The organism is Streptomyces sp. NPDC048560 (assembly GCF_040650955.1).
Taxonomy (GTDB): Bacteria; Actinomycetota; Actinomycetes; order Streptomycetales; family Streptomycetaceae; genus Streptomyces.
In genome coordinates, this window is the sequence record NZ_JBEZIJ010000010.1 from 1 (window position 1) to 57,671 (window position 57,671).

48 protein-coding genes and 1 riboswitch (1 of these 49 running past the window's edge) are annotated in these 57,671 nt (G+C 68.6%); of the genes, 25 read left to right on the forward strand and 23 right to left on the reverse strand.

All coding sequences use genetic code 11. The features are described from left to right. Positions 1–195: 195 nt before the first annotated feature. From AB0C82_RS25210 to AB0C82_RS25255, 10 genes are all read left to right on the forward strand, one after another. Positions 196–804 (forward strand): CDP-alcohol phosphatidyltransferase family protein, encoded by a 609-nt coding sequence (locus tag AB0C82_RS25210; protein ID WP_362845978.1) that lies wholly within the window; start codon positions 196–198, stop codon positions 802–804. A 111-nt stretch (positions 805–915) separates the two neighbouring features. Then, positions 916–3,411 (forward strand): mannose-1-phosphate guanyltransferase, encoded by a 2,496-nt coding sequence (locus AB0C82_RS25215; protein WP_362845980.1) that lies wholly within the window; start codon positions 916–918, stop codon positions 3,409–3,411. Positions 3,412–3,509: 98 nt separating this feature from the next. Beyond that, positions 3,510–4,430 carry a DUF881 domain-containing protein gene (locus AB0C82_RS25220; RefSeq protein WP_362845982.1) on the forward strand — a complete coding sequence of 307 codons (921 nt, stop codon included), beginning with the start codon at positions 3,510–3,512 and terminating at the stop codon, positions 4,428–4,430. Further along, positions 4,427–4,759 carry a small basic family protein gene (locus AB0C82_RS25225; RefSeq protein ID WP_003970459.1) on the forward strand — a complete coding sequence of 111 codons (333 nt, stop codon included), beginning with the start codon at positions 4,427–4,429 and terminating at the stop codon, positions 4,757–4,759. Before AB0C82_RS25220 ends, AB0C82_RS25225 begins: the two co-directional genes overlap by 4 nt. 5 nt (positions 4,760–4,764) lie before the next feature. After that, positions 4,765–5,559, forward strand: a complete 795-nt coding sequence (locus AB0C82_RS25230; RefSeq protein WP_362845984.1) for a DUF881 domain-containing protein — start codon at positions 4,765–4,767, stop codon at positions 5,557–5,559. Positions 5,560–5,749: 190 nt separating this feature from the next. Further along, the gene (locus tag AB0C82_RS25235) at positions 5,750–6,544 is read left to right on the forward strand and encodes an FHA domain-containing protein (RefSeq protein ID WP_362845986.1); all 795 of its coding nucleotides are present in this window, start codon (positions 5,750–5,752) and stop codon (positions 6,542–6,544) included. A gap of 41 nt (positions 6,545–6,585) precedes the next feature. Continuing rightward, on the forward strand, positions 6,586–7,326 hold the full coding sequence (locus tag AB0C82_RS25240; protein ID WP_362845988.1) for a MerR family transcriptional regulator: 741 nt from the start codon (positions 6,586–6,588) through the stop codon (positions 7,324–7,326). Between the two features lie 54 nt (positions 7,327–7,380). After that, a complete protein-coding gene (locus AB0C82_RS25245; RefSeq protein WP_014044725.1) occupies positions 7,381–7,854 on the forward strand; it encodes a bifunctional nuclease family protein in 474 nt (157 codons plus the stop codon). A gap of 168 nt (positions 7,855–8,022) precedes the next feature. Further along, positions 8,023–8,637: a MerR family transcriptional regulator gene (locus tag AB0C82_RS25250; protein WP_362845990.1), complete on the forward strand. Its 615-nt coding sequence runs from the start codon at positions 8,023–8,025 to the stop codon at positions 8,635–8,637. A gap of 74 nt (positions 8,638–8,711) precedes the next feature. After that, entirely contained in the window at positions 8,712–10,166 is a 1,455-nt protein-coding gene (locus AB0C82_RS25255) for a DNA polymerase IV (protein ID WP_362845992.1), read from the forward strand. Here the strand turns inward: AB0C82_RS25255 and AB0C82_RS25260 are convergent. Next, entirely contained in the window at positions 10,091–10,459 is a 369-nt protein-coding gene (locus AB0C82_RS25260) for a PRC-barrel domain-containing protein (RefSeq protein WP_362845994.1), read from the reverse strand. The two genes, AB0C82_RS25255 and AB0C82_RS25260, sit on opposite strands and share 76 nt — an antisense overlap. 133 nt (positions 10,460–10,592) lie before the next feature. Next, positions 10,593–10,690: riboswitch (glycine riboswitch) on the forward strand. A gap of 193 nt (positions 10,691–10,883) precedes the next feature. On the opposite strand from AB0C82_RS25260, the gene gcvP reads away from it, so the two are divergent. Further along, positions 10,884–13,769 (forward strand): aminomethyl-transferring glycine dehydrogenase, encoded by a 2,886-nt coding sequence (gcvP, locus tag AB0C82_RS25265; protein ID WP_362845996.1) that lies wholly within the window; start codon positions 10,884–10,886, stop codon positions 13,767–13,769. A gap of 87 nt (positions 13,770–13,856) precedes the next feature. Here gcvP and AB0C82_RS25270 read toward each other — a convergent pair whose 3' ends face one another. Then, positions 13,857–14,063, reverse strand: coding sequence for a DUF5999 family protein (locus AB0C82_RS25270; protein ID WP_362845998.1), 207 nt, complete (start codon positions 14,061–14,063; stop codon positions 13,857–13,859). Positions 14,064–14,365: 302 nt separating this feature from the next. Next, positions 14,366–14,953: a hypothetical protein gene (locus AB0C82_RS25275; RefSeq protein WP_362846000.1), complete on the reverse strand. Its 588-nt coding sequence runs from the start codon at positions 14,951–14,953 to the stop codon at positions 14,366–14,368. A 484-nt stretch (positions 14,954–15,437) separates the two neighbouring features. On the opposite strand from AB0C82_RS25275, the gene AB0C82_RS25280 reads away from it, so the two are divergent. After that, positions 15,438–16,943: a glutamate--cysteine ligase gene (locus AB0C82_RS25280; protein ID WP_362846002.1), complete on the forward strand. Its 1,506-nt coding sequence runs from the start codon at positions 15,438–15,440 to the stop codon at positions 16,941–16,943. A gap of 99 nt (positions 16,944–17,042) precedes the next feature. On the opposite strand, the gene AB0C82_RS25285 is transcribed toward AB0C82_RS25280, so the two are convergent. Next, the gene (locus AB0C82_RS25285; protein ID WP_362846004.1) at positions 17,043–18,830 is read right to left on the reverse strand and encodes a substrate-binding and VWA domain-containing protein; all 1,788 of its coding nucleotides are present in this window, start codon (positions 18,828–18,830) and stop codon (positions 17,043–17,045) included. Positions 18,831–19,015: 185 nt separating this feature from the next. Between AB0C82_RS25285 and AB0C82_RS25290 the strand changes: the two genes are divergently transcribed. Then, entirely contained in the window at positions 19,016–19,795 is a 780-nt protein-coding gene (locus tag AB0C82_RS25290) for a CPBP family intramembrane glutamic endopeptidase (RefSeq protein WP_362846006.1), read from the forward strand. A gap of 54 nt (positions 19,796–19,849) precedes the next feature. Here the strand turns inward: AB0C82_RS25290 and AB0C82_RS25295 are convergent, their stop codons facing one another. Next, positions 19,850–20,671, reverse strand: coding sequence for a PhzF family phenazine biosynthesis protein (locus AB0C82_RS25295; RefSeq protein WP_362846008.1), 822 nt, complete (start codon positions 20,669–20,671; stop codon positions 19,850–19,852). Between the two features lie 212 nt (positions 20,672–20,883). Here AB0C82_RS25295 and AB0C82_RS25300 point away from each other — a divergent pair, with 212 nt between their 5' ends. Then, positions 20,884–21,489: a PadR family transcriptional regulator gene (locus AB0C82_RS25300; protein ID WP_362846010.1), complete on the forward strand. Its 606-nt coding sequence runs from the start codon at positions 20,884–20,886 to the stop codon at positions 21,487–21,489. 91 nt (positions 21,490–21,580) lie between these two features. Here the strand turns inward: AB0C82_RS25300 and AB0C82_RS25305 are convergent, their stop codons facing one another. Together AB0C82_RS25305 and AB0C82_RS25310 are read right to left on the reverse strand one after the other, a co-directional pair. Beyond that, positions 21,581–22,012: an SRPBCC family protein gene (locus tag AB0C82_RS25305; RefSeq protein WP_362846012.1), complete on the reverse strand. Its 432-nt coding sequence runs from the start codon at positions 22,010–22,012 to the stop codon at positions 21,581–21,583. A 79-nt stretch (positions 22,013–22,091) separates the two neighbouring features. Next, positions 22,092–22,286 carry a hypothetical protein gene (locus tag AB0C82_RS25310; protein ID WP_362846014.1) on the reverse strand — a complete coding sequence of 65 codons (195 nt, stop codon included), beginning with the start codon at positions 22,284–22,286 and terminating at the stop codon, positions 22,092–22,094. Between the two features lie 242 nt (positions 22,287–22,528). On the opposite strand from AB0C82_RS25310, the gene AB0C82_RS25315 reads away from it, so the two are divergent. The 3 genes from AB0C82_RS25315 to AB0C82_RS25325 all read left to right on the forward strand — a co-directional run bounded on the left by AB0C82_RS25315 (position 22,529) and on the right by AB0C82_RS25325 (position 25,268). Beyond that, positions 22,529–23,071 carry a peptidase gene (locus AB0C82_RS25315; protein WP_362846016.1) on the forward strand — a complete coding sequence of 181 codons (543 nt, stop codon included), beginning with the start codon at positions 22,529–22,531 and terminating at the stop codon, positions 23,069–23,071. 49 nt (positions 23,072–23,120) lie between these two features. Next, the gene (locus AB0C82_RS25320; protein WP_362846018.1) at positions 23,121–24,152 is read left to right on the forward strand and encodes an EamA family transporter; all 1,032 of its coding nucleotides are present in this window, start codon (positions 23,121–23,123) and stop codon (positions 24,150–24,152) included. A gap of 159 nt (positions 24,153–24,311) precedes the next feature. Further along, positions 24,312–25,268 (forward strand): EamA family transporter, encoded by a 957-nt coding sequence (locus tag AB0C82_RS25325; RefSeq protein WP_362846020.1) that lies wholly within the window; start codon positions 24,312–24,314, stop codon positions 25,266–25,268. A gap of 89 nt (positions 25,269–25,357) precedes the next feature. Here the strand turns inward: AB0C82_RS25325 and AB0C82_RS25330 are convergent, their stop codons facing one another. Then, positions 25,358–26,068: a pyridoxamine 5'-phosphate oxidase family protein gene (locus tag AB0C82_RS25330; RefSeq protein ID WP_362846022.1), complete on the reverse strand. Its 711-nt coding sequence runs from the start codon at positions 26,066–26,068 to the stop codon at positions 25,358–25,360. 35 nt (positions 26,069–26,103) lie between these two features. Between AB0C82_RS25330 and AB0C82_RS25335 the strand changes: the two genes are divergently transcribed. Then, on the forward strand, positions 26,104–27,435 hold the full coding sequence (locus tag AB0C82_RS25335) for an aminotransferase class I/II-fold pyridoxal phosphate-dependent enzyme (protein WP_362846024.1): 1,332 nt from the start codon (positions 26,104–26,106) through the stop codon (positions 27,433–27,435). Between the two features lie 64 nt (positions 27,436–27,499). Here the strand turns inward: AB0C82_RS25335 and AB0C82_RS25340 are convergent, their stop codons facing one another. Continuing rightward, a complete protein-coding gene (locus AB0C82_RS25340) occupies positions 27,500–28,549 on the reverse strand; it encodes a DMT family transporter (protein WP_362846026.1) in 1,050 nt (349 codons plus the stop codon). Between the two features lie 74 nt (positions 28,550–28,623). On the opposite strand from AB0C82_RS25340, the gene AB0C82_RS25345 reads away from it, so the two are divergent. Next, positions 28,624–29,532: a LysR family transcriptional regulator gene (locus AB0C82_RS25345; RefSeq protein ID WP_362846028.1), complete on the forward strand. Its 909-nt coding sequence runs from the start codon at positions 28,624–28,626 to the stop codon at positions 29,530–29,532. A gap of 133 nt (positions 29,533–29,665) precedes the next feature. Here the strand turns inward: AB0C82_RS25345 and AB0C82_RS25350 are convergent, their stop codons facing one another. Further along, positions 29,666–30,136 carry a pyridoxamine 5'-phosphate oxidase family protein gene (locus AB0C82_RS25350; RefSeq protein ID WP_362846030.1) on the reverse strand — a complete coding sequence of 157 codons (471 nt, stop codon included), beginning with the start codon at positions 30,134–30,136 and terminating at the stop codon, positions 29,666–29,668. Between the two features lie 124 nt (positions 30,137–30,260). On the opposite strand from AB0C82_RS25350, the gene AB0C82_RS25355 reads away from it, so the two are divergent. Further along, the gene (locus AB0C82_RS25355) at positions 30,261–30,929 is read left to right on the forward strand and encodes a cysteine hydrolase (protein WP_362846032.1); all 669 of its coding nucleotides are present in this window, start codon (positions 30,261–30,263) and stop codon (positions 30,927–30,929) included. Here AB0C82_RS25355 and AB0C82_RS25360 read toward each other — a convergent pair. Both AB0C82_RS25360 and AB0C82_RS25365 read right to left on the reverse strand, forming a co-directional pair. Next, positions 30,916–31,350, reverse strand: a complete 435-nt coding sequence (locus AB0C82_RS25360; RefSeq protein WP_362846034.1) for a Rieske (2Fe-2S) protein — start codon at positions 31,348–31,350, stop codon at positions 30,916–30,918. The genes AB0C82_RS25355 and AB0C82_RS25360 overlap by 14 nt on opposite strands. A gap of 115 nt (positions 31,351–31,465) precedes the next feature. Next, positions 31,466–31,885: a MerR family transcriptional regulator gene (locus AB0C82_RS25365; protein ID WP_362846036.1), complete on the reverse strand. Its 420-nt coding sequence runs from the start codon at positions 31,883–31,885 to the stop codon at positions 31,466–31,468. Between the two features lie 320 nt (positions 31,886–32,205). Between AB0C82_RS25365 and AB0C82_RS25370 the strand changes: the two genes are divergently transcribed. Then, positions 32,206–33,693 (forward strand): SulP family inorganic anion transporter, encoded by a 1,488-nt coding sequence (locus AB0C82_RS25370; protein WP_362846038.1) that lies wholly within the window; start codon positions 32,206–32,208, stop codon positions 33,691–33,693. 609 nt (positions 33,694–34,302) lie between these two features. Further along, positions 34,303–35,427, forward strand: coding sequence for a hypothetical protein (locus AB0C82_RS25375; protein ID WP_362846040.1), 1,125 nt, complete (start codon positions 34,303–34,305; stop codon positions 35,425–35,427). A 495-nt stretch (positions 35,428–35,922) separates the two neighbouring features. Here AB0C82_RS25375 and AB0C82_RS25380 read toward each other — a convergent pair whose 3' ends face one another. Further along, entirely contained in the window at positions 35,923–39,096 is a 3,174-nt protein-coding gene (locus AB0C82_RS25380; protein ID WP_362846042.1) for a DEAD/DEAH box helicase family protein, read from the reverse strand. Positions 39,097–39,706: 610 nt separating this feature from the next. Between AB0C82_RS25380 and AB0C82_RS25385 the strand changes: the two genes are divergently transcribed. The 3 genes from AB0C82_RS25385 (at position 39,707) to AB0C82_RS25395 (ending at position 43,039) form a co-directional block, all read left to right on the forward strand. Then, positions 39,707–40,567 (forward strand): hypothetical protein, encoded by an 861-nt coding sequence (locus AB0C82_RS25385; RefSeq protein ID WP_362846044.1) that lies wholly within the window; start codon positions 39,707–39,709, stop codon positions 40,565–40,567. Positions 40,568–41,081: 514 nt separating this feature from the next. Beyond that, complete coding sequence (locus tag AB0C82_RS25390; RefSeq protein ID WP_362846046.1) at positions 41,082–41,501, forward strand: hypothetical protein; 420 nt, start codon at positions 41,082–41,084, stop codon at positions 41,499–41,501. A gap of 644 nt (positions 41,502–42,145) precedes the next feature. Then, positions 42,146–43,039, forward strand: coding sequence for a DUF5655 domain-containing protein (locus AB0C82_RS25395; protein WP_362846048.1), 894 nt, complete (start codon positions 42,146–42,148; stop codon positions 43,037–43,039). A 285-nt stretch (positions 43,040–43,324) separates the two neighbouring features. Here the strand turns inward: AB0C82_RS25395 and AB0C82_RS25400 are convergent, their stop codons facing one another. The 10 genes from AB0C82_RS25400 to AB0C82_RS25445 form a co-directional block, all read right to left on the reverse strand. Further along, positions 43,325–45,199, reverse strand: a complete 1,875-nt coding sequence (locus tag AB0C82_RS25400) for an ATP-dependent helicase (protein WP_362846050.1) — start codon at positions 45,197–45,199, stop codon at positions 43,325–43,327. Further along, positions 45,196–47,202 (reverse strand): AAA family ATPase, encoded by a 2,007-nt coding sequence (locus AB0C82_RS25405; protein ID WP_362846052.1) that lies wholly within the window; start codon positions 47,200–47,202, stop codon positions 45,196–45,198. The genes AB0C82_RS25400 and AB0C82_RS25405 overlap by 4 nt, the downstream gene beginning before the upstream one ends. Before the next feature lie 234 nt (positions 47,203–47,436). Continuing rightward, a complete protein-coding gene (locus AB0C82_RS25410; protein WP_362846054.1) occupies positions 47,437–48,915 on the reverse strand; it encodes a hypothetical protein in 1,479 nt (492 codons plus the stop codon). Continuing rightward, on the reverse strand, positions 48,912–50,957 hold the full coding sequence (locus AB0C82_RS25415; RefSeq protein ID WP_362846055.1) for a DEAD/DEAH box helicase family protein: 2,046 nt from the start codon (positions 50,955–50,957) through the stop codon (positions 48,912–48,914). Before AB0C82_RS25415 ends, AB0C82_RS25410 begins: the two co-directional genes overlap by 4 nt. 280 nt (positions 50,958–51,237) lie before the next feature. After that, positions 51,238–52,611, reverse strand: coding sequence for a DUF317 domain-containing protein (locus tag AB0C82_RS25420; RefSeq protein WP_362846057.1), 1,374 nt, complete (start codon positions 52,609–52,611; stop codon positions 51,238–51,240). A 54-nt stretch (positions 52,612–52,665) separates the two neighbouring features. Further along, positions 52,666–53,799, reverse strand: a complete 1,134-nt coding sequence (locus AB0C82_RS25425; RefSeq protein ID WP_362846059.1) for a DnaB-like helicase N-terminal domain-containing protein — start codon at positions 53,797–53,799, stop codon at positions 52,666–52,668. Then, positions 53,799–55,034: a DNA cytosine methyltransferase gene (locus AB0C82_RS25430; protein ID WP_362846061.1), complete on the reverse strand. Its 1,236-nt coding sequence runs from the start codon at positions 55,032–55,034 to the stop codon at positions 53,799–53,801. The genes AB0C82_RS25425 and AB0C82_RS25430 overlap by 1 nt, the downstream gene beginning before the upstream one ends. Then, entirely contained in the window at positions 55,031–55,297 is a 267-nt protein-coding gene (locus tag AB0C82_RS25435; protein WP_362846670.1) for a hypothetical protein, read from the reverse strand. The genes AB0C82_RS25430 and AB0C82_RS25435 overlap by 4 nt, the downstream gene beginning before the upstream one ends. Positions 55,298–55,342: 45 nt before the next feature. Continuing rightward, positions 55,343–56,296, reverse strand: a complete 954-nt coding sequence (locus AB0C82_RS25440) for a hypothetical protein (RefSeq protein ID WP_362846063.1) — start codon at positions 56,294–56,296, stop codon at positions 55,343–55,345. A gap of 732 nt (positions 56,297–57,028) precedes the next feature. After that, positions 57,029–57,671: the 3' portion of a DUF317 domain-containing protein gene (locus AB0C82_RS25445; protein WP_362846065.1), read on the reverse strand. The gene runs 101 nt beyond the window's last position; 643 of the gene's 744 nt are visible here — the last part of the coding sequence; the start codon falls outside the window, past its right edge; the stop codon is at positions 57,029–57,031.

Sequence of the window (57,671 nt, forward strand, 5' to 3'; positions counted from 1 at the left end):
GGTACTGCAGGGGGGACCCTGTGGGAGAGTAGGACGCCGCCGAACAATTATTCCGGGAAAGCCCCGTACCGCAAGGTACGGGGCTTTTCTGCGTTCAGAGCCCTCCCGTCGTACCTACCCCCGTGCACCGCTGCGCGGTGGCTGAAGGTAAGGTCAGGGGGCATCATTGGCACATTCTTCACAGGAGGCCCCCGGGTGGAGGTCCAGGAGACTCGGGTTCAGACGGACCGGGTCCTCACCATCCCCAACATCCTCAGCATGGCTCGCCTTGCCGGGGTCCCGCTCTTCCTGTGGCTGATTCTTCGCCCCGAGTTCGGCGGTCCCGAGAGCGACGGCTGGGCCCTGCTGGTGCTGATGTTCAGCGGCGTCAGTGACTACCTCGACGGAAAGCTCGCCCGCCGGTGGAACCAGATCAGCAGCCTCGGGCGGCTCCTGGACCCCGCGGCCGACCGTCTCTACATTCTTACGACCCTCATCGGCCTGACCTGGCGGGAGATCCTCCCGCTCTGGCTCACCGCCGCACTGCTGGCACGCGAGCTCATGCTGCTGGTGATGGTCGCTATCCTCCGCCGGCACGGCTATCCGCCCCCGCAGGTCAACTTCTTGGGGAAGGCTGCAACGTTCAACCTGATGTACGCCTTCCCCTTGTTGCTGCTCAGTGACGGAAGTGGTTGGCTGGCTACGTTGGCCGCCATTTTCGGATGGGCGTTCGCCGGATGGGGTACAACGCTCTACTGGTGGGCAGGGATTCTATACGTGGTCCAGGTCCGCCGGCTCGTCAAGGCGGATGTAGTAGCCGATTGAACTCGTTGATGCAGTGCCGCGCAGCGTTGCCGGCCGCACCTGATGTCTGGATGATGCCCCGACGGGCGAAGTCGGCTAGACCGTCGTCTCTTCAAGGAGGACGTTTCCGACATGAAGGCCGTCGTGATGGCTGGTGGTGAAGGCACTCGCCTTCGCCCCATGACCTCAAGCATGCCCAAGCCGCTACTGCCCGTGGCCAATCGGCCCATCATGGAGCACGTACTGCGGCTACTCAAGCGGCATGGGCTCAATGAGACCGTCGTAACCGTCCAGTTCCTCGCCTCTCTCGTCAAGAACTACTTCGGCGACGGCGAAGAGCTCGGGATGGAACTCACCTACGCCAATGAGGAGAAGCCACTCGGCACAGCGGGGAGCGTGAAGAACGCCGAGGAAGCCCTCAAGGACGACACATTTCTCGTCATCTCCGGTGACGCGCTCACCGATTTCGACCTCACCGACCTCATCGCCTTCCACAAGGCGAAGGGCGGGCTTGTCACCGTGTGTCTGACGCGGGTACCGAATCCTCTGGAATTCGGTATCACGATCGTGGACGAAGAGGGACAGGTCGAACGATTCCTGGAGAAGCCCACCTGGGGGCAGGTCTTCTCGGACACCGTCAACACGGGCATCTACGTGATGGAGCCCGAGGTCTTCAACTACGTCCAGGCGGACACCTCCGTGGACTGGTCCGGAGACGTCTTCCCGCAGCTCATGAAGGAAGGCAAGCCGATCTACGGCTATGTCGCCGAGGGCTACTGGGAGGACGTGGGTACGCACGAGAGTTATGTGAAGGCCCAGGCCGACGTCCTGGAGCGGAAGGTCGACGTCGAACTCGACGGTTTCGAGATCTCCCCGGGCGTATGGGTGGCCGAGGGCGCCGAGGTGCACCCCGACGCCGTCCTGCGGGGACCGCTGTACATCGGTGACTACGCCAAGATCGAGGCGGACGTCGAGCTGCGTGAGCACACCGTGGTGGGGTCCAACGTCGTCGTCAAGTCCGGTGCGTTCCTGCACAGGGCGGTGGTGCACGACAACGTCTACATCGGCCAGCACAGCAATCTGCGCGGCTGCGTGATCGGGAAGAACACCGACATCATGCGGGCCGCCCGCATCGAGGACGGTGCGGTCATCGGCGACGAGTGTCTGGTCGGCGAGGAATCGATCATCCAGGGCAATGTGCGGGTCTACCCGTTCAAGACGATCGAGGCCGGCGCCTTCGTCAACACCTCGGTCATCTGGGAGTCGCGCGGACAGGCCCATCTGTTCGGCGCCCGTGGTGTATCCGGCATCCTGAACGTCGAGATCACCCCGGAGCTCGCCGTACGGCTCGCGGGTGCCTACGCCACCACTCTCAAGAAGGGGGCGACGGTCACGACGGCACGTGACCACTCCCGTGGCGCCCGAGCGCTGAAGAGAGCCGTCATCTCGGCCCTGCAGACGAGCGCGATCGATGTCAGGGACCTGGAGAACGTTCCCCTGCCCGTGGCCCGTCAGCAGACGGCACGGGGCAGTGCCGGCGGCATCATGATCCGTACGTCCCCCGGTGTTCCCGATTCGGTCGACATCATGTTCTTCGACGAACGGGGTGCGGACCTCTCCCAGGCGCTCCAGCGCAAGCTGGACCGGGTCTACGCCCGCCAGGAGTACCGCAGGGCCTTCCCCGGCGAGATCGGTGACCTGCACTTCCCGTCCAGCGTCTTCGACTCGTACACGGGCTCTCTGCTCCGTAACGTCGACACGAGCGGTATCGCCGACGCGAACCTCAAGGTCGTCGTCGACGCCTCCAACGGCAGCGCGGGGCTCGTGCTGCCCAGCCTGCTCGGACGCCTCGGTGTCGACGCGCTGACCATCAACCCCGGGCTCGACGAGTCCAGGCCGACCGAGACCGCCGAGACGAGACGGGCGGGACTCGTGCGGCTCGGGGAGATCGTCTCCTCCGCGCGGGCTGCCTTCGGGGTGAGGTTCGACCCCGTGGGTGAGCGCCTCTCCCTCGTCGACGAGCTGGGCCGGATCATCGAGGACGACCGGGCACTGCTGGTCATGCTCGACCTCGTGGCCGCGGAGCGGCGCAGTGGACGGGTGGCTCTGCCCGTGACGACCACACGAGTCGCGGAGCAGGTGGCGGCGTACCACGGCACGCAGGTCGAGTGGACGACCACATCGCCGGACGACCTGACCCGGGTGGGACGCGAAGAGAACACCATCTTCGGTGGAGACGGGCGCGGCGGGTTCATCGTTCCCGAATTCAGCAGCGTCTTCGACGGCTCGGCGGCGTTCGTCCGGCTGCTCGCCCTGGTGGCGAGGACCCAGCTCACCCTCAGCCAGATCGACGCCCGCATTCCCCGCGCCCACGTGCTGCGCCGTGACCTGGCGACGCCCTGGGCGGTCAAGGGGCTCGTCATGCGCCGCGTCGTGGAGGCAGCGGGGGAGCGTGACGTGGACACCACGGACGGGGTGCGCGTCGTCGAGGCCGACGGGCGCTGGGTGATGGTGCTGCCCGACCCGGCCGAAGCGGTCACCCACCTGTGGGCGGAAGGCCCCGACGACGCGTCGTCGCAGGCGCTGCTCGACGAGTGGTCGGCCATCGTGGACAGCGCCGGCGACTGAGCCGGCGCGGTGCACCGGGAGCCGCCGCAGCGGCGGCTCCCGGTGCACCGGGTGGGGCCATTCGGCGGTAGCAGTGGTGACGTGCGACGATGTGCGGCATGTCGCAGCAGTCCCCCGATCGGAGCACCGCCTCTCCGCCTGTGCGCCCCGACGCGTCCATGTCGCTGCTGACCAACGTGATGGACCACAGCCTCGACGAGGGTTACGCCGAGGCCTCCGCACGCCGTAAGGCCGACGGGAGCGCGGGCCTGCCCCGTACGCTCAGGTCCAAGCTCGGCCTCGCCGCAGGTCTCGTCCTGGCCGCCCTCGTGGTGACTCTCGGTGCCGCGGAAGCGCGGATCTCGGCCCCCGTGGTGGCCAAGGAGCGCGAAGAGCTCATCGACCGCATCGACGCGGAGACCAGCGCGGCCGATGCCCTCGAATCCGACGTCGACGAGCTCCGCACCGACGTGGGCGAGCGTCAGCGCAAGGCGCTCGAACAGCACGGCGGCGACCAGGGCGAACTGGTGGCGCTGCTCTCCGGAGCGACCGCGGTCGAAGGACCCGGGGTGAAGCTCGTCGTCGACGACGCCGAGGACACCGACCAGGGGGGCGGCGGCCCGCGTGAGTCCACGGGCTTCGCCGACACCGGGCGGGTCCGGGACCGGGACATGCAACGCGTCGTCAACGGCCTCTGGCAGTCCGGCGCCGAGGCGGTCGCCATCAACGGGCAGCGGCTGACCGCCCTTTCGGCGATCCGTGCGGCGGGCGACGCCATACTGGTCGACAACAGACCGCTCGTACCGCCGTACACCGTGCTCGCGGTGGGGGACGGCAAGCGGCTGAGCACAGCGTTCCAGGACAGTGCTGACGGTCAGTATCTCCACGCGCTCCAGGAGAGTTTCGACATCCGTACCAGCATTTCCGATCAGGAGAAGGTGCGCCTGCCCGCTGCGCCCAGCCTGATCGTGCGTACAGCAGAGCCGAAGGCCGCAGACACCGGCAGTGGTGCGGCAGAAACAGGGAAGGGCACATCGTGATCGCCGTACTGGGCCTCGTCGTGGGAGTCGTGGTCGGCCTGTTGGTCCGGCCCGAGGTACCGGCGGTGGTCGAGCCCTACCTGCCGATCGCCGTCGTGGCCGCGCTCGACGCCGTGTTCGGTGGCCTGCGGGCCATGCTGGACGGAATCTTCGTGGACAAGGTCTTCGTGGTCTCCTTCCTCTCCAACGTGGTGGTGGCCGCCCTGATCGTGTTCCTCGGCGACAAACTGGGCGTCGGGGCCCAGCTCTCCACCGGTGTGGTGGTGGTGCTCGGCATCCGGATCTTCTCCAACGCCGCCGCGATCCGCCGGCACGTCTTCCGGGCTTGAGGCCGATGAGTAACGAAGCAACTCCCAACGGCGAGGAGCGCACCGGCGAGCAGCCGGTCGACGCACCCGCACCCACGGCGCTGTCCGGGCGCCAGCGGCTGCTCGCGGGCCTCTGGCCGCCGCGGGTGAGCCGCGCCCAACTCATCGTCGCCCTCCTGCTGTTCGTGCTCGGACTCGGGCTGGCCATCCAGGTCAGGTCGAACAGTGACGACAGCGCGCTGCGCGGTGCCCGCCAGGAGGACCTGGTCCGCATCCTCGACGAGGTCGACGACAGGACCCAGCGTCTGGAGGACGAGAAACAGCGGCTCGACGATCAGCGCACCGAGCTCGAGAACAGCTCCGACCAGGCCGAAGAGGCACGGAAGCAGACACTCGAGAAGGAGCGGCAGCTCGGCATCCTCGCGGGCACCGTGGCGGCGCACGGCCCCGGCATCACGCTCACGATCAGCGACCCGAGCGGCGCCGTCGAGCCCGACATGCTGCTCGACGCCATCCAGGAGCTGCGGGCAGCCGGCGCCGAGGCGATCGAGGTCGACGGGGTACGCGTGGTCGCCAGTACGTACTTCTCCGGTACGGGCGGGGCGATCGAGGTCGACGGCCGCGAGATCGCGCCACCGTACGAGTTCAAGGTCATCGGTAAGCCGCAGGACCTCGAGCCCGCGCTGAACATCCCCGGCGGGGTCGTGCAGACGCTGGAGAAGGAGCAGGCCACCGCCCAGGTGGCGCGTGCCGACGACATCGTCGTGGACGCCTTGCGACCGGCGGAGCGGCCTGACTACGCTCGGTCGTCACCCCAGTGAAGCCTGGGCGCATGGGCGTCGGGGGACACGGGCAAGAGGTTCCGGGGGGTCGGCGCATCGTATTCGTGACGCGTGGTGGAAACTGTCGAGTGGATACGGACGTTGTGAAGATGTCCGAGTCGGCAGGTGTGTTCATTCAGGGTTCGTCCTGCCCCACGGGCGGGTCTATGTCGGTCAAGGGGAAACGCCCGTGAAGTTGTTTGCGAAGTTGTTCGGAAAGAGTGCACGCGAGGACAGCAGCGCTGCCCGCCACCGCGCTCCGCGGTCTGGCCAGGGTGAGGAGCAGGGCGTGGACCGCCCGCTCTTCCGTGACGAGGTGCCCGGTTCCGCCGGTGACATTTCGGGCGCGCACGGCGCGTCGTCCGTTGACCCTGCCGGTGCCGGGCGCATAGGTTTCGGTGATCCATCAACCTCAAGTGCGGGTGGAGGGTTTGCCCACGCCCCGGAGGGGTCCTCCATGCCGGTTTGCTCCAGGTGCGGGCATCGCAACGCCGAGGCCAGCCGATTCTGTTCCAACTGCGGCGCTCCGCTCAGGGGCGGAGTGCCGGAGCGTGCTTCGGAGACGACGTCGACCATCTCGATCTCCGGTCTCGAGGCGTACGAGGCGGAGGCGACGGGGCAGACCATGCTCCCGTCCCTGTCGCCGGAGGCCCAGGCCGCCGTCGACGCGCTCCCGGCGGGTTCCGCACTGCTGGTGGTGCGCAGGGGCCCGAACTCGGGCAGCCGCTTCCTGCTGGACAGCGACCTGACGACGGCCGGCCGTCACCCGCAGAGCGACATCTTCCTCGACGACGTGACCGTGTCGAGGCGGCACGTGGAATTCCGCAGGAACCCCGACGGCAGTTTCACGGTCGGGGACGTAGGCAGCCTCAACGGCACGTATGTCAACCGTGAGCGCATTGATTCCGTTCCGCTGACCAACGGCGACGAGGTCCAGATCGGCAAGTACCGGCTGGTCTTCTACGCGAGCCAGCGGGGCGTGTGACCCTCCCCCGGACCGTGTCCGGGGGACCCGCAGGAAGGTCCATGGTGCGAACATCCACGGGCGGTGCCGGTCACGGCACCGCCGCTGCGGACGAGCGAGCGATGAGCATCGGTACGGTGCTCCTCCGGCTGCGCGACGAGTTTCCCGAAGTCACCATCTCCAAGATCCGGTTCCTGGAGACCGAAGGGCTGATCGAGCCGCAGCGGACCCCTTCCGGATACCGGAAGTTCAGCGCCGCCGATGTCGAGCGGCTGGCTCAGGTCCTGCGGATGCAGCGGGACCACTACCTTCCCCTCAAGGTCATCAGGGGCCATCTGGACGCCCTGGCCCGGGGTGAGGACGTAGCCCTGCCCGCCGGGGGACAGCGTGATCCCGGCGACGGGCCCTGGGACGCCGATCCCGGCCGCGCGACAGCGGCCAGGGTCGGGCGGTCCGAGCTCCTCGCCGCCGCGGAGGTCACCGAGGACCAGCTCGACGAGTGGGAGTCCTACGGGCTGATCTCGACCACTCCCGAGGGCGCGTACGACGCCGAGATGGTCACCGTGGCAAGACTTGTGGCGGATCTGGGTCGATTCGGACTGGAACCCCGTCACCTGCGTGCCATGCGCGCTGCTGCGGACCGGGAGGCGGGGCTCGTCGAGCAGGTGGTCGCACCCCTGCGCCGGCACAGGAATCCGCAGACCAGGGCACATGCCGAGGCCACCGCGAAGGAGCTGGCGGAGCTCTCCGTACGGCTGCACTCCGCGCTCGTTCAGACGGCCCTCGGCATCCGGCTGCACTGACCCTCGGCGGAGCCCGACTACCCAAACATGGCGAGCACGTCCTAGGGTTGCTGTGTGAACGAGCTCGACGTTGTGGGTGTCCGGGTGGAAATGCCCTCCAATCAACCGATCGTGCTCCTGCGTGAAGTGGGAGGCGACCGGTACCTCCCCATTTGGATCGGTCCCGGCGAGGCGACAGCGATCGCCTTCGCCCAGCAGGGCATGGCTCCGGCCAGGCCCCTGACCCATGATCTCTTCAAGGATGTGCTCGAGGCCGTCGGCCAAGAGCTCACGGAGGTCCGTATCACGGACCTCCGCGAAGGGGTCTTCTACGCGGAGCTGGTCTTCGCGAGCGGAGTCGAGGTGAGCGCGCGGCCGTCCGACGCCATAGCGCTCGCCCTGCGCACCGGCACGCCGATCTACGGCAGTGACGGAGTGCTGGACGACGCGGGGATCGCGATCCCTGACGAGCAGGAGGACGAGGTGGAGAAGTTCCGCGAGTTCCTCGACCAGATCTCGCCGGAGGATTTCGATACCAACAGTCAGTGACCGTCCCTCAGGGGTGCTGTCAGCGCATCCGACAAGCCGTTCCCGTTGGCGAGTCACGGGAAACCACCCTCTGGGTGATTATCACTCGGCGTGCCGAGTGTGGCGATCGTTGACGCACCCCGAGTGACTGCCTACCTTCGAGATGGCAGGTCAAGGACGGAGGTCGGCGTGAGAAGCAGCGGCGACGGTACGGTGGCGGGCGGGCCGTATCCGCAGCAGGGCAGGGCAGCCGACCACACCATTCGGCAGCCGGTTCAACCGGTGGTGGCGGCGGACGGCGTAACGGCGGTGGGCGATATCGGCTACCGCGGCCCGACCGCGTGTGCGGCGGCGGGCATCACCTATCGGCAACTCGACTACTGGGCGCGCACGGGGCTGGTCGAGCCGAGTGTGCGCCCGGCGTACGGGTCGGGGACCCAGCGTCTCTACAGTTTCCGGGACGTAGTCCTCCTCAAGATCGTGAAGCGATTCCTGGACACGGGCGTCGCTCTGCAGAACATCCGCAGCACGGTCCAGCATCTGAGGGCCCGGGGATTCCAGGATCTGGAGCGCATGACGCTGATGAGCGACGGCGCGACGGTCTACGAGTGCTCATCGCCCGACGAGGTCGTGAAGCTCCTGCAGGGCGGCCAAGGCGTCTTCGGCATCGCCGTCGGCGTCGTCTGGCGGGACGTGGACGCGGCCCTGTCCCAGCTGCACGGCGAACGGGTCGACACGGGCGAGACACTGATCGGCAACAACCCCACCGACGAACTGGCCAGGCGGCGCAACCGTGCCGTGTGAGCGGAGGGACTGCCCGGTCCCGCAGGGGCGCCGGGCAGGCCGATTGTCAGTGGCATAGGGCAGCATCGACTGATGTGAGAGCCGCGCCCACCATCCTGCATCTGGACATGGATGCCTTCTACGCCTCCGCGGAGCAGGCGGCGAAGCCCAGCCTGCGCGGGAAACCGGTGGTCGTGGGCGGGCTCGGGCCGCGCGGGGTCGTGGCCACCGCGTCGTACGAGGCACGGCGCTTCGGGGTCCATTCGGCGATGCCGATGGCCCAGGCCCGCAGGCTCGCCCCCAACGCCGCCTACCTCGTGCCGCGCTTCACCCTGTACCGGACGGTGAGCGACCAGGTGATGGGGCTCCTGGGCCGGCTGTCGCCCCTCGTGGAGCCGCTCAGCCTGGACGAGGCGTTCGTCGACCTGGAGGCCGGCGGGGTCGCCGACGACGCCGCCTCGGCCCGCGAGATCGGCGAGCAGCTGCGCACGGCGATCAGGGCCGTCACCGGACTCACCGGTTCCGTCGGTCTCGCCGGGTCGAAGATGATCGCCAAGATCGCCTCCGAGGAGGCCAAGCCCGACGGGCTCGTACTGATCGAACCGGGCACCGAGAGGGAGCTGCTGGCGCCCATGTCCGTGCGCATCCTGCCGGGCGTCGGGCCGGCCACCGGAGACCATCTGCGACGGGCCGGTATGACCACCGTCCGTGACCTGGCCGATGCCGGTGAGGCGGAGCTCGTACGGCTGCTCGGAAAGGCGCACGGGGCCTCGCTGCACGTGATGGCTCTCGGGTACGACGACCGTCCCGTGGTGGCGGAACGCGATGCCAAGTCGGTGTCGGTCGAGGACACCTTCGACGTCGACCTGCACGACCGGGTGCGCGTCAGGACCGAGGTGGAACGGCTCGCGGAGCGCTGCGTGCGGCGGCTGCGCGCCGCGGAGAGGTCGGGGCGGACCGTCGTGCTGAAGGTGCGGCGCTACGACTTCTCCACGCTCACCCGCTCCGAGACGCTACGGGGCCCGACGGACGACCCCACCGTGATCAGGGAGGCCGCCGCGCGGCTGCTGGAGGCCGTCGACACCACCGGGGGCGTACGGCTGCTCGGAGTGGGCGTCACGGGGCTGGCCGACTACACCCAGGAGGATCTGTTCGCCCAGGCCGCCGACGCGCTCAGCGCCGCCTCGGACGTCGGGGCGGCCGAGGCGGCCGGTGGGGCGGAGGAGGCAGCGGAAGGGGCGGAGGAGGCCGCTGAGGAGACTCCTGAGCAGCTTTCCGCACGACGCTGGCCCTCGGGGCATGACGTACGGCACGAGACCTACGGCCACGGATGGGTCCAGGGCAGCGGCGTCGGGCGGGTGACCGTGCGCTTCGAGGAACCGGGCGACGCCCCGGGCCGGGTGCGCACCTTCCGCGTCGACGACCCGGAGCTCCGGCCTGCGGAGCCGCTGCCGCTCGTGAAGGACCCCGTGGACTACTCCTCCTGGCCCGCCAGCCTGCCGAAGTCGCGGTCGGGGGCCGGTTCCTCAGGAGGCGAGTCCAGACCGTAGTGGCGGTAGAGCTGCAGCTCCTGCTCCGGAGAGAGATGCCGTCCGACGCCGAAGTCCGGCGCGTCCTTGATCAAGGCGCGGTCGAAGGGGACGCGCAGCGAGTCCTCGACGAATTCGCTCGGCTCCAGCGGAACGAAGGCGTCCCTGCTGAAGAGCCCGGTACGGACGGCCGCCCACTCGGGCACACCGGTAGCGTCGTCGAGATAGACCTCATCCACCGTTCCGATCTTGGCGCCCTTGCGGTCGAATGCCTTGCGGCCGATCAGGCTGCGCGGATCGATATCGGTCTGCACGGTGCCTCCCACTGGTCGCAACAACTGAGGGTGGTCCCCCCATTACTCCACAAGCACCACGAAAGTGCAGATCGGGGGCGGCGGCCAGTCGAGACGGCGCGTCTGTGCCCGCTGGTACGCTGGCAGTGGCTGCTGACCCCGTGCGGGAGAGTCCTCCGGTGAACAGACCGGAGGCGCCGAAGGAGCAAATCCTCCCCGGAATCTCTCAGGCCCCCGTACCGCACGGTTGAGGTCACTCTGGAAAGCAGGACGGGACCCGTACGGGCACATGCCGGCACGGGACCCTTCCTCACCGACGGTGAAAGCCGGCTCGCCCCTGGGCGGCCGGTGAAGCTCTCAGGTCGAGATGACAGAGGGGGAGGCCGTTCGGGCAGCCACGCCGTGGTGCCCCTCGCAGGTCGTGACAGACCAGGAGGCCTCCATCATGACCCCCCGTCGCACTCCGCTCTCCCAGCTGGAGCAGGGCATTCCCTTCGAGCAGCGCCACATCGGGCCCGATGGCGAGGCCCAGGCGAAGATGCTCGCCCAGGTCGGCTACGGCTCCCTCGACGAACTCACCGCCGCCGCGGTGCCCGACGTGATCAGGAGCACCGAGGCGCTCCGGCTCCCCGCCGCCCGCACCGAGGCCGAGGTACTGGCCGAGCTGCGCTCCCTCGCGGACCGCAACCAGGTGCTGGCCCCGATGATCGGGCTCGGCTACTACGGCACCTTCACCCCGCCGGTGATCCTCCGCAACGTCATGGAGAACCCGGCCTGGTACACGGCGTACACCCCGTACCAGCCGGAGATCTCCCAGGGCCGCCTCGAGGCGCTCCTCAACTTCCAGACCATGGTCGCCGAGCTGACCGGACTGCCGACCTCGGGCGCCTCCCTGCTCGACGAGGGCACCGCTGCCGCCGAGGCGATGGCGCTGGCGCGGCGCGTCGGCAAGGTCAGGAACGGCGTCTTCCTCGTGGACGCCGACACCCTGCCGCAGACCATCGCGGTGATAGAGACGCGTGCCGAGCCGACCGGTGTCGAGGTCGTCGTGGCCGACCTGGGCGCGGGCATTCCCGCGGACGTCGCCGAACGCGGTGTCTTCGGCGTGCTGCTCCAGTACCCGGGTGCCTCCGGAGCCGTCCGGGACATCAAGCCCGTCATCGAGCAGGCCCACGAGCTCGGTGCGATCGTCACCGTCGCCGCCGACCTGCTGGCCCTGACCCTGCTCACCTCGCCCGGCGAACTGGGCGCGGACATCGCGGTCGGCACCACGCAGCGCTTCGGTGTGCCCATGGGCTTCGGCGGACCGCACGCGGGCTTCATGGCCGTACGTGAGAAGTTCGCCCGATCCCTGCCCGGCCGCCTGGTCGGCGTCTCCGTGGACGCGGACGGCAACAAGGCGTACCGCCTGGCCCTCCAGACCCGCGAGCAGCACATCCGCCGCGAGAAGGCCACCAGCAACATCTGTACCGCGCAGGTGCTCCTCGCCGTGATGGCCGGGATGTACGCCGTCTACCACGGCCCCGACGGGCTGCGGACGATCGCGCTGCGCACCCACCGCTACGCCACGATCCTCGCCGAGGGCCTGCGCGCCGCCGGTGCCGACGTGGTGCACGGCTCCTACTTCGACACGATCACCGTGCGGGTCCCCGGCAAGGCCGCCGGGATCGTCGCGGAGGCCCGTGAGCGTGGAGTGAACCTCCGGCTCGTCGACGGCGACTTGGTCTCCCTCGCCTGTGACGAGACCACGACCCGTTCGCAGATCGCCGCCGTCTGGGCCGCCTTCGGCGCCGAGGGCGACATCGAGGCGCTGGACGCGGCCGCCGCCGACACCCTGCCCGAGGGGCTGCTGCGGACCGACTCGATCCTGACGCACCCCGTGTTCCACCAGCACCGTTCCGAGACGGCGATGCTGCGCTACCTGCGCAAGCTGGCCGACCGCGACTACGCGCTGGACCGCGGCATGATCCCGCTCGGCTCCTGCACCATGAAGCTGAACGCGACCACGGAGATGGAGTCGATCACCTGGCCGGAGTTCGGCGCGCTGCACCCGTTCGCGCCCGCCGAGCAGGCCGAGGGCTACCTGACCCTGATCCGCGAGCTGGAGGAGCGCCTCGCCGAGGTCACCGGCTACGACGCCGTCTCCATCCAGCCGAACGCCGGCTCGCAGGGTGAGTTCGCCGGTCTGCTGGCGGTCCGCGCCTACCACCGTGCCAACGGCGACGACCAGCGCACGGTGTGCCTGATCCCCTCGTCCGCGCACGGCACCAACGCCGCGAGCGCCGTGATGGCCGGCATGAAGGTCGTCGTGGTGAAGACCGCCGATGACGGCGAGGTCGACGTCGTGGACCTGCGCGCGAAGATCGAGAAGCACCGCGACGAGCTCGCCGTGCTCATGATCACGTACCCCTCGACGCACGGTGTCTTCGAGGAGCACGTCGCCGACATCTGCGGCGAGGTCCACGACGCGGGCGGCCAGGTGTACGTCGACGGCGCCAACCTCAACGCGCTGGTCGGTCTGGCGAAGCCCGGCAAGTTCGGCGGCGACGTCTCGCACCTGAACCTGCACAAGACCTTCTGCATCCCGCACGGCGGCGGCGGTCCGGGCGTCGGCCCGGTCGGTGTGCGCGCACACCTCGCGCCCTACCTCCCGAACCACCCGCTCCAGCCCGCCGCGGGCCCGGAGACCGGTGTGGGGCCGATCTCGGCCGCTCCCTGGGGCTCGGCGGGCATCCTGCCCATCTCCTGGGCGTATGTGCGCCTGATGGGCGGAGAGGGCCTGAAGCGCGCCACGCAGGTCGCCGTGCTCGCCGCCAACTACATCGCCAAGCGCCTGGAGCCGCACTACCCGATCCTGTACAACGGCCCGGCCGGACTGGTCGCGCACGAGTGCATCGTCGACCTGCGGCCGATCTCCAAGGCCACCGGGGTCAGCATCGACGACGTGGCCAAGCGCCTGATCGACTACGGCTTCCACTCGCCGACCATGTCCTTCCCGGTGGCCGGCACACTGATGATCGAGCCCACGGAGAGCGAGAACCTCGCTGAGCTCGACCGTTTCTGCGACACGATGATCGCCATCCGCGGCGAGATCGAGAAGGTCGCTTCCGGTGAGTGGAGCGCGCAGGACAACCCGCTGGGCAACGCCCCGCACACCGCCGCGGCGCTCGGTGGCGAGTGGGAGCACGGCTACAGCCGCGAGGAGGCGGTCTTCCCGGCCGGTGTCTCCGCAGCCGACAAGTACTGGCCGCCGGTGCGCCGGATCGACGGTGCATTCGGTGACCGGAACCTCGTCTGCTCCTGCCCTCCGCTGGACGAGTACGACAACTGAGGCACGTGAGCGGTAGGACGTGACGCGGACATGCGTCGGGGCCGGTGCGGAGACTTCTCCGGCCGGCCCCAGTTCGTACAGCGGCTGTCAGGCGGCTTTCATGATCCGGCCGGTTGCCAGCGGCCGGTGCGGTGCGATGATCTGCCCGTCCGGCAACAGCTCGCCGGTGTCCTCGAAGAGCAGGACGCCGTTGCACAGGAGACTCCAGCCCTGCTCCGGATGATGTGCCGTGAGGCGCGCGGCCTCCCGGTCGGCGGAGTCGGCGGACGGGCAGGGTGGCTGGTGCTGGCACATGGCTGGGTTCTTTCGCTGCGTTGAGTTGAGTGTCCTGCGGCTTGACGGTGTGTTCATGGCCGCCCCCGTATCAGTCGGTCCGGTCCCAGTGTTGCCCTACCGGCGTCAATCCGCAGGGATTTCGCGGCAGCGCTCGTACTCCTCTAATGACGCATCACCCGGCCGGGCGGTTCAACGCAACTCCACTGTCCTTTCGGGTGGTTCGGGGTGGCCCGTACGGACTAGGCCGGACGCGCACGAGTGCGCCCCCACCGTGGTGACCCGGGATCCGGGGCGCTACGGCGGGGGCGCGGTGGAGCTGGTCAGGCCGGGGAGCCGAGCAGGGGGCCGGGAGGAATGCGCAGCGTCATCACGGGCAGCAGATCGGCGACGGCGTGCGGGCGGTGGGCCGCGATACCCGGAGGTGCGGGTGCCAGGGGTACGAGTACGTCGGTCGGGGCGAGTACGCCGCCGGCCGGGTCGGCCTCGGTGTCGCCGTGCAGCCACAGCGTCAGCATGTAGAGACCGGGGATCGACAGCAGGCGCGGCTGGTAGGCGGCCGGTGCCGCCTCGGCCTGCCGGACGGCCAGCTCGGTGGAAGCGATGTACGGGCCCTCGAAGAAGTGCGAGAAGGCCCACCCGTCGGCGGTCAGCATGGTGTCCGCGGCAGCGACGGCGCGGTCCCCGCTGCGGATCATGAAACGCCAGCCGGCGAGGCGGGTGCGGGGTGCTGTCTCGTCCGGGGTGATCCGGTGCAGTACGTGGACGGGCAGCGGGAGTTCGGGGCTCAGCGGTCCCTGGACGGACCGGAGAGCGGGCGTGCGGGCCTCACGGACTGCGGTAGGAGAACCGAGTGCCGTGAGAACGCTGCGCAATGCGGGCGCGGGAGCCTGGGGTACATGCAGCGGCATGGTGGGTCGCCTCTCACTTCGGAGACACGGTGGTGCGTGGGCGGGTTGCAGACGGCGCTGTCGGCGTGCCGGGGCCAGAGGACGGCCGATTAACGGGCCTGTGCGTCAACTCTCTGCCTCGTTCGCGGAGTTTATACGACACGTGTTCGCGTGGTGTTTCCGCTAGCCGTTTCCCAAAAGGTCCGCAAGGCGGTATCAGGACTTCGGAATGCGGAGTTTCTGGCGATTCGGGCCCGCCGGGACTTCCTCCGCCAGGGGCTTACCCGATACGGCGGTAGGCTGAAACTCGTCGGCGCATTCACCACGCGTCCGGCTGCGGAATGTGCCGGCTGTCCATGCCCATGGAATGTGCCCCCGGCTTCCGTCACCAGACTATCTGGTACCTGGGGGCGATGGGGGCGTTATCGATCACTTCCTCTGGGCATTATCGATCCTGATACGACGGCCTGGGCCGCAGGCCGGTCAATCTAGGAAGGACGCTGCGATGGGCGAGAAGGTCGTGGCGGGCGTCTTTGACCTGTCGGACCGGCAGGCGTACCGCGAGAAGCTCAACCAGTGCCTGGAGGGGCTGGGGAGGCTGCTGGCCGAGCGGAGGTTCGAGCGTCCCCGGAATCTCATGGGCCTGGAGATAGAGCTGAATCTCGCGGGTGCGGACGGTATGCCGCGGATGCGGAATGGCGAGGTGCTCCAGCGCATCGCGAGCAAGGATTTCCAGACCGAACTCGGGATGTTCAACCTCGAAGTAAACATCGTTCCGCACCGGCTGAGCGGACGCGTTTTCGACCAGCTCGCCGAGGAGCTGCGGACGGGGCTCGCCTATGCCCACCGCAAGGCGGCCGAGGTCGACGCCGGGATCATGATGATCGGTATCCTGCCGACCCTCGGCCGGGAGGACGTGGTCTCGGCGAACCTTTCGCAGGTGGACCGCTACACGCTGCTCAACGACCAAATGGTGGCGGCGCGGGGCGAGAATTTCGCACTCGATATCGAGGGCGTCGAGCGACTCGTGTGTACCTCCCCGTCGATCGCTCCCGAATCGGCGTGCACCTCGGTCCAGTTGCACCTCCAGGTGACGCCGGACCGATTCGCCGACGTCTGGAACGCGGCGCAGGCCATCGCCTCCGTCCAGATCGCGCTGGGGGCCAACGCGCCCTTCCTCTTCGGCAAGGAACTGTGGCGTGAGTCCCGTCCACCCCTGTTCCAGCAGTCCACGGACGTCAGGCCGCCGGAGTTCCGCAACCAGGGAGTCCGGCCGAGGACGTGGTTCGGAGAGCGCTGGATCAGCTCCGCCTACGAACTCTTCGAGGAGAACCTGCGCTACTTCCCGCCGCTGCTGCCCATCCGCGACGACGAGGACCCGCTGCGCGTGCTCGACGAGGGCGGAGTGCCGCAACTGGCGGAGCTCGTCCTGCACAACGGGACGGTCTACCGCTGGAACCGGCCGGTCTACGGCATGGCGGGCGGCGTCCCCCACCTGCGGGTGGAGAACCGGGTCCTGCCGGCCGGCCCCACCGTCACCGACGTCATCGCCAACGCAGCCTTCTACTACGGGCTCGTGCGTGCGCTCGCCGAGGAACCGCGGCCGGTGTGGAGCAGGCTGCCGTTCGCCGCGGCCGCCGAGAACTTCGACGCCGCCTGTCGCCACGGCATCGACGCCGAGCTGCTCTGGCCGCGCCCGGGCCGTTCGGGCGGGGTCACCAAGGTGCCCGCGGTCAAGCTCGTACGCGACGAGCTGCTGCCGCTGGCGGCCGCCGGGCTCGACGCGTGGAACATCGAACCCGTGGACCGCGACCTCTACCTCGGCGTCATCGAGGAGCGGTGCAAGCGGCGGGCCAACGGCGCGTCCTGGCAGGTCGACACCTACCACCGGGCTCTGGCCGCGGGACTCGGACGGGACGCCGCGCTGGCAGCCACCACCCGCCGTTACGGCGAGCTGATGCACGCGGGCGAGCCCGTCCACACCTGGCCGGTGGGCTTCCCGGCGCCCTGAGCGACGTGGCCTCTGGAGCGCGGGGGAGACCAGGCACGGGGAAGCGGGACGGGTGGCCGGGTGCGGGGGAGCCAGGGCCCCGCGACGGCTCGCCACTGGCTACTCGCCCGCCGCCTGACCGCTCTGCCCCGCCGTCATGATCGCCTGAAGGATCACGGCCTGGATCTCGGCCGGGTCGTTGACCTGGTAGCCACCGCCACCGGTCACCTCGGCTATCTCGGTCACCTCCTGGCGGTCGGCGTCGGGGCCGACGGCGATGGCGATGATCGGGACGGGGCGCTGCGGGTCCACGAGCTCTTCGAGCCGGCTGATCAGGCCGCTGCGGGAGATGCTGCGGAGGTCCTGGTTGGATCCGTCCGTGAGGATCACCAGCGCGTTGAACTTGCCCTTCACGTACGTCGACAGCGCCTCCTCGTACGCGGCCAGCGTCGTGTCGTACAGGCCTGTGGCACCGTTCGGTACGGGCTGGAGCGCGGCGAAGGCGGCGGAGAGCGCCTCCCGGTGCGTGCCACCGCCCTTCGCCGGGTCGCCCAGCCGGCGCGTCGGCATGAGCTTGCGGTAGTCCTTGGCGCCGTCCAGCGTGGTCGCGAACTCCCAGAGGCCGATCTCGTCATTGGGGGTGAACTGTGTGAGCGCCTGGATGAGGGACGCCTTCGTCACGTCCATCCGTGACTGGCCACGGCCCGGTACGGCCGTGGCCATGGAACCGGACGCGTCGACGACCGTGGTCAGCCGTGCGCTCTGCACGGTGATCGTCCACAGTCCGAGCGTCTCCTGCAACGCGGCCGCAGAAGGGGGAGCGGCGGCCGAAGTGGTGTACGGCTGGGGCTTCCTGCCGCCGGCCGACGCGACGACCTTCGTGCCGGCCGTGCCGTCCGCGGACCGGAAGCCGCGCTGCGCCAGGATGCGCCGGGACCCCTCGCTCCTGAGCAGCGTCATGAACCGCAGGGCCGCCCTGCTCTCGGCCGTGGTCAGTTCCGGTTCGTTGACCAGGGCGTAGGGGTAGTTGAGCAGCGGAGTGCCGTCCTTCGGATAGAAGAGGTCGACCTCTTCGCCGCCGGCCCGGTCCGCGTTGTGCGTGAAGGCCGCCTGCTCCGAGAGCAGCACGGCTTGGTTCCGTCTGGGATTGCCCGCCTCGGCGCCCGATCCGTCGAGCGCCAGCGTCTCCAGCACGTGGGAGTCACCGTCCGTCATCCGCTGGGCCAGGACCTTGGCGGCCTCGGCGACCCGGGTGCCGCTGTCGCCGCCCTGTTCGTCGGAGGACGCCCCGATGCTCGCCAGCGCCAGCAGTCCGGTTGCGCTGCGCGCGGGGTCCGCGGCGCCGAGGCGTACGGTGTCCGACCGCATGACGGTGGAGACCAACTCGGCCCAGGTGTACGTCTTGTGGGGCCAGCCGAGTGCTTTCGACGCCGACGGCACCACGGCGAGGGCGACGGGGGAGGAGGCCACGGAGTCTCCGGGAGCGACGGGAACACCGTCGCCGTTCCCCTTGGCGCGGTCCAGCCAGAGCTCCGAGTCGGGCAGCCAGACCTCGTAGTCCGGGGTCTCGTCGCCTCCCGCCAGCGCGCCCGCGACCTTGTAGGAGTCGCGGGCCACCACCTCGACGTACAGGCAGTGGCCGTCCGACTTCACCTCGTCCTCGCGTGCCTGGTCGGCGACGGCACGCGCGGCGGGGGCGATGTCGGGGGAGGCGGCCATGGTCAGGCGAATCTCCGAGTCCTCGCAGGACTCGGAGAAGGACAGCAGGCCGCCCTGCGCGGCGGCCGCCGTTCCCGCCGCCACCGTGAGCACGAGCATCGTGGCGATGGCTACGGTGCGGCGGCGCCGGGAAGGGGCGTCCCCGGGATCCTCCGTCGTGCAGGCGTCGGGCAAGCTGTGACGTCCCATGTCGGTGGTGCCCCTCCTTGAGGATGAACAAGGAAAAAGGGGGACCACACCATCACCAATGGTGGTTGTCCCCCGGCAGGTCCAGCATGATCTTCGTACCTGCATTCGAGACCCTAGCGGGGCGGTGGGTGGTATGAGACGTGAATGCACAACAACGGGCAGGTGTACAGGTGGAGGCGGGGAGTGTGGCTGAGATTTACCCCCAGGAGGACGTGCGGCGACGGATCCTGCGGTCCGAGACGGTGCTCGTTCTGGCGCTGTCGCTCGGTGCCAGCGGGGTGTCCGCGCTCATCAGCTTCGTCGGCTCGCTGACGAAGCCGGGGGGACTCGCGGACCAGGCGGCCACGCTGAACGGTTCGTACGCGCCGGGGCGACCCTGGCTTGATCTCGCCTGGCAACTGTTCGGTATCGCCTCGGCGCTGGTCCCTGTCGCTCTCGTGGCGCACCTCCTGATGCGGGAGGGGGCGAACCTGCGTGCGATCGGTTTCGACCGTACGCGGCCCGGGTTCGACCTCGGCCGGGGCACCCTGATCGCCGCGGGCATCGGCAGTGCCGGTCTGGCCTTCTACCTGGCGGCGCGGGCCACCGGATTCAATCTGACGGTGGTGCCGGAGGCGCTGCCGGACGTCTGGTGGAAGTTCCCCGTGCTGATTCTCTCCGCGATCCAGAACTCCGTACTGGAGGAGGTGATCGTCGTCGGTTATCTGCTCCGCAGACTGGGGCAGTTGGGCTGGACGCCGATGGCCGCTCTGGTGGCGAGTTCGGTGCTGCGGGGTTCGTACCACCTGTACCAGGGCATCGGCGGGTTCATCGGGAACATGGTGATGGGCGTCGTCTTCGCGCTGCTGTACCAGCGCTGGGGGCGGGTCGGACCGCTGGTCGTCGCCCACGCGCTGCTCGATATCGGGGCGTTCGTGGGATACGCGCTGCTCGCCGGGGAGGTGGGCTGGCTGCCCACGCCGTGAGCGGCCGGCCGGAGCGAAGGGGCGTACGGATGACTCGTACGCCCCTTCCGCTTGTCACGGGGCGGTGAGCAGCTCGCCGTCGATGACGGTGACGGCGGTGCCGGACAGCAGGGTGCGGTCACCGCGCACGGAGGTGCGGACGAGGCCGCTGCGGGCCGAGCACTGGAGACCGGTGAGGTCGTCCCGGCCGAGCCGAGCCGACCAGAACGGCGCGAGGGCGGTGTGAGCGCTGCCGGTCACCGGGTCCTCGTCGATGCCGACCCGGGGGAAGAACCCGCGCGAGACGAAGTCGTAGCCGAGCGAGGCGTTCCGGGCGGCCGCGGTGGCGATGATTCCTCGGCGCGAGCACGCGGCGAGTCCTGGGAAGTCGGGCGCCAGCGCGCGCACGGCCTCCTCGTCCGCGAGTTCGATCAGCAGGTCGCCGATGTGCGCCCCGGTGTCGAGGACGGTGACGGGCTCGGCGCCGAGGGCCTTCGCCAGGCCGGGCGGAGCGGTGACGGGCGTCAGCGGCGCGGTCGGGAAGTCGAGGGTGAGGGTGCCGTCCCGGTGGGTGGTGGCTGTGAGGATCCCGCAGCGTGCCGCGAAGCGCACCTCTCCGCTCGCGGTGCCCGAGGTGTGCAGGACGTGAGCCGTGGCGAGGGTGGCGTGCCCGCACATGTCGACCTCGGTGAGGGGGGTGAACCAGCGCAGTGCCCAGTCGGCATCGCCGCCCGGCGGCAGCGGGTGGGCGAACGCGGTCTCGGAGAGGTTGACCTCGGCTGCGACCTGCTGGAGCCAGGTGTCGTCCGGGAAACCGCCGGAGTCCAGGAGAAGGACTCCTGCGGGGTTGCCTGCGAAGGGGCGGTCGGTGAACGCGTCGACGATGCGAATCCTCATGCGGCGACCGTAGGCCCGGCGGAGAGGCGCGGGCCAAGGCCAATTCACGGCAGGTGGACCGTACGGCGGGGCGGCCCGCGCACAGCGGTGCGGACCGCGAGGGGCTTCGGCCCGGGGCCGGACAGGGTGCGTCGGGAAGAGGATTGCTAAGCGACACGTACCGATATATCGTTGAAGCATCGCGACAGATCAACGATGGAAGGAGCGTAGCGATGCGTTCACATGGACACGGCAATGAGCACGGGCATGGGCACTGCGGGCCCGGTCATCGCGGTCAGGGTGACTTCGAGGGGAGGCGGGCGGCCTTCGGTCCGTTCGGTCCGCCCTTCGGCGGTGGCCCCTTCGGTGGCGGGCGCGGCCGGGGCGGCGGCAGGGGGAGGGCGCGGCGCGGTGATGTGCGTGCCTCGATCCTGGCGCTGCTCAAGGACCGGCCGATGCACGGGTACGAGATGATCCAGGAGATCGGCGAGCGGAGCGGAGGGGCCTGGCGGCCCAGTCCCGGTTCCGTCTATCCGACCCTTCAGCTGCTGGAGGACGAGGGTCTGATCGTCAGCGAGAGCGAGGGCGGCAAGAAGCTGTTCACGCTCACCGACGCCGGGCGCACCGAGGCCGAGTCCGGCCCCGACGCCCCGTGGGAGGAGGCCGGGCGCGGCGTCGACTGGGAGAGCGTCAACGAGATCCGGCAGGCCGGCTTCGGTCTGATGGAGGCGTACGGCCAGGTCTGGAAGACCGGTTCGGCCGAGCAGCGGCAGAAGGCGCTCGCCGTCATCAACGAGGCCCGTAAGAAGCTCTACCTGATTCTCGCCGACGAGGACTGACCCCGTCGTGCGCGAGTCGCCTGCGAGAGGGCCCCGCGGCCTGGAGCCGCGGGGCCTCTCCGGCGCTCCGGGGCCGGTCGCGCGGCAGTCGTCACGCGGTGACCAGGCCGCCCAGTTTCCGCAGGGATTCGAGCAGGGCGGAGGTGGCCGAGTCCTTCAGCCTGGCCGCCATGAGAGAGATCGCCGCGCCCGTGAACTCCCCGTCGATCCTGACGGTGGTGGCGTCCCCCTCGGGCGTCAGCGCGTAGCGCATGGTCAGGTTGACGCCCATCGGGCCCTTGCCGGTGGTGGTCAGCAGCCGCCCGGCCTCCAGCTCGGAGACCGTCCACGTCACCTCGGCCGGGAAGCCCATCAGCTTCATGTTCTCCTCGTACGTGGCCGCGAGCTCCAGCGAGTCCGGCCCGCCCTTGGGGAAGTTGGTGTGGGTGGCGTTCCACTCGCCGTACGCCGAGAAATCCGTCAGCTGCGCCCAGACCTTCTCGGCCGGTGCTTCGATGCGCGCCTCCGCGCTGACTTCGGCCATGCGACCACCCCTTGCTCGTCGGGTTACGGTGTCGCGGAACGTAGTGGCAGTGACGGCAACATTCAATACTGATGACCCGTCAGATCTGCTGCGTCTGACGGCTGGGCCAGATGACGGCGGAGTCGAACCAGTCGGACGCGCGCGGATGAGGGCCCTCGTCGTGGCAGTGGAACGCCGCCCAGAAGAGATCGGCCAAAAGCGCGTCGTGCGGGGCGTAGACCCGGTAGACGTACTGCTTGCCGTCCGCCGCCAGCAGGGCGACCATCCAGAACATGCCGCCCGCCCCCTCCGGTCGTCTTCGGGCTGTGGCCTGAGGGACGTACGCGGCGTGGCCGGCGGTTGCTCCGGGAGCGCGAAGCAAGGCGGCGCGCGCCGTTTCTCCTGATCGGTACCGCGCTGCCGGGAGATCTCATCCGGAGGGATGAGGAACCGCGTGCTGTGCCCAACTTGGGTGGGACGCGGACATGGGCCGCTCCGGGGATGTGTTCCGGCCACGGGACTGATGGGGTGAGAGGTGTGCAAAACCGGACGCCGCGGATACCCGAACAGCCCGCACCGAACCGTGCCGAGCTCGACGCCACCCTCACCGTGGAACTCGCCTCGGTGGTGACCGGTGCGCGCAGACGGGCCCTGCGCGACGGCGACCGGCACATCGACACCGCCCATCTGCTGCACTCGCTCATGGAGTCGGACCCCGAGGTCCGTGCCGCCTTCGCCGACGGTCCGCAACTCGCCAAGGTGCTCGGCTATCTGGTGCAGCGCAGCATCGGCTACGGGCTTCGCTGGCAGGGGGCCGTCGAGGACTCGGGCGCGGTTTCCCCGGTGCGCGACACCGGCGTGGACGGGTGGTCGCCCTCGGCCGCGGCCGCCCTGGAAGGCGCCAGGGAACATGCCGGGCGACGGGGGGCGCATCGCGCCGGCGGGCTGGACCTGCTCGCCGCGATCGCCGCGGACGCGGAGTGCCGGGCGGTGGAGGTCCTCGACCGGGCCGGGGTGGGCGCCGGGTGGCTCGCCGACCGTACGGCTGACCGCCTAGCGGAGACGTCCGGCTCGGCATGACAGTCGTGACAGGGGTGACGCTACTGATGACACCTGTCATGATGTGCCGATGTACGCGTCTCAGGGGAGAAGCGCCGGCCTGGGACTAGCCCTGGCCTCGGCGTTCGCATTCGGTGGTTCGGGAGTGGCGGCCAAGCCGCTGATCGAGGCAGGGCTCGACCCCCTGCACGTGGTGTGGCTGCGGGTGGCGGGTGCCGCACTGGTCATGCTGCCGGTGGCCTGGCGCCACCGGAACCTGGTGCGTGAGAGGCCCGCGCTGCTGGCCGGCTTCGGACTGTTCGCCGTCGCGGGGGTTCAGGCGTGCTACTTCGCCGCCATCTCCCGTATCCCCGTCGGGGTCGCCCTCCTCGTCGAGTACCTGGCGCCCGCGCTGGTGCTCGGCTGGGTCCGGTTCGTGCAGCGCCGGCCGGTCACCCGGGCCGCGGCGGTCGGTGTGGTCCTCGCGGTGGGCGGCCTGGCCTGCGTGGTCGAGATCTGGGCGGGACTGAGCTTCGACGCCGTCGGACTGCTGCTCGCACTGGGCGCCGCCTGCTGTCAGGTCGGCTACTTCGTCCTCTCCGACCAGGGGGGCCAGGACTCCGCAGGCAGCCCCGGGAAGCACGCCGAACCTCCCCACCCGGTCGGTGTGATCGCGTACGGACTGCTCGTCGGCGCCGCGGTCCTCACCGTGTTCGCCCGGCCCTGGGGCATGGACTGGTCGATCCTCGGTGGCAGCGCCGACATGAACGGGAACGAGGTCCCCGCCTGGCTGCTGCTCGGCTGGATCGTGCTGCTCGCGACCGTCCTGGCCTACGTCACCGGAGTCGTCTCGGTACGGCTGCTCTCCCCGCAGGTGGCGGGTGTCGTCGCCTGTCTGGAGGCGGTCATCGCGACCGTACTCGCGTGGGTACTGCTCGGCGAGCACCTCTCCGCGCCTCAGCTCATCGGTGGCGGTGTGGTGCTGATCGGTGCCTTCATCGCTCAGTCCTCCGCACCGAAGCCGCCGTCCGGGCCGGTGGCGTCTGGGTCCGGCGGCGTCGGCGCGGTGCCCACTGCCGGGCTCTCCGAGGGTGAGTTGTCCGCCCGCCGTGCCTCGCCGTAGGGTGACGATCATGCACCTCACCGTACTTCCGCCGCCCGCCGTCTAGCGCGGGCTGCAACTCCAGACGAAGACCGGGCTCGGGCAGTCCCCGAGCGGTTCGTCGCTGCCCGCGTGCGGAGCCGAGCGACCACCCCTCCCGTTTTCTGTTTGGAGAAGCACGTGTCCTACCCCACGTCCGGCCTGCCCGTCGGCCGCAGCATCATCTATCTGGTCGTCGCGGGAGTCGCCTGGGGAACGGCGGGCGCCGCCGCCTCCCTCATCTTCCGGGCCAGCGATCTGGGCCCGCTGGCCCTGTCGTTCTGGCGCTGCGTCGGCGGCCTCGTCCTGCTGGCCGGAGCGCTCGCGCTGAGGCCGGCGCGGCGCGCGTCCGCTCCCGCCGAACCGCGCCGTCGCCGCCTGCTGCGGATCCTGGGCACCGGCATCGGTCTCACCGTCTTCCAGAGCGCGTACTTCGCGGCCGTGGAGATGACCGGTCTCGCTGTCGGGACGGTGGTCACGCTCGGCGCCGGTCCCGTCCTCATCGCCGTCGGCGCGCGGCTCACCATGGGGGAACGGCTCGGCCGGGGCGGGACGGTGGCCGCGGCCGGTGCGCTGACCGGTCTCGTCGTGCTCGTGCTCGGCGGCGAACGGGCCGAGGTCGAGCCGCTCGGGATTGCGCTCGCCCTGCTCTCCGCCTCGGGCTACGCGGCCATCACCCTGCTGACCCGGTGGCTGGGACGCGACGGACAGGGCGGCGACGCGCTGGCCACGAGCGCATGGGCCTTCGGGATCGGCGCGGTGGGGCTGCTGCCCATGGCGGCGATGGAGGGGCTCGTGCCGCACACCGCCGAACTCGCCCATGTGGTGTGGCTGTTGGTGTACGTGGCCGCAGTGCCGACCGCGCTCGCCTATGCGCTGTACTTCGCGGGAGCGGCGGCCGTCCGGTCCGCGACCGTCTCCGTGATCATGCTTCTCGAGCCGGTGAGCGCGGCCGTGATCGCCGTGACCGTACTGCGTGAACAGCTCACGGCGGCCACTGTCGTCGGCACACTGCTCCTGCTCGTCGCGGTGGCGGGCCTCGCCGTCGCCGAAGCGCGCGGAGCGGCTGTCGCGCGCCGGGAGGCCGTGCTCGTCTGACCTGTTGCCCGCCGACGAGCTGTTGCCCGCCGACGGACCCACTCCGCGGGGGTGGGTCCGCCGTGGCCCCGCCGTCGTGTCCCGTCGTGTCAGAGGGCCGTCAGATACGCGGGCACCGCGACGGCCGGGTCCAGATCGTCGGCGGGGACCGGGGCCGCGTGACCGCGGGTGAGGGGGACGACGCCGGCCCAGTAGGGCAGCGACAGGTCCGCGGGATCGTCGTTCGGGCCGCCGGTGCGGACCTTGGCCGAGACCTCGTCGAGGTCCAGGCGGATCACCGCTGTGGCTGCGAGTTCCTTCGCGTCCGCGGGCCGGGAGTCCTGCGACCGGCCGGGAACGACCTGGTCGACGATGGCGTCGAGCGCGATCCGGCGCTCCTCGGGGTCGGTGACGGTCCGCGCCGTGCCGTGGACGACCACCGAGCGGTAGTTCATCGAGTGGTGGAACGCGGAACGGGCCAGCACCAGGCCGTCGACGTGGGTGACCGTGAGGCATACCGGGAGGCCCGGGTCCGTCCGGTCCGCGGCGAGGAGGGGCCGGGAGCCCGTCGAGCCGTGCACGTAGAGCCGCTCGCCCACCCGCCCGAACAGCGTCGGCAGGACGACCGGGGCTCCGTCCCGTATGAAGCCGAGGTGGCAGAGGTAGGCCGCGTCCAGGACCGAGTGGACCAGTTCGCGGTCGTAGGTGGCGCGTTCACGGCCCCGGCTGGGGACCGTGCGGTCCGTCGGCGTGTACGGGGCGATGGTGTCCGGGCCCGTGCTGTCGGGCGTGAGAGTGTCCGGCGCGGCGGTGTCCGACATTGCGTACTCCATTGCACTAGTGCATAATGATGTTTGTGCTAGGAGACTATCCGATCAGTGGGCGGCGTGCATCCGAGATCGCCGCGAGTGTGGAACGGGCCGTCGGGGCGGGAGACCTGGAGCCCGGTCAGGTGCTGCCCCCCATGCGGGAGCTGGCGGCCCGTCTGGAGGTCAATCCGAATACGGTGGCGGCCGCCTACCGCACGCTCCGCGAGCGTGGGGTGATCGAGACGGCCGGGCGCCGGGGAAGCCGCGTGCGGCCGCGCCCCGCGAGTACCGAGCGCGGCTCGATCCGCGTCGAAGCGCCGCCCGGCGTACGGGACCTGGGGGAGGGGAACCCGGACCCGGACCTGCTGCCCGGTCTCGGCGATGCCCTCGCGTCGGCGGCACGCGCCGACGCGGCGCGGCCCGGCATGTACGGGGACGCGCCGGTGCTCCCGGAACTGGCGGCGCTGGCCCGGGCCGCGATGGACGCCGACGGTGTGTCACCGGGGCCGGTGACCGTGACATCAGGCGCGCTGGACGCGATCGAGCGGGTGCTTTCGGCGCATCTCAAGCCGGGTGACGGAGTCGCGGTTGAGGACCCGGGCTGGGGCAGCGTTCTCGATCTCGTACCGGCTCTGGGTCTGCACGTCGTGCCGGTCGGGGTCGACGACGAGGGGCCGCTGACCGCCGACGTGGAACAGGCGTTGCGGGGTGGCGCGCGGGCGCTGGTCATCACCGACCGGGCGCACAATCCCACGGGAGCCGCGGTGAGCGACGGCCGCGCACGGGAGCTGCGGGCGGTGCTCGCCGAGCACCCTGGCGTCCTGCTGATCGAGGACGATCACGGGCACGCGATCGTCGACATCCCGCTGCATCCGCTCACGGGGATCACGGACCGCTGGGCGTTCGTCAGGTCGGTGGCGAAGGCGTACGGACCTGATCTGCGGCTCGCCGTGCTGACAGGGGACGTGGTCACGGTCGACCGGGTGGCGGGGCGGCAGCGTCTGGGTCCCGGCTGGGTCAGCAGACTGCTGCAGCACGCCGTGGTGCACCTGTGGACCTCGAACGCCGTCGACACGGCGGCTGTCGCCCGGGCCTACGGGGAGCGGCGGGACGCACTCGTCCGGGCGCTCGCGGACCGGGGCGTGCGGGCGCACGGCCGGAGCGGGATGAACGTGTGGGTGCCCGTGAGCGACGAGACCGGGGCCGTGACCCGGCTCCTGCGCGCCGGGTGGGCGGTGGCGCCCGGCGCGCGCTTCCGGATGTCGGCACCCCAGGGGGTGCGGCTCACCGTGTCGGGCCTGACCGCCGCCGACATCGAACCGCTGGCGGACGCGGTCGCCGCGGCGGCGGGCCCGGCCCGGCCGATCAGCTTCGGCTGAGGGCCCGGCCTGTCATCTTCGGCTGAGGGCCCGCTCTGTCATCTTCGCCTGAGCGCCCGGCCGATCAGCTTCGGCTGAGCCCTCGTACCCGCTCGCCGCGCCCGGCCTCCCGCCCCGGCCGCGGCTTCCGGGGCGCTCCGGCGGACGAGCGGGCGCGGCTCTGGGTGAGGGCCGCCCCGGCGAGGACGATCAGCGCGCCGACCGGGGTGTTCCAGGTGAGCCGCTCGCCCAGCAGGGCCACTCCGGCGGCGGTGGCGATGACCGGGATGAAGTACGTCACCATCTGGGCGGTCGTCGGTCCGACCTCCTGGACCAGCTCGTACTGGAGCAGCATGGCGAAGCCCGTGCCGATCGCGCCCAGGGCCAGGACCGACAGGGTCGGCAACAGCGGGAACCCGTCGGGGGCCGCGGTGAAGAAGGGCGTGACCAGGGCGAGTTGTGCCGTCCCGACCAGGAGCTGACTGCCGGTCAGGGACAGGGCGGACGAATCGCTGCCCGTCAGCGTCCGGCGTACGTAGATCCAGCCGATCGGGTAGCAGAGGGCGGCGAGCAGCGCCATCGCCGTGCCTGCGAAGTCCAGGCCTGAGAAGCCCTGCCAGGCGCCGAGCACGGTCAGTACGCCGATGAAGCCGAGCCCGAGGCCGGCGACGCGCCGTCGGGTCGGCCGGTCCTCGGAGAGTGCGACGAGGGAGAGCGCCATGCCCCACAGGGGTGAGGTGGCGTTGCAGATGCCCGCGAGCGTCGACGGGATGGTCAGTTCCGCGTAGGCGAACAGGGAGAACGGAATCGCGTTGAGGAACAGCGCGGCGACGAACAGGTGGCCCCAGGTCTTCGCCGAGCGCGGCAGCCGCTGCCGGCGTACGGCCATGGCGACGGCGAGCACCGCCGCCCCCGAGAGCAGGCGGCCGAAGGAGACCTGGAGCGGGGCGTACCCGTCGGTCCCCACCTTGATGAGCAGGAAGCTGAATCCCCAGATGAGCGCGAGCGCCACGAAGCGGATGCGCCAGTCCACCGACCGGCGGCCGGGAGCTGCGGCTGGGTGCGCCGACGGGGTGGGAGGGTCGACGGAGGAGGGGGTCCCGGGGAATGCTCGCGGGGCGGAGGGGGCGCTCATGAGCTCAAGGATGACCAACAGAAAGGCTTAGGACAAGTGAGACTTTCTGGTGGCGTTCGCGTAGCATTTCTTACATGTTGAATCTGGAGAGGCTGCGGACGCTGGACGCACTCGCACGGCACGGCTCGGTGAGCGGGGCCGCTGACGGGCTGCACGTCACCACCTCGGCCGTCTCGCAGCAGATGGCCAAGCTGGAGCGGGAGGTCGGACAGCAACTGCTCGCCAAGAACGGCCGAGGTGTCCGCCTCACCGACGCGGGGCGGCTGCTCGCCGATCACGCGGCCCGGATTCTCTCCCAGGTGGCCCTCGCGCAGTCCGACATCGAGGCGCAGCGCGGACGCGTCGTGGGCGAGGTGCGTATCTCGGCGTTTCCCACCGCTGCCCGTGGCCTCTTTCCCTCCGCGCTCACCGCGCTGCGGGCGGACCACCCCGAACTGAAGGTCCGCACGACGGAGATGGAGCCGGAGGACGGCATCCGCGCGGTGCTCCGCGGTGACAGCGATCTCGCGGTGGTGCTCGACTGGAGCAACAAGCGCCTGCCGGTGCCCGGAGGGCTCGCCAAGGCCGAACTCCTCGACGACGCACCGGATATCGCCATGCCGGCCGGTCATCCGCTCGCGGACCGGACCGAAGTCGATCTGGAGGACTTCGCCGACGACGAGTGGGTGTCGTGGCCCGAGGGTGAATTCTGTTACGAGTGGCTGATGTTCACCCTGCGCTCCAAGGGCATCGAGCCACGCATCGCGCACCTCGCGGGCGAGCATCACACCCAACTCGCCCTGATCGCAGCCGGGTTCGGGGTGTGCGTGGCCCCCAGGCTCGGGCGCGGACCGGTCCCGGACGGCGTGCGGCTCGTGCCCGTGCGGCAGAAGATGCGGCGCCACATCCATGCGGTGTGGCGCACCGACGCGGACCGGCGGCCTTCGATCAGGGCCGCGGTCGAGGCGCTGCGCGTGGCGGGCAGGCCGCTGGACGCACCCTGACGGGCGGGCGAACACCCGTTGTCACTTCCCGACGCGTGGACGCCTGCAGTGACCTCCGGATGCGTGGACGCCCGCCGCGGGCTCCCGACGCACTGACACCTGTCGCCACTTCCCGGCGTGCAGGCCGCGGGCGCTACGCCGGGCCGGGCAGTTTCCGGAAGTCCCAGGACGTGACCGCGTCCGGCGTGAGGCGGAGCCAGGCGTGCCGGCCGTCGTGCGGCATGTCCTCCATGCCGAAGTACTTCGAGGCGAACAGCCTTTCCGGTACGTCCAGTTCGGCACAGGGCTCGCCGGTGCGAGGGGCCTCTCCTACGGCGACGGCCGAACCGGAGAGTTCCACGCCGCGCAACTCCCCGTACTCCACTCCGTCGTCGACGACCACGGCGGTCCGGGGATCCCCGCGCAACTGGGACCACCGCAGGCTCCGGGTGATGGAGTACAGCCAGAGCGACGTTCCGTCCCACACGAACCACAGCGCCCCGACGTGCGGGCGGCCGTCGTCGGAGACGGTGGCGACCCGGCACGTGCGCTGTTCGGCGAGATAGGAATCCCGCTCGCCGGGAGTCATCATGATCCGGCGGCCTCGCCGCTGGGTGGCGGTCATGGGGCTTTCCCTCCTGCTCTGCCAGTCATCTGACTGTAAGTCAGGAAAGCATGGAGCCTCTTCCTTCGTCGCGCAATGGGCGCTAGCGTCGCGCGCCCGGCCCACCCGTAGGAAATGGGGTCACGTGCCCACCAAGCAGTCCAAGGACCAACTGGCCTCGCAGCTCGATCCGGCGACCACCGTCCTGCTGACCGTCGAGTGCCAGCAGGGCGTCGTGGGTCACGACAGCGCCTTGCCGGAACTCGCCAAGGAGGCCAGGTCCTCCGGCGTACTCACACGCATCGCACGACTCGTCGCCGGGGCGCACGAGTCGGGGGTCCAGGTGGTCCACGCCGTCGCCGAGCGACGCCCGGACGGGCGGGGTGCCAACCGCAACGCCCGCCTCTTCCGGGCCGCGGCCCGACTGCCCGTCCAGCAGTACACCGGCAGTACGGCCGTGCGCGTCGCCCCGCCCATCGAGGTGGCGGACGAGGACTTCGTCGTGCGGCGGCTGCACGGCCTGTCCCCGCTGGCCGGGACGGACGTGGACGCGCTGCTGCGCAATCTCGGCTGCCGGACGCTGGTCGTCACCGGCGTATCGGCCAACGTGGCTATCCCGAACGCCGTCTTCGACGCGGTGAACCTCGGCTACACGGCGGTGGTGCCGGCCGATGCCATCGCGGGGGTGCCCGCCGAGTACACCCCCGCGATGATCCGCAACACGCTGGCGCTCGTCGCGACGATCACCACCACCGACGAGGCGCTCGCCTGCTGGCGGCGGCCGGGGCGGCAGGGAGGCGTCACGCCAGGCTGATCGAGCCGCCCTTCACCGTGATGGCCTTGGCGGGCAGTGGCTGGGTCGCGGGTCCGCCGGTCACAGCGCCTGTCTCCGCGTCGAACGTACTCCCGTGGCAGGGGCAGTTGATGACGCCGCCTGAGACGCCCTTCACGGAGCAGCCCTGGTGCGTGCACTTGGACGAGAACGCCTTGAACTCACCGGCCTTCGGCTGGGTCACCACGACGCCCTGGTCGGCGAAGACCACTCCGCCGCCCTCGGGGATGTCCGCGGCCTTGCCCAGGATCTCGCCGCCCGTCCCGGCGGCTTCCCCCTGCCCGTCCGCACCGGCCTGCTCTCCGCCGCACGCGGTGAGTGCGGCGGCCGCCCCTGCCGCACCGACCGCGGTGATGACGGTGCGGCGACCGAGGCGGACCTGACGCTCCTGCGATGCGCTCATGCCGGCATTCCCTTCATGGATACATGACGTCTCATCGGATACATGACGTCGATCATGCATACGGAAGCGCATATCGCGGTGTTCAGGAACCGGGGGAGTTTCTTCCGGGGGAGGATCAGGGTCTTTCGGTGGCGGCCGGTGTTCCGTGTTCCAGGCGGGTCCGGAGTGTGGCGGCGAATTCCTCCGCGCGGGCCAGCTGGACGCGGAGCTTGTCCATCTGTTCGGTGGCGGCCCGCTCGTACGCGCGAACGCGGTCGATCAGGGCCTCGCGCTCGTCCGCGCCCAGGCCCTCCGTGCCGTCGAGGCGGTCGGTGGTGGCCAGGAGGTCCCGCATCTGGTCGAGGGTGAAGCCGAGGGGCTTCATGCGCCGGATGACCATCAGGCGGGCGACGTCCGTCTCGGTGTAGAGCCGGAAACCGCCCTGGGAGCGGGCGGAAGGGGCGACGAGGCCCGCCCCCTCGTAGTGCCGGATGGTGCGCAGGGACAGCTCGGTCCGCGCGGCGACTTCGCCGATCTGCATGTGCCTGTCGTCCACGCGTGTGTCCTGGCCCTTCTCGTCCTGGCGGGCCGGGCCCGTACGGCCCCGCCGATCTCTACTCTAACGTTAGGGTAGAGTTCTCCGCGGTGAGGGCGCTTGTCGTGCCCCGTGCCGTGGCCGATGGCGCCCCCGGCGACCCTTTGTTCCCATGCCGGCGGACGCCTGCCACTGCCTCGTACCGCCATGACCTCCCTGGCATCAGGCTCGGTCCGCCGGCCCACCGCGGGGTGCCGACCCGGCTCCTCCGCGCCCTTCCGTACGCCCCAGCGGGGTGCGCCCGAACGCGACAGGTTTCCGTCTCCTTGTCTTCTTCCGCCGTGTCTCCCGCCGCCCGGCTGCGCCACCTGCGCCCCGACTGGCTCGCCGATCCGAGGGTGTGGCGCACCGAGGTGCTGGGCGGCCTGGTGGTCGGACTCGCGCTGATCCCGGAGGCGATCTCGTTCTCGATCATCGCCGGGGTCGATCCGGCGATCGGTCTCTTCGCCTCGTTCACGATGGCCGTGGTGATCTCGGTCGTCGGCGGCCGGCGGGCGATGATCTCGGCGGCGACCGGCGCCGTGGCGCTCGTCATCGCGCCGCTGAACCGGGAGCACGGGCTCGGGTACCTGATCGCCGCGGTGATCCTGGCGGGCGTCTTCCAGATCGTGCTCGGCGCGCTCGGGGTGGCGAAGCTCATGCGCTTCATCCCGCGGTCGGTGATGGTCGGCTTCGTCAACTCCCTCGCCATCCTGGTCTTCGTGGCGCAGATCCCCGAGATGTACGACGTGCCGTGGCCGGTCTATCCGCTCCTGGCGGGCGGTCTGGCGATGATGGTGTTCTTCCCGAAGATCACCACCGTGGTCCCGGCCCCGCTGGTCTCCATCTTCGTCCTCACGGTCATCACGGTGGCGGCCGGGATCGCGGTGCCGACCGTGGGGGACAAGGGCGAGCTGCCCTCCTCGCTGCCGGTGCCCGGCCTGCCCGATGTGCCGTTCACCATGGACACGCTGACGACGATCGCGCCGTACGCCTTCGCGATGGCGCTGGTCGGCCTGATGGAGTCGCTGATGACGGCGAAGCTGGTCGACGAGATCACGGACACTCACTCCAACAAGACCCGCGAGTCCGTCGGGCAGGGCATCGCCAACATCGTCACCGGATTCTTCGGCGGTATGGGCGGCTGCGCGATGATCGGCCAGACCATGATCAACGTCAAGGTCTCCGGCGCCCGCACACGCCTGTCCACCTTCCTGGCCGGTGTGTTCCTGATGGTCCTCTGCATCGCCTTCGGCCCGATCGTCTCCGACATCCCCATGGCCGCCCTGGTCGCCGTGATGGTGATGGTCTCGTTCGCGACGTTCGACTGGCATTCCGTCGCTCCCAGGACGCTCCGGCGTATGCCGGCCGGGGAGATCGCCGTCATGGTCATCACCGTCGGCTGTGTCGTGGTGACCCACAACCTGGCCGTCGGCGTCGTCGTCGGCTCGGTCAGTGCGATGGTGGTGTTCGCCAAGCGCGTGGCCCGCGTCGCCGACGTCACCTCGGTGACGGACCCCGGGGGCGGCACGGTGGTCTACGCCGTGACCGGAGAGCTGTTCTTCGCCTCGTCCAACGACCTCGTCGGCAGGTTCCACTACGCCACCGACCCGGACCACGTCGTCATCGACCTGAGCGCGGCCCACATCTGGGACGCCTCCTCCGTCGCAGCTCTCGACGCCATCCAGGCCAAGTACGCCCAGCGCGGCAAGACCGTCGAGATCACCGGTCTGAACGACGTCAGCGCAGACCTCCACGGCAGGCTCACCGGCGAACTGACCAGCCACTAGCCTGGGGCAATGCTCACAGAAGTCACCGCGACCCGCTATGTCACGCCCCTGCGTGAGGGCGGCTCGCTCCCCGGCATCGTCGAGGCCGACGATCTCGGTACGTACGTCATGTAGGCCCCGTGGTGGGGCCCGTGACCTGGGAGTGTTTGCCACTGCGTGGCGCTGACCTGCAGGGATGCTTCTTTCGGATCCTTTCACGGGCTTTCCTGTTTGCACGGTTCAAACTCCCCAGGGACTCCCCAGGCGGGGGTGAAACTCCCCAGCCGCTCCCCAGCGGGGGCGGCTGGGGAGGGTCTAGTAGGACCCCTGTTCGGCGGGCGTGGCCTGGCCTTCCGCTACCCGTCCGTCCCCGGCGGATCCCTTTGGTGCAGACGTGACCTGGGCGGTAGTGCGTTGATGGGATCGGAAGCCTCAGAGGACTCCCACGGCTCGGCGCCGCTCGATCGAGGTAGGGCAGCGCGGCATGGACTGCAGCCCATGCGCTGGGGGTCGGCCTAGATCGAACGGCAGTACAGGCTTCCCGGGCACCCTGTTGTCGACGAGGACGCTCGAACTTTGATGTCACCTGGCTGGCGTTCGGCCGATGCGATGCGGGATCGTTGGCTTCTGATGATCGACGATGACTCTAGGGTCGCCGACAGCGGTGAGCCGGCGGAGCCAGCCAAGCCTCGGTCGCCCTATAGCGAGCGGCCCATCGCACGCGCCCGGCAGGCGAAGGCGCAGGAACTGATCGAGCGGCTCGTCGCCGAGGGGCGCGTCCGGATCGCTGATCCCGATGACGACGAGGTCGATGAGTGGCGGCGCGTCGTCAATTACGCGAAGCGCCACGGCCTGGAGCCGGCGGGCAAACGCATCGAGAAGGTCCCTTATGGCGGGCCGGGGCTGGAGCTGTTCCTTACGGAGGGCCCGCATCCCAACGCGCGGAGCCAGCGGCAGAAGGCGGGCGGGGAGCCGGTTCCTGTCCCCGCTCGGCTGGGATACCTGCATCCGGTGGTGGCTGCGCTCAAGGACGACGAGCGTCGGTTAGTAATGCCGTCTGCGCTGCGCCGTAGGTCGCTTCTGCTGTTGCAGGGTCTGGCGGCTGAGGCGGTACGGCGAGGGTATGAGGTGCGGCCGGCACGGTCGTCCTTTTTCCCGCGCGAGGGCGGAGTGGACGTCACCGTCGATGGCTTTGCGTACACCGTCTCCGCCAGGCAAGAGTTCCCGGAGTCCACGAATCCGGAGCGCTCCGCTCGTCTCGTCGTGGAGCTTGCCCATGGTCTGACCGGTCGGCCCGGTCGATGGCGGGATCGGAAGACCCGGACACTTGAAGAAGCCCTGGGCGTGATTCTTGGAGAGATCGAAGCGCGAGCCGTCGAGGACACTCGGCGCCGGCAGGAAGAACAGCAGGCCAGGGCAGAACGCGAAGTTCGTTGGGAAGCGGCCATGGACGTGGCGAAGAAACAAGCTATTCGCGAACAACTTGCCCAGGTGCTGCGTGAAGAGGCCAGGGGGTGGCAAGAATCCGCTGCTCTCAGTGCGTACTGCATGGCACTGGAGCGTCGTATCGGCGAGTTGGACGGCGCCGTGGACGAGTCGACACTGGACTCGGCCCGAAGCTGGTTGGAGTGGGCAAGGGAATATGTAAAGTCGATAGACCCCTTGAGTGGACTTCCAGGCATGCCCCACACACGTGAACCCACGTCGGAGGAACTCAAGCCGCACATCAGGGGATGGATTCCCCACGGACCATAACGGCGTGGCTGAGGGGTGATGTGAGGGTGCTCGGCTGCGCCCAGGGGCGGTGGGAAGGCCCACGCGCGGCAGGTTTCTCGTGGCGACGGCCGCCTCGCTGCGGTGTCCCCCAGCTCCCGGGGCCCGGACGCTGTCACGCACGCACCGGCGACTCCGCCCGGCGAGGGGTGCAACTCGTCCGGCGGAGCCAGATGCCGCCAGCAGGTTCCTCGTCTGCTGGTGGTACAACAGTTGCGCCCATGCTGACCAGGCCAAAAGGTAGTTGGACGGGCCAGCCTGAATTCTCCGTCAGCCGGGCCCGGAGTCGGCGGCTCTGTGGCCGTGGGAGTCAGCGATGTAGTCGAGGACGGCAGGTCTGCTTCGGAGACCAGCCAGTCCGGGTGTGGTGTCCGCGGATACGGGCCGCCGCGTGGCAGGCGGCTGCACCGGCAGTCGGTGGGCTTGCCCGGTCCTGCTCGTGCGGATGCAGCAAGGGCGTAGGCCCGTTACAGCCGTTCAAGCGCTGCAGTACACGGTGAACGTACCCCGGGTGAGGGCGTGGACGTAGGTCTCGGCGCCGGCCAGCAGCCGCAGGTGTTCTTCGGTGCATGCAGATGCGGACAGTCCGGGCTGGGCGAGTACGGTGTGGAGCCGAGGCCGCAGCTGAGGTGCAATTTCCCGGATTCGGTAGAGCGCCTCGATGCTGCCGACCTCGAAAGGTGAGACTCCGGTTCGGGCGAGGAAGTTTCTTGCGCGTCGGTCCAGATGGTTCAGGAGCGGGCCGAGGTGGTTCTGCCGCCACTTCGCTCCGCGGACGGCTTGGCCGCACAGTTCGTACAAGTCAGCCACCCGGCCGCCAGGGGTCGGCTCGGAGGAGTATTTGCAGTGCACCAGGGTGACGACGAGTTCGTCGCCGTCGATCTTGATTCCGACCAGGTCGGCTGCTTCGCGAGCACGGTCGTCGTCGATGAGGACGTCGAATACCTGCGACTGCTGCAGGTGGGCGGAGACGTAGGCCTGGATGGAGTCGGGTTCGCGCGTAGTGGTCTGCGATTCCTTCTTGATGTCCACTCCGGCCCAGTTGAGGGTGGCGAGTCGTCTGCGGTCGAAGGGATCGAGGTTCTTGCGTGGAGCGAGCAGCCTGTCCTCGGCGGTGATCATCTTGTCGCCCGCCAGGAACAGAGTGGGCTTGTTCCGATTGATCCATTCCTCAAGCGAATACTCGTGGATTCCCGAGCGGACCCGCCCGTCCAACTCGTCGGGGGTGTAAGTCAGTCCGTTGTCGGTGAAGTGGGCGCTGTAGGCGATCTGCCCGGCAGGTGTGGTGAGTCGGATCCGGAAGGGGCCGGTAGAGGAGTGGTCCGCGACCTCCAGCGCGACATCGACGGCGGCGCAGGTGATGCCCGCGAATGAGATCTGCGGGCCGGGCCCATTGCCGGTGAACATGGACCAGGGCCATTCGGCAGCGATGAGAATGCCCTCGGGACGTTCGGTGAGGTCCTCGGGGAAGATGAACCCTTCCATGACGCTGGCCAGGTCGATGCTGGTGTCGATGAGCTTGGCTCCCTGATCGTCACACCAGTCGGTCCAGGCCTTGAGGTTGGGGGCGGTCTGCATCGACCAGAACCGCCCCGACAGGGCGGCGCTGATGGTGGTCTTCTCGCCGTTGCGGAATCCGGAGGCGGCGATGTGGGTCTGACTCTTGCCCTGCCGGTCGGCGGTAGTCAGTGCTTCGTATACGTCGCTTCCGACGTGCATGGAGAACCGGTTGAAGTGGTCCCGTGAATCCAGCAGACCCACGTTGGTGGGGATCAAGCGCTCCATGTGACCCAGTACCCGGAAGGTGGGCATACCGGTGACCGGCCGGGAGTCCACTCCCAGGACGGCCTGGGCGAGTTCCCGGTAGTCACCGGTGTTGTTCGAGCCATGGATGTAGAGCAGGCCTCGGGACCGGCTGAAGTACATGACGATCAGCTCGTAGGTGACCTGCTCCAGGGCCTGCGGGGCTCCCCAGCGCACTTCGCTTCGGTTCTCCACCACGAACCAGGCAACGGTGGACGTGGTGTTGACCGCGATGGTGCTGTCCAGTACCCGGCCTTCGCCGTAGACCGTCAACGCTCGTTCGGGAGTCCAGGTGCGATCGGGAGCTCGGTGAGCGATGGCGCTCATCTTGGGTTCCAGCACCGTGACCGACACCTCTTCAGGCGTGTCGGGGAACGAAGCCTCGAAGTCGCTGAGCTCCTCCACGCTGGCCGTGGCGCGTTCGGTGATGTCATGCAGGATCGTGTCCCAGTCGGCGTCCTCGCGCAGCAGTTCACGCAGCGGCGACAGTGCTACCGACGGATCACGGGCCACGAACACCGAGGCCGTTCCGATCGTCGAGCCCACGGAAGTGGACCGGGTGAAACGTCCGATGAACTGGATCATCGGGCTCAGGCTCTTTTTCACGTCGTGCAGCGCGGCGATCTTCAGGGCTGGCAAATCGAAGCCTTCACCGAGCATGTCGACGCATATCACGATCCGGGACGACCGATCTGCCAGAGCGGTCAATGCAGCACGCCGTGCTCGGACCGCCACATTCTCGTGCAGAATCGTCGGATTCAGGTCCGGTGCGAGGGCCTGATAGAGATTGCCCAGCTCTTTGGCCCGCGCAATACTCCTCGCCCGCACCATCACGATGTGATCGAGGCCGGCGTCCCGGTCCTCCCGTAGCTGTCCTACCGCCAGCTTCGCAAGTTCTTGGTCAGTGTCCTCCAGACTGAGTACGGCTCGGTAGTTGATCGGAGTGAAGTATCCGTCCCTTTGCGCTTCCCGCAATGGGAACCGAAAGATCGTCCGCCCGGGCACAGGGCGCCCGTCCTCTCTGTAGGGAGTGGCGGTGAACAGTAGGACGCGCCGGTCGGTGAAGGCCTCGACTACGCGCGACCAGGTGGGCGCCGGCGCGTGATGGGCCTCGTCGACCACCAGGTGACTGAACGCGGCCAGGAACACGTCGCGAGACTCCGGCTCGCAGGCCTGAAGGGCATGCGGGGTCGCGACCACCACGTTGCAGGCAGAGGAGAATGCCGCAGCATCGGCGGCGTTGTGGAAGCCGTGCTGGAGCTTTCCGACCACGGGCCGCATCACGCCCGGAGCGACAATCTGGTGTGTGTGCAGGATGCCGAGTGACTCGAACTTCGCCGCGATTTGATCACGTAGCGCCGCAGTCGGCACCAGCACCAGCAGACGCTCGGGTCGGGCTGCCACGAGCAGGGCGAGCATGGTCTCCGTTTTGCCCGTCCCGGTGGGCATCACCACGATTCCCGGGGCGGTCAACCCTGAGGCCCAGTAGCCGATCACCGAGTGCATCGCACCGATCTGGGGGCGCCGGAGCGCGTGCGGTTCGGTGTGGTCGCGGAAGCCTATGCCGTCGACGAACGAGGCCAGCACCGTCTGCGGCGAGTGAAGCGCCGTGTCGCCGATCCAGCCCAGACGCCCGGTTGTCTTGACGGTGGGTACAACAGCCGTCATCCGCTCTGGCTCTCTGCCTCCGGGTCGTATTGCCGGCCATCTTCCCTGGACGCTTGCCACCTCCATTCCGGTAGCGGTCTCCACCACATCCAAAGTGCCTGCTGGCACGAGTAGTTGCCGCACCACATTGCGGCTGAGGGTGATCTGCCGGGCCCACACATTGCTGGTCGCGACGTGCACACGTGCTCCGTTCCTTCACCAGTCCGGACTGGCGGAAAATTCGTTCCTGTGCCCCAACTCAGCCACCGCGCCCCTGACGAAACGCGGTAGGGATTTCCGTATACACCCATGAGTCGGCCACCGCACCCCATCTGCTCGGGAAACCTGCTTCAATCCCTGGGAGACCGCGCCTTCATCGGTACGAAGACGTCGTTGCGGCGCTGCAGGATCCAGCGGAGGTGGTGCAGGGTCCGGCCTCACGTAGTCATGTCCGTGGAACAAGTTCGCCCGGCCTCCGCCCACCACGACCTCTCCGGCGAAGACCCACCAGGATTCGGTGACCGGTTCCCGCGAGGAAGGGTAAGGCGCCTTCTGGGGTCGGCGCTCGGACACCTCCGGGTGGTCCGTCTGGAGGGGACCTCGTGCCTGTGGACCGTGAGGCCTGCCAGGGGCGGTTGGTCACGAAGTCATCGGCGGGGGCTTCCACCGTTGTCCTCCGATGCTTACGCCAAACCTCGTTTCGGGGTTTCCGGTTGGTAGCCGACGGACGCTTGGACAGAGCGAACCGGCTACGGAAAGGCCCGACGGATCCGCTGGATCTAGCTGTCCGCGGCATACGAACTGTGCAGTAATGACTGCCGTGGATCAGAACTCGCTGCGCAAGCTCGTTGAAGGCCAGCTCCTTCGGCTCGAGGGCAGTGCCTTCCAGGACTGCATGGACAGGCTCGGCCTGGAGCTGTATCCCGGTGACTACCAACCCGTGCGGGCGGCCGGGCCGAAGGGCGACACCAAGAACGACGGCTACTGCCCGAACGCTCGGGTGTTCTTCGCTGCGCACGCCACGCGTGGTGAGCGGATCGACAAGACCAAGGCGAAGATCTGCGGTGACTTGGAAGGCTGCCTCCACGAGCACCGCGACGTGAAGGTATGGCGCTTCCTCACAAACGACACACTGCCAGGTGAGGTCGACCAGTTCATCGACAACGAGCTTCGCCCTCGATACCGGGATGTCACCGTCGAGGTGTGGGGTATCAAGACGCTCGCTGACGAGATCAGCAAGCTCAAGAGGATGCAGGTCGACAGGATTATCGACGTCGGCACGGTGGATGAGCCAGAGTTCGAGGTCGTCATCCTTCGCCACATGAAGACGGGGCGTGATCTCTGGCCGAACCTCTCCGGCTGCCTTGGGTGGCTGGAACATGACGAGCCGGAGGACTGCACTGACGAGGAGCAGGAGCTCATAGACAGCGCCGTTCAATCCTTCCGTGACTGGAGCGACATCTCGGGAGACATCGAGTTCTCACGCTCTTCTGTACGGGACGCGCAGCGAAGTATCACCTCCATCCTGGAGGAGCTTGCAGAGAAGGGGTTCGCACTCTATTCCGCAACGAAGGACGACTACCCTCTTACTGGCGGCCCCTCGCCGATTTTGGGGACAGTAGCCATCTTCAGGATCACTCGGGTGGATCTCGCTGCGCCTACGAGCAGCTGACGGGCCCCCACGCACGAACCGCAGGATCAATGCTGTGCCGACCCGCAGCCGCCAGGAGCTACGAAGGTAGTGCCCACGGGGCTGGGGTTGGGTATGGCGCGGGGCGGCGGCCGACGGGGACGGGAGGCCCCCGCGCCACGCTCCGCGCGCTAGCAGCGGCGCCTCCGCGTATGGGTCGGTCCGTCATCACACCCCTAGGTACGACGGTGTCTGGGTGGCGTCGTGGTCGTCGGGGGAGGACGCTACATACAGAGGGCTGGCACGCTCACCGTGCAGTCCGTGCGAAGGGCGCTCTCGCTGCGGTACCTGCGTACCCGCCACGAACTCCGTCATGCAAGGGGCCGCATGGTGTGCACCCCGTCGGCCGGGTTCATGAGCTCAAGCAGGGCGCTGACAGCGGCCAGGGGCGGGGCTGCACGCCGCGCGCAGCCGGTTTCCCGCGTCTCACCCGCCCGCGGTTGGGCACCGGCTAGTCGTCATCGGCCGGACAGACAGGCAACCAAGGAGGTCGGGGATGTCCACGACGGACGACCTTGCCATCAGCGACCTGCTCACCGCCGCGCCCCTGGAGGGGCTCGACGTGCAGCTGGTCGCAGGCGACGTGGAAGAGGTACCCGCACCACCGATCACGCTCCTGTCCCAGACGGGCACTGTGTCGATCTACGACGTGAACTGCGCCACCGGAGCCAGCACGAAGTTTCTGATTCCCATCACCGCCTGGGGCTGGAAGACCCGCCTGGTCTACTTCCGCGCCAACGGGGGACGCATCGGGCTGAGCCCGATCTTCGAGTGGAACCGCTCGTTCTACGCCGGCTCCACACCCTCGGTCCGTTTCCGCGGAGCCTTGCCGGCAGGAACGAAAGACCTCGGCGCGTACTGGTGGTACGAAGGCAGCAGCACCATCTGGTGGAACAGGAAAGCGATCAACTGCTGACCTGAGAGGGGCGTGATTTCCCTGGGAGGAGGCTGCTGACCTCCTTGCCTCGTACTTCCCGCAGTCGCAGTCGGCCGCGCATCAGTGGTGACGCGCATGGCCACCCTTCGAAGGCACATCCGGTCTTGCCCCGCAGGGCTTGAACCTGTGAGGACATGCCGGTCTCATGCCAGGTTGGGGCGTGACCTCGGGTGTAAGGATGTCGGAGATCCTATTGACGAACGTGGTGCTCGACTTGATGTCGATGACCCATCATGTCGAGTGCGTCGCGATCCTTGAGCCCGTTGGAAAGGGCCTCTGACCTGCAGGTTCGGGCAGTGTGCGTTATGTGCGCTGTGTGCGTTGTGGGCGATATCTTGACGCAGATTTGACGCTCGTGACGCACGTTTGACGCACGCCCGGCGTTTTTTCTGATGGGTCGTCATCATGAGAAAGCCGCCTTCCGCACCAGGGTGAAGTCCTGGTGCGGGAGGCGGCTTTTTCGCGCCCGTCGTACTCGGCGAGGCTCCCACCCGGCCGGGGTCACGGACTTGGGTCCGACTACGTACGGTGACAGTCGTGGCTGGGCTCCCGAGCATCCTGCTGCATACCGGAAATAGATCTAGTCGGCTGCGTGTTGGCGGTAGGTCGGTACGGAGGGGGAGGTGTCGGGCCTGAAGTTGTTCAACACGAAGAGCGGCGTGACCGAGGTTGCGCCGCGTCTGGCTGAGGTCGAAGCCGATGTGCAGGACCTCGTCGAGGGGCACATGCAGACCATGCTCGGGGTCCGGTTCCTGGCGAGCGAGTACAGCACCGGACCGGTTCACGGCGGCCGGATCGACTCGTTGGGCATCGACGAGAACGGCGCACCGGTGATCGTCGAGTACAAGCGCGGAACCGACGCGGGAGTCATAAACCAGGGCCTCTTCTACATGGCCTGGCTGCTCGATCACCGGGACACGTTCCGGCACCTGGTCCGCGACCGGCTCGGGGCCCACGCCGCGGCCCAGGTGCTGTGGAGCGCACCGAGGCTGATCTGCGTGGCCGGCGACTTCACCCGCTACGACATCCACGCCGTCCGCGAGCACCGGCACGCCATTGACCTGGTCCGCTACCGGTACTTCGGCAGCGAGTACGTCGGCCTTGAGACGGTGGCCTCCTTCGCCGGCCGTGCCGCGGCGCCGAAGGCCGGGAGCCGGAGTCGGGGTACCGCGAAGGCGCAGCGGACCGGGACGGAGGCTGGGGCCATGGCGGAGCTGGCCACGGCGGTCGACGAGGTGCTGCTCGGGCTCGGTGAGGACCTCACGAAGGTCTCGAACCAGACCTACACCGCGTACCGGCGTATGCAGAACTACGCGTGCCTGGTCCCGCCGAAGAAGACCAAGCTGCTGGTCTACCTGAAGGCCGACCCGGCGACGGTCGACCTCGTGCCCGGCTTCGCGCGTGACGTGACGGGGCTCGGCCACCACGGCACCGGCGACCTGGAACTGACGCTCCAGACCGAGCGGGACCTGGAGCGCGCAGCCGGATACTTCCGGGAGAGCTACGCCCTGGCGTGATGGCCCGGTGTCCGAAGTCTGGCGACGTGCCTTGAAGGAGATTGGTGCGGGCCGGGCGACTGGGTTCGTGATGGTGCCTCTCGACGGTTCGGGCATGGGTGGCGGTGGATTTCTAATGATCCGGCGATTCTCCGGTTTGGCTGACCGGGGATCAGGTGCTATCGTGCGCCGCCTCCGGAATCCCCTGGTGCTGATTTCTGGGTCATGCAACCCGCGACACATCTCGCGTGAGGCACCCGATTGCTGGGTTCGAGGCGCCTCAGAATCCGAGCTGTGGCACTGCTCTCACAGGAGTCCTTGCTCGATCTCATCCACGAATCTCGTGCGTCGTGAAGACTGCTTCCGCTCCGCGTAGTACCGGTTTGCGGGCACCGTGTAGTGGTCGCCAGTGATGAGCACAGCCTCGTCCTTGGCGCGCGTGATGGCGACGTAGAACTCGCGACGTGCTGCGGCGACCACGCTTGGCTTGGGGGGCTGGTTGTGAAAGTACGACGGAACGAGCCCCTCGACCAAGCCGGGGAGGACCACTGCTGAGAACTCTCGGCCTTTCGCGGAATGGTAGGTGGTTACGGCGATGTGTCCAGGGATTTGGCCGCCGGCCAACTCTGCCATGGTGAGCGGGGTTTCCTGGAGGGCGTTCAATTCGTTGGCTGTGTCGCGGTCTCGCGGGTCGGGGCTGGCGTTCGCCAACACCGCTGTGTCCATCGCCAAGGTCAGCTCTCGCAGGAAGCTCCTTGCGTCGTCGCCGGGTTCTAGGCGCGGGGTGGCGTCCAGGACCGTGGCGAGCTGTTGGGCGAGCACACGGCGCGTGGTGTTGGGGTGTGCGAGGTCGGCGAGCTGTAGCTGTCGCTGCCAAACCGAAGCAAGCTCCCGAAGGGGCAGCGCCCGAACGGTTCCTGTGTTGGGGCGGTTGGCGGAGCCGAGGGGGCCGGCTAGAGACCGTGCCGTGCACAACGCCAGGAGCTCGGCGAGGGGGCCGGACGGTCGCCGTCGATTCCTCTCACGGTCGTAGGGGATGCGGGCGGCGTCCAGAGCCTGGGTGAGGGCGTCGAGTACCGGGCCTTGGGCGCGGTAGAGGATTGCGATGCTCTCATGGGTTAGGCCTTTAGCGAGTTGCCCGCGTATGGCCTCGATCGCCATGGCGGCGTGGCGGTCGAGGTTTCCCTCAGCGTGCTTGATCGTCACGGTCCCTGTGTCAGCGCGTTCGGGTGCAGCCTGGTAGCCGCGGTCCTTTCCCAGGACAGCGCGGCTGGCATTGATCAGTGCGCTGCCGCTGCGGTAGTTCAGGGTGAGGCGGACCCTGTGGAAGTCAGGGCGATTCCAAAGTTCTTGGAGGTAGCGGGCACTGGCGCCTTGATAGGCGTAGAGGACCTGGTCGGGGTCGCCGACCGCTGTAACGGAGGCGCCGGCGTCCAGTAGCACTTCGACGATCCCGTGAAGAACCGGCCCGAGGTCTTGGTACTCATCGATCACAATGTGTGGGTAGCGCGCGACGATCTGCTCCCGCGCGGTCCTGCTCTTCCGCAGCAAGGCGAGTGCCCGGCCGGGCATGGCCTCGAAGTCGATCAGATCGCCTTGGAGGAGTAGCTCCTCATATCGGAGGACGACGCTCTTGTAGGTGGCGTGAAAACTGTCAGCGGATTCGCCCGCATATAGGACGCGTCGAAGTCGTTCAAGAGTGGTGCGATCCCGCGATGTTGGATTGCCCAGTCCGCACTCGTGTGCCGCCTGGCTCCACAGCGATCTGCAGGTGTCGTCGGCGGCGACGGTCGTGGAGTCGCGCTTGAAGCCCTCGCCGATGAGGTGGGCGTAGGGACGCAGGATGCCTTGCAGACAGAAGGCGTGAACGGTGGAGCTGCTGAGTCGACGGCCCGGGCGCATCCCGAGACGATGGAGGCGCCTCGTTGTCTCCGCTGCGGCAGCTTCGGTGTACGTGAGGGCGGCGACCCCCCTGCGGGGGCTGGTGGTGGCTAGCAGAAACGCAATGCGGGCCACGAGTGTCCGGGTCTTTCCGGCTCCAGGGCCCGCCAGAACTGTCAGGTTGCCGGTATGCATGGCTGCTTCGCGCTGGGCAGGGTGAAGTTGCGAGAGCTCGGCCGCCAGGGTGGGTGGAACAAGGGCAGGCGCGGTTTCGGGTAGCACGGGGGTTGGACCGGTCACTTGACGTGTCCCTTGCCGTCGCTTGCTCCGGTCGTGGGCGGGACAGGTGAGAGCAGGGGTGTTCCTCGTACGGTCTGGCTGAGGTCTTCCAGCAATGCAAGAATCGAGCCCGCCCCCCGGATACCGCCGAGCTCGGCGCGGCTGTAAGTCCCATTGGCAGGGCTGGATCCGATTTCCGAGAGCCGGCCGGGCAGGTCCAAATCAGCGACGAGCGTCGCAAGCCGTTGGGCGAATCTGCCCTTTCCAATGCGCTCGATCTTGGCGACGAACTCGGTCTGCTGTTGCTGGGTGGCCCCACCATCTGTGACTAGTGCAAGGAGTTCCGCGAATCCTTCGCGCGAGTCGCGCCGAGTGCGGAAGGCCTGGTAGGTAGCTGTCAGTTCCTTACTGAGAAGCCGGGAGATGTCTACTTCGAGGGTGTGTTCTCCCACGTAGATCCGCGCATCCCGGGCTGACTCGATCAGCGGACTCCGATTCGGACGCGACCCAGTCTCGGGCAGGTCGGCCTCAGCGACAGCCTCAATACCCTTCGCGAGGTCGGCAGTGAGGGACTTCAGGCCTGCAAGTTCGGCCAGCTGCTTGGCCCGCCACAGGCCAGGCTCCTTGCTCGCGGTCCGCTCTACGCCATTGACGGTCGGCTCCACGTTGGCCGCGTCGCCATCGGTCAGCACCCAGTGCCGCCGGTTGAATGCCTTTGGACCAAGCAAGGTTGCATACGGCGCGAAGTCGGTGCCTTCGACGCTCGAAACGACTATGCCGTAGTCGTCGAAGTGGAATTCTGCGGCCTCTGCCAGCGCTGGCAGAAGGTAGGCGTCGGCTGCCCCCTCAACGAAGACCACCTCGCGAGCGAAGAGGATTTCGGCTCGGGTGACATTGAGGTAGCGCTCAAGGTCCAAGGTCACTTCGGGACTGATGAGGCCGGGCGGGACTACAGAGGCAGTGGTGTGGCCATCGTGGCTGTCGGCCAGCACGATGCTCGACAACGGGGCCACCGCAACGATGTGCGGGCTGTGGGTCGTAAGCAGCAGGCGGTTGGGTTCACGCAGGAGGTGGGCGAACACCTTTCGCTGCAGAGACGGGTGCAGATGCGCTTCCGGTTCTTCAACGGCAAGGAGGGTGTCTTCGCCATGACTCGCAGCGCGACGAAGTCGCAGATGTTCAAGGAGCAGTGCCAGGTAGACAACGTTCGCGGTGCCGGTGGAAGTTCGGTCGATTCCACGAGTCGCTGCTATGTCGGTGAGTAGCTGGACGCTGCGGATGAGGTCCTCCTCCCGGCCTGCGAAATCGAGCGACGGAACCAGGGACAGCTGGGTGCCGGCCATGGATTCCAGGCGACTCTTCAGATCGGAGACGAGGAGCTGGACGTTTGCATCACTGTTCAACTGGCTTCGCGCTGCCTTCAAGGCTGCCAGCGTTGCCTGGATGACTTCCTCGGCCGGCATCCGATCACGGAGGAGTCGGGTGAGGGGGCTTCTGTCGGCTCGCCTGAAATCGCCCTCCGCGTCACGTAGGGCGTGGAGGACGGTCAAAGGGACGACGTCCATCGCATGCCGCATGCTCTGACCACGGTCGTCTCCACCGAAGATGTCGTAGGCGTAGTCGTCGACGGTAATCGGTCGGCCAAGGGCGGAGACTGGAACCTTGGGTTCGAAGGAGTAAGTCAGGCGGGCAACACGTGGCTGTCCCTCCAGGCTGATGAGTGCGCCGTCGAAGGTGCCTTGTGCATCTGGGTCATCGTCGAACCCGGTGAGGTCGACCTCGACTGTGACAATCGCGCCTTGCTGCAGTGAAGTCCCGTCGTGGATATCGTCAGCTTGCAGCCCACGTGCCCGGTTCGGAAGGTCGGGGTCGAGGACCAGTCGGAGTGCATGTAGCAGGTTGCTCTTACCGACGCCGTTCAAGCCGACGATGACTGTAGGTGTGGGGAACGGGGCGATTGTTAGGTCGCGGAAGTTCCTGAAGTTCTTGATACGAACCCTCGACAGCTGCACGTCGCTCCCCACCCCGAGATTTTGCGCGGCGAGCTGATGGAGGCGCTGCGCATCTGATCTGGAGCCTATCCGTGCTATGCGGCTAGGGGTGGGGGGACGTGACAATTACGCCGGAACCGCAGCCGATCAATGCTCGTGATGAGGAAGGTAGTCTTCGCGGACGGCGAGGTAGGTCTCCGCTGGTCGGGCTGCGCAGGCGTGAGGCCCCGCCACACCTCGATGACGGGGGCCTCACGGTCTGCCGCACTAGACCGCTTGGGAGTCGATGACCCGCAGATGACTGCCCTTCTGCGGTGACAGCAGAGCGACAAGGGCCTCTACCGACGTCTGTAGGGCGGAGACCTCTTCGATCAATTTCTCGTCCGCAATCTCGGCCAAGGGGGTGTCGATCACCGAGGCGATATTTCGCGCGGTGCTCGCCAGAACCTTGTGGATCCGCGCCCGGTGTTCGGCTGCCTGAACCTTCGGGTCCGCTTCCACAGCCTCGACGATAAGCTGCTGAACGCGTTCGTACGCCTCTGCGACAACCTCAGGAGTCGCCTGCGGGTCGTCCACGACGGCCACGAGTTCCGCGGTCTCCTCCCTTGCCTCCTTGGAGAGTTCGAGAGCCTGGCCGGCGGGCGTGCGAGCCTTCCCTTGATCGGCGATCTGGCGCACGTAATCGGCGCGTTCAGCCTTCCGGGACTCGACCGCCGTTTCCTTACGGAACACTGGGTCATGTGCAATGGTCCGGGCAAGGGTCGTGCGCAGCTCGCCGTCCTCACGTGCGCGCTCCAGGAGGGCGGTGCGCGCAGCCTCAGCGGTGCTTTCGTCGGAGAGGATCGCGGCCTTCATCGCCCCGGGACTCTTCGCAGCATAGATCACCTCACGCACGCTGAGACCCGCTTCGTGCGCCCCGGCGATCAGGGCTTCGGCGCGGTCCGGGCTGACGCGACCGGGCGTGAAGCACTCCGTCCATGTGGAGGCTGGTGGCAACGGTACCTCCACGCCGGGCTGGAGCCGGTCGAAGGAGGGGAGGTCGTACTTCTCGATCCCCCGCTCCCACGCCCGGTAGTACCGCATGACGCGCTTGTGATCCCACCCGATACGCCGGGCGAACTCTCGTGCGGCCACCTTGTGGATATGGGGCGCGCACCCCATATCCACATCCTGGGCGGGGCGGTCGGGCTGTCCGACTTCGACGTTCCGGGCAACCTTCAACGCCCAAATCCAGCCGCCGGACTTGCCTACTGACCGCAGCTCGGCTGCGTCCCGGTCGATGGGGTTGGACGGGTCGAGATCCGGCTCCTCGGCCGAATCAGTGATGTCGGGATCATGGGAAGGATCACCCCAGAGGGCTTCCTGTTCAAATCGACGAGCGTTCAACTCGGAAGGGTCCGATCCGATGAGTTCCCGGACCGCTGCCCGCATCATGTCCATCTGCTCGCGGATGCGCGGCACACCCTCGTGGGGGTGACGGATCTGGAGGAGGATCCGAACGTTCTCGACACTCGCGCCCAGCCCGAAGGGCGGCTTGGCTTCAATGAAGTCGGTGAAGCTGACGAAGGGTTCTTCCTGGTTGACGCCGGAGGGGACCTTGAGCCACGTCCCGTCGGTGACTACGGCGGCGAGGAGTTCAAGGAAACCAACCGGGTTGCCGCCGTTGCGTTCCAGGGACTCCCGGAGCTGGTAAACCTGCTGTTGCTCCTCAGTGAGGTAACTGTTCGATTCGACACGGACGCTCATACTTTCTCCTGCCTGAGGGCCAGTGCGGCGCGGAGCCGGCTGTTGGCCTTGTCTACGGTATTGGCCTGCGAGGCGTTGTAGCCCGCTGACTCGTTCACCTTTGCCGTCACCCTGGTCACTGCGTCCTGGTAGCCGGGGGCATCGGGCTTCACGCCGCGCGCGTACAGGTTGCTGCGGATGGTCTCCGCCACCTTTGCGTTGATGTCGCCGATCTGCTTCCGCTCTGTCTTGGGAGTCTCCGGCGCGGTCGATTCGGTGCGCGGGGCGGGTACCGCTGGCGGAGCTTGCTGAACTTGGATGCCTGCCATCTCCAGGATCTTCTTGATCTTGGATGCGTCCTCGCCCGAGTCGGCCATGACCTTGAAGCCCTCGATCAGGAGCAGCTCGTCCGCGTCAACGTCGACCTCGTTGCTGGCGGCCTTCGTTGTCGTGGCGACTGCGGACTCGACGAAGGACAGCATCGGCTGGACGGGTTCGATCGGCTCTTCGCCCGGCTCCGGTGTTTCGCGCTCGTCGATCAACTTGAGTCCCTGTTCCTGCTCTTCGCGGAGCAACGACAGGAACCCCTGCATCTTCGGGTCGTCGGGGGCGACGATGACGCAGGACTGGTTCCTCGCCGGCATCTCCTTCCACACCCTCAGGCCGCGGCCGACAAGCTGCATGAGGTGGCCGCCGTCCCGGTAGTGGGTCAGGATGCCGACGACCGTGATCTGCGGGCAGTCGTAGCCGATGAAGGCCATGCGAACCGTGACGAGGATGTCCATGGGCTTGACCTTGAAGTCGGCCAAGGACTGTGGGGCGTCCGTGTCGGCCGAGACCGCGATCCCGACGCGGAGGTCCGGGTACTGCTGCTGGAGGTACTTCTGCACCTTCTTGGCGTCGGACTGCTGCATGCAGGAGATAAGGCCCCGGAAGGACTTGTTGAACTTCTGCTTGTCGCGGACCTTCACCACGACGCGGTCCACCAGCGGCTTCCAGACCTTCTCGTCCCGCAGCGCCGGGGCCAGGTCGTCGCCGTCGTCGGACAGGTTGTACTCCAGGAGCGAGTCGCCGCTTCCGGTATCGGGGTCGCCGAGCGTGCGCTTCGAGATGCGGGCGTCGGTCAGGTGCAGCTCGAAGGTCCGCAGGTAGCCCTCGGCCACGCCATCGGAGTACCGGGCCTCTGCGTGGCAGACCAGGTTCATCTTCTTCGGGTTGGACGGGTCCGGCTCGTAGTCGGCGAGGATGAGCTTCTGGTTGTCGGCCCGGTACGGCGTGCCCGTCAGCAGGAGGGTGTGCCGGGCATACTCGTTCAGCTTCTCGATGAGGGCGCCGGCCTTGGTACCCCCGTCCTCCTTGTCGCCCGCGGCGCCGCAAAACTGCGCCTCGTCGGCAACCAAGAGGAACCGGCCCTCGTTGCGTCGGGCCCACAGCATGAAGATCTCCTCGTTAGTGACGAGGGCGCTGTAGGTGGAGACGAACCCGCTGCCGTGCTCGTTCGGGCTGGTCAGTGGCGTCTCGTTGACCCGGTGTCGTACGCGGCCGAGGCGCTTCATGGGGTCGAAGAGGTTGCACATACCTTGGATGTTCTTGTTCGAGTCCAGAACCATCCAGCCGGTCTCGCACTGCTCGGCCAGCGCTGTTCGCGGGACGAAGACGGCGACGTAGTCGATCAGGCCCTCGCGGAGGAGGTTCGTCGCCAGGGCCTGATAGGTGAGGGTCTTGCCCGAGCCGGGGGCCGCCAGAACGACTGTGCACTGCTGACGCTCGTGGATGCGTTCGATGACGCGGAACATCACCTCGCGCTGGAAGGGACGCGGGGCGAAGTCATCCGAGAAGTGCATGTCAGTCCTCTTCGAGTTGTTACAGACGTTGCACAGCGCCTGGCCGTTTTCGAGAGTGGTCGGCCCTCCGGCGGACCATGGGATCTTGTGATCGGCGTGCCATCCATCCGACAGCGCGACGGCGCACTTCTGGCACCGACCCTCGGCACGGTCGTACAGAACACTGCGCTGGTCCTGGTTGAAGAACCGGCGTGGATCACGCTCGATCAACTGGCCCACCTCCCTTATGGAGTAACGAACCTGACGGCTCGAAGGGTATCGGTGAGGTCTGACAACGCCGCTCTGAGAGAGGCCGTGGAATTGAGACGGCGCAGAGGCACACGTGGTGCGCGCCCCCGGGCCGCAGCGGATGGAGTCAGCCATTTCTGGAATACCTCCGGATCACGCGTCCGGCCACCAGTTGACACCAGGGGAGGGAATCACCGGTCACTGTGTCAGGACCCGCGGGCTGTCCGCCGGGTCGGTGGAATCCGGCTGCGTGGTTCGGGTGATGGGGAGCTCATCGTCTGTACGCGGGTCGGGGCGCCGATGCTGGGGGCAGGGCCACGGCGGGTCCTGCTGTCGGACGGGGTGCGGTTGTGGCTGCGCGGTGAGGCTGACGGTGGACCTGGCCGTGGGCGAGCTCGAAGGTGATGTCCTGGATGAGCGCCTTGGGGGCGTGCGTCGAGAGGTGGATGGCCCAGTGGGGACTGTCCGCGGTGTTGCCGCCCCAGACGGTCCAGGCCGGCAGGAGGCTCCCCTGCTTGACGGAGCTGTCGAAACGCAGCCCGACCGCCCTGTTGTCGGCGTTGGGGGCGGTCCAGTCGATGAGCCGGGGTCCGACCTTTACGGGCCAGCCGACATCATCCAGCGGGCGCGAGGCGTATGCGAGGTCTGCCTGCCCCACCGGGTTGTCCGTGCTCGGGCCCCAGGCGTTTTCGGCACTGAGGGCGTCGAGCAGGACGCGCATGATCTCGACGGGTGTCGTGGGGGTGGCGGTGGCGTGCCAGAGGCGCTCTCCGACGGGGGACTCGTAGGCGGCGATCGTCCAGGCGTCGTCGCCGCGAAGCGCTTCATGGAGGAACTCCACGCGCAGGGCCAGGGATTCGTGGCTGGCGATGGTGGTCTCATCGTGGGGGCGCCACTTCTCCCACTCCTGGTGCTTGGTGAAGAAGTCGCGGAGGAGTGCTTCGTGGTCGCCGGGGTCGGCGGCGTACGAGGGAACGCTCTGTGAGACCTGCTCGGCCGGAGGGTCGAACGTGGTCGGTGCCGGCCTGTCGGCGCGGGGTACGGCGAGGACTGCGGCTGCGGCGCGCTCGATGTCTGTCGGCGGTGCGGGTCCCGGCCGTGCTGCGACGGGGTGATGACGGAGGAAGTCAGCTATGGCCTCGGTCTCGGAGTCGAAGATCATGGTCTCTTGACGTAGGTAGTCCTCGCCGTGCAGGTGGATGCTTTTGCCCCCTCGGTAGGTACCGACTGCCACGTTGGTCCAGCCGTCGTGGGCGTGCATATGGATGACCAGGCTGCCGGCGGCGATGGCATCGTGGATGGCCTGGGCGTCGGCGCTGACTTCGCGGATCTCTTCCCGGGTCAGCCAGTGCATGGGGTAGTTGCCGTACGTCCACTCAGTGTCGATCTCTTCCTGCAGCGCGGGATCGACGTCCACGCTGGTGCCGTCTTCGCGGAGCGCCTGGGCGGCTTTGTCGGCGTAGTGGGGTGCGTCGTGGTCGATGCGTGCAAGAACCATGGTCGTGTCGCTGGTCGAGCGGAACCCATGGATGGCGAGGGCGGCGCGCGCGAGGTAGTGGGGGTTGCCGGTGATGGTGGCGATCACGGCGGTGCCGTGGTCGGGATGGAGCGCCAGGCGGACGTGGACAGGTGAGGGGCTTGGCATGGGGCTCGCTTCTCGGGTCCGGCCGGCAGATGGCCGGCCGGACCCGGTCGGGGCTTATCGGGAGGACCGTGCTGACACGCTGGGGGCACGGGTGGCGCGGGTTGTGGTGGGTGGCCCGGCCCGGGACGCGGGGGCCGGCCGTGGGCGGGGGCGTTCGGTGGGTGGTTGGTCGGTGGCGTGGTGCCAGCGGGCCCGGAGGGCGGTGAGGTCGGCGAGCGCGCGGCGGCTGCCGGTGATCAGCTGGTGTGGGGAGTTCGACAGGTCGTGGGTGAAGGCCTGTATGTGCAGGCCGGCGGTGTGGGCGTGGTGGAGGAGGGAGCGCCGCAGGATCTGTTCGCCCCAGTGCTCGGGGGCTCCGGCCGATGCGGCGAGCATGTCCAGGGCGTCTTGCGCGGTGAATGCCTGTGTGAGTAGGCCGTGCTGCTGGGCCTCCCAGAGCACGGTCACCTCGTCGACCGGATCCCCGCGGGCGGTGAGCGAGGTCAGGCACCGGTACAGGGCTCCGTGTAGGGGGATGGCGAAGTCTTCCGGGCGCAGCCACCGCATCGACGCCAGTGCGGTCGGGTACGCGGCGGCCGTCGACAGCAGTAGCTGCTCTTCGCTCGTCACGTCAGGGCCGGTATCGCGGGCGGGCGGTGGCGGGGGTGGGGTGCGGGGGAGTGAGCCCGGGTGGGACGGGAAGGCTGCGGCCAGGCGGTCGAGGAGGGATGCGAGGGAGTCGGCCCGGGTCAGGGTCACTGCGGCTGGGTCCGGAAGCGCGGTGTCGGTGGCTGCCTGGATGAGGGGTTCGGCGTGGGCTTGGAGGGTTCGCCGAGCGTGGTCGGCCCGTACCATCCGCGCGTACGAGGGGGCGTTCGCGGGCTGGGGGCAGGCTGCGGCCAGGGTGTGGAGGTAGGACAGGGCCAGGCCGCGGGCATGCGGGAGTGCGTGGGCGTGGACGGCGTTGATCCAGACCGGCTCCTTCGCGTGGAGTGACGGGGCTGGCGGCGTTAGCGAGGCCAACGCCGCGTACAAGGCGCGGTGCCTGGCTGAGGAGAACTGGGAGGGATCGAGCGGGCCGATCGCCTTCACCCGGTGCGGGTCGAGGAGGAGGGCGCCCAGCAGGGCTTGTTCGGCGTAGTGGACGGCCGGGCTGGTGGGGATGTCGCCCAGGGTGAAGTCCGGTTCCGGAAGACGGTTGTTGGCCATCAGGCCGCCAGGATGAAGTCGGACCGGTTGAGGGTCGTGCCGAGATGCGGAGCCAGAAGGTGGGCCGCCAGGAGCGGGGGCACCGCGTTGCCTATCTGGGAGAACTGCTGCCCCTTCGTACCGGCCCACGGATAGTTCGCTGGGAAGGTCTGCAGGGCGCCGGCCTCGGCGGCGGTTATCCGGATCGGATCAGGCGCCGGTTCCTGCCCGGCAGGCGGGGCAGCCGAGGGTTCGGCGACCCACATGCACTCGTTCGCACGATGACCGAAGAACAGCGTCCCGGCTGGCTCCTCGACCGAACGGATGGTGGCGTTGGCTTGGTTGTTGCTGCGCAGCGACCAAGCCCAGGGGTGGTTCCCGCAGGTGCAGGCAGGGGTTCCTGCCGGGGAGGGGCGGCTGCGTGTACGGCGGAGGGCGGAGCGCGGGCTGGGCGGCTTCCACGTACCGCGGTCGCGGGCGTCGGTGAGGGTCTTGCGGGCTCCGGATGGGAAGGGCTCGGGGCCGCCGCCGGGGCCTCCGCCGGCGCAGACGGTGGGGACCGGCCGGTCGGTGGCGCCCCAGCCGAGGGCCTCGGCCATGGACACCCACTGCTCGCGGCCCGGCCCGAACAGGCTTTCCGGCTCGGCCGTCTGGGCGTGGGTCGGGGGCGGGGGCTCGGCCGTACGGGACCGGGACGCGAGCAGGATCGCCCGCCGCCGGGTCTGCGGCACGCCGTAGTCAGCGGCATTGAGGATCCCGGTCCAGACGGAGAATCCCCATGTACGCAGGATCACGGCGTACTGCCGCCACAGCGGCAGGACGTCGGGTACTTCCTCCATCGCGATCCACTCGGGCTCGCCCGCCTGGTGCAGGGCATGGAGGTAGCGCATCGGCTCGGCTGCCAGCAGAGACCGCGGATCCGCGCAGGCGGCCAGCAGCTTCGCCCGGGTGTCCCGGCCGGCAGCGAGGTCGGCGACCGCCTGGTGGACGAGCGGCTGGTCGAGCAGGCCCAGCCGCTTGCCGGCCATCGACCATGCCTGACACGGCGGGCTCGCTATGAACCCGCGGGTACGGCCGACCAGCGGCCACGCCGGGTACATCGCCACATCCGTACGGATCGTCAACTGGCCAGCACGGGCTCGGGTTTTGCACGCCCACTCGTCCCACTCCAGACCGACATCCCGCACCCCGAGGACGTGGAGAGCGTGGCTCCAGCCACCCGGCCCGGCGAACAAGTCGACGACGAGGTCCCTCACGCGGTCAGACCGAAGTCGTCGCGGACCGGCTCGGGCTTCGGCTCCCAGCCGGTGTCGGCGAAGATCGCCACATCGACGCGGGGAAGGATTCCCTTCGCGGACAGGCAGAGCAGGACGGAGCTTTGGACGCTGGCGCCCAGCGACAGGATGCGCTTGGCGGGGGAATTGGCTGCGGCGGCAGATCCCGGCGAGGTGGTGGTGGGTGGTGTCCGGGGGGACGTGGAGGTGGTGGGGATGGCGGGTCCTTGGGGGTGAGGGGGCACGTCCCGGGCGGGGAGGGCGTGGGGCGCGGAGAGGAAGGGGGTTGGTCATCGAGTTCGGGCTGGTGTTGCGGTGACGCTGTTGCCTGGCAACGGAGTTGTGGTCAGCGCGGGGGCGTGGGGGGCGCGGCCGAGCTGGGCGGCGACGGCCATCGCACCGCTGAGGGTGAGGCGGACGCGGTCCTGGGGAGGGCCGCCGTCGAACGCCGGTGGAGCGGAGGCGGGTTCACGTGCGGTCAAGCCCTGGTGCTCCAGGGCGAGCACGGTGTCGATGTGTACGGTGCGTGATCGGCTGTGGATGTGCTCGCGGCCTCCACTCCGGCCGATTGCGAGGTGACCGCGGGCGGCGGCATACAGTGCGGTCCGCTCGGCGGGGGTCAGGCAGCCTGCTGCCGTGGCACCGGTGAGGCTGCTGCGGTGCATCTCCAGGGCGACGGCGGTCGCTGCCTCCAGCGCCGCAGCCGGCCCCAGTGCCGTCAGCTCCTGCGCGAGCGCTATCTGCCGGTTGATCTCCTGGGTCCCGCGTTCCTGGTCCGACCCCGATGCCGGGGCGCCGAGAAGGTCCTTGGCCTCGGCGAGGTGACGGGCTGCTCCTGCGGTCAGGTAGGCGAGTTGCTTGATCCGGATCGCGGCGTCCGTGACTGCAACGGTCGCGGGTATCGGCTGGTCCTGGATGGCCTGGACCGCTTCGGTGCAGGCGCTCACGAGGAACGTGGCGGAGGTGTGCCCGCGGGCCGCACCGTAGGCCGGGCGGAGTCGGGCGAGGTGGTCGTTGTACTGCGTGAACTGGTCGGCGAGGGCGAGTAGACGCACGACCGGCGAGGGCGGCCTCTGGAAGGAGGGTTCGGGCGGGACGGGCGCGGAGGCCACGGGCGGCGCGGGATCAGGACGTGTCGGCGGGACGGGTGCGGAGGCGGGTGGCGTGGGTTCGGAGCGTGACGGAGGGGCGGTCGCGGCCGGTGCGGGCTCGTCGGGGAGGGAGAAGAGGACGTCGTCGGTCATGGGCGGATGAACCCTTCAGGGACGGGGTCCCGGATCGGGTCAGGGGCGCAGGCTGCGGCCTGTGGCTGGGGCTGCCGGGTCAGTGCCGTGTAGGCCCTGACGTTGCGGAGGGGCTGGGCGGCAGACGGACGGCCTGGAGTGGGTGGCGGGCTTTCCGGTCTTGAGGGACGGTGCCAACTCGCGCAGCTCAGCGGTCATGTGCTGGGCACCGTTTTCCACCATGGCGAGGCGGATGGCCACGTGATCCGGCAGCTTGTGGCTGTGGGTGTACCGGGCCCGCTGGATGAGTGCGACGGCGGCATCCATCTGCGCGGCGACCTGTTCGAGGACGAGGTCCTGGTCGTCGTCGATCCCCGTGGCCTGGAGCAGCTCGTCCAGAGCGCCCGGCAGCGCGGGACGTTCGATCGGCAGGCCGTACAGCTGGGCGTGCAGGGAGTTGGCGAGGGCGAGTACGGAGCCGCCGGTGCTTCGGTATCCGTAGCGGGGTGCGGCGTTGCGCGTCAGATCGAGGTTGTAGGTGACGGCGTGGGGCGGGGGCGGCGGGGTGGTCGAGATGTGTGTGGCCAGAGCGCGCGCGATGTCGAAAGGGGTGGGCGCACTGGCGGGGGAGGCTTCGGCCGGGGGCGGACTCAGGGGTACTCCAAGGGGGCGGATGGTTAGCGTCGTGCGGTGCTCTTCGGTGCGGTAGCGGGGGCAGTCGTCAATCAGGCGTAGCCGCTTCTGGTGGTCCGATCAGGGACGGCGGGGCGGTGCCCCGGGTGGGCGGGGCTGAGGGATCTGGGCGAGTGCGTGGTGTACGTGGGCGCCGAGGCCTGCGGAGTAGGCGGGTGTGATGATCGCGGCGCTCAGGTCGCGGGAGAGGAAGGGGATCTCGCGGTACTGGCGCTCCACGGGCGTGCTGGACGCCAGGTGGGAGAAGAACTGGGCGACCAGCGGCGCGGGCACGGCGTCGGTGAAGGTGGCGCTCCAGTGCGTGTCGAACCCGTCGTAGACCGAGTGCTCGAAGGACCAGCCGACGCCGGGGCGGGGGCGGTGGTGCACCGAGCAGTGGCTGTCCGGGGAGCTGTAGGCGCTGTTGTCGGGCGCGCGGACCCACCGGTTGGTGACGGCGATCTCGCGGAGCGAGAGCGTGGTGACGGAGATCTGTTCGGCGTGACGCTGGTCGCCGAGGAGCTGCGGCAGGCTCTGGGCGACGGCCGATACCGCCTCGATCGGGGCCTGGCGGCTGATCTGGATCTGCCAGTGGGGCTCGACGTTCTCTATCTTCCACCACAGGCCGTCGGGGCTCTCGGGGGTGAACTCCAGCGCTGCTGTGCCCTGGGGATGGGCAAGCCTCACATGCTGCAGGTTCTGTTCTGCCCGCCAGTCGAAGAGG

Excerpts from the sequence above, each read along its gene's own strand:
- AB0C82_RS25215 (WP_362845980.1), top strand. The coding sequence starts at position 916 with ATGAAGGCCGTCGTGATGGCTGGTGGTGAAGGCACTCGCCTTCGCCCC.
- AB0C82_RS25220 (WP_362845982.1), top strand. The coding sequence starts at position 3,510 with ATGTCGCAGCAGTCCCCCGATCGGAGCACCGCCTCTCCGCCTGTGCGC.
- AB0C82_RS25230 (WP_362845984.1), top strand. The coding sequence starts at position 4,765 with ATGAGTAACGAAGCAACTCCCAACGGCGAGGAGCGCACCGGCGAGCAG.
- AB0C82_RS25240 (WP_362845988.1), top strand. The coding sequence starts at position 6,586 with ATGGTGCGAACATCCACGGGCGGTGCCGGTCACGGCACCGCCGCTGCG.
- gcvP (WP_362845996.1), top strand. The coding sequence starts at position 10,884 with ATGACCCCCCGTCGCACTCCGCTCTCCCAGCTGGAGCAGGGCATTCCC.
- AB0C82_RS25270 (WP_362845998.1), bottom strand. The coding sequence starts at position 14,063 with ATGTGCCAGCACCAGCCACCCTGCCCGTCCGCCGACTCCGCCGACCGG.
- AB0C82_RS25275 (WP_362846000.1), bottom strand. The coding sequence starts at position 14,953 with ATGCCGCTGCATGTACCCCAGGCTCCCGCGCCCGCATTGCGCAGCGTT.
- AB0C82_RS25280 (WP_362846002.1), top strand. The coding sequence starts at position 15,438 with ATGGGCGAGAAGGTCGTGGCGGGCGTCTTTGACCTGTCGGACCGGCAG.
- AB0C82_RS25285 (WP_362846004.1), bottom strand. The coding sequence starts at position 18,830 with ATGGGACGTCACAGCTTGCCCGACGCCTGCACGACGGAGGATCCCGGG.
- AB0C82_RS25295 (WP_362846008.1), bottom strand. The coding sequence starts at position 20,671 with ATGAGGATTCGCATCGTCGACGCGTTCACCGACCGCCCCTTCGCAGGC.
- AB0C82_RS25300 (WP_362846010.1), top strand. The coding sequence starts at position 20,884 with ATGCGTTCACATGGACACGGCAATGAGCACGGGCATGGGCACTGCGGG.
- AB0C82_RS25305 (WP_362846012.1), bottom strand. The coding sequence starts at position 22,012 with ATGGCCGAAGTCAGCGCGGAGGCGCGCATCGAAGCACCGGCCGAGAAG.
- AB0C82_RS25310 (WP_362846014.1), bottom strand. The coding sequence starts at position 22,286 with ATGTTCTGGATGGTCGCCCTGCTGGCGGCGGACGGCAAGCAGTACGTC.
- AB0C82_RS25320 (WP_362846018.1), top strand. The coding sequence starts at position 23,121 with ATGTACGCGTCTCAGGGGAGAAGCGCCGGCCTGGGACTAGCCCTGGCC.
- AB0C82_RS25330 (WP_362846022.1), bottom strand. The coding sequence starts at position 26,068 with ATGTCGGACACCGCCGCGCCGGACACTCTCACGCCCGACAGCACGGGC.
- AB0C82_RS25340 (WP_362846026.1), bottom strand. The coding sequence starts at position 28,549 with ATGAGCGCCCCCTCCGCCCCGCGAGCATTCCCCGGGACCCCCTCCTCC.
- AB0C82_RS25345 (WP_362846028.1), top strand. The coding sequence starts at position 28,624 with ATGTTGAATCTGGAGAGGCTGCGGACGCTGGACGCACTCGCACGGCAC.
- AB0C82_RS25350 (WP_362846030.1), bottom strand. The coding sequence starts at position 30,136 with ATGACCGCCACCCAGCGGCGAGGCCGCCGGATCATGATGACTCCCGGC.
- AB0C82_RS25360 (WP_362846034.1), bottom strand. The coding sequence starts at position 31,350 with ATGAGCGCATCGCAGGAGCGTCAGGTCCGCCTCGGTCGCCGCACCGTC.
- AB0C82_RS25375 (WP_362846040.1), top strand. The coding sequence starts at position 34,303 with ATGATCGACGATGACTCTAGGGTCGCCGACAGCGGTGAGCCGGCGGAG.
- AB0C82_RS25385 (WP_362846044.1), top strand. The coding sequence starts at position 39,707 with ATGACTGCCGTGGATCAGAACTCGCTGCGCAAGCTCGTTGAAGGCCAG.
- AB0C82_RS25390 (WP_362846046.1), top strand. The coding sequence starts at position 41,082 with ATGTCCACGACGGACGACCTTGCCATCAGCGACCTGCTCACCGCCGCG.
- AB0C82_RS25410 (WP_362846054.1), bottom strand. The coding sequence starts at position 48,915 with ATGAGCGTCCGTGTCGAATCGAACAGTTACCTCACTGAGGAGCAACAG.
- AB0C82_RS25420 (WP_362846057.1), bottom strand. The coding sequence starts at position 52,611 with ATGCCAAGCCCCTCACCTGTCCACGTCCGCCTGGCGCTCCATCCCGAC.
- AB0C82_RS25425 (WP_362846059.1), bottom strand. The coding sequence starts at position 53,799 with ATGGCCAACAACCGTCTTCCGGAACCGGACTTCACCCTGGGCGACATC.
- AB0C82_RS25440 (WP_362846063.1), bottom strand. The coding sequence starts at position 56,296 with ATGACCGACGACGTCCTCTTCTCCCTCCCCGACGAGCCCGCACCGGCC.